Below are 57,671 nucleotides of genomic sequence, written 5' to 3' on the forward strand. Positions count from 1 at the left end.
TCAATGCAAACCTTGCAAATGTTGACACTCCTTTTTATAAAGCAAGAGATATTGAATTTGAAACTGCTTTAGTAAATCGTGCAAATGAAATCTTTAAAAAAAATGATAATAAAGAATTACAATTAGCAATAACTGAAGAAGGACATCAAAAACCTTGGAAATTCCCAGATCCTAGCAAATCTACTATTTATCTAAGGGATGGACATTTAGCAAGAAATGATGCAAATACTGTGGATTTAGATGTTGAGACAACTGAAATGAGTAAAAATACAGTGATGATTACAGCTCTTGATGGGGTCTTAAGAAGACAAAGTAATATTTTTAGCTCTATACTTGATGCAAGTTCTAAATTAAGTTAAAGGTAAATTATGGCATACTTAAGTGATTTTGATATTAGCGGATATGGTTTAAGTGCGCAACGCTTTAGAATGAATGTTATTAGCTCCAATATAGCTAATGCAAACACAACAAGAACAGCTGAAGGCGGACCTTATCGAAGACGCGAAGTGATCTTTAAAGCGACAGATTTTGATAAGCTTTTAAACGAGCAAATTAATAAGGACAATAACTTTTTAAAATATGAAAATCCTTTAAATGATCCAAGCTCACCTGAAGAGGCAAAGCCTGCTATACAAAGCGTTGTTGTAGATAAAGTCGTAAGAGATGATAAAGATTTTCGTATGAAATATGATCCTTCTCATCCTGATGCTAATGCGCAAGGCTATGTAGCATATCCAAATGTAAATCCTGTCATCGAAATGGCAGATTTGATTGAAGCAACAAGAGCTTATCAAGCTAATGTTAGTGCTTTTACAAGTGCAAAAACCATAGCTCAAAGTGCGATTGATTTATTAAGAGGATAATAAAATATGAATAATATTAATGATTTAAGATTAAATAATAACATTTCAAATGCAAACAAAAGCCAAAATTCTAATGATAAAATCGGCGATGAATTTGCTAAAATGCTTAAAAACGAAATCGAAGATTTAGATAAAACTCAAAAAACTGCAGAAGCTGCGATGACAGATATTGCAACAGGACAGGTAAAAGATTTACACCAAGCAGCTATTGCTATCACAAAAGCTGAAAGCAGTATGAAATTTATGCTAGAGGTTCGAAATAAAGCTATCAGCGCTTATAAAGAAATCACAAGAACACAAATTTAAGCTGTATGCAAGAGCATAAGAAAAATCGTGTTTCAAAAGTCGCCTTTGCTTACTGCATGGCGCTTTTTTTTATGATCATTTTTCTTAGCTCTACCTTTTTTCTCACTTCAAAGCGCCATATCCCCAACACTGAAAAAGATCAATACTCTCTTGCCTTACGCGGAAATATCATCACTAAAGATAATTTTACTATCACAAGCTCAAGGCAAATTTATCGCGCAGAAATTGATTTAAGAAGTATCAATAAGGATAAATTTGATTTATTTTTAAAGCTTTTTCAAATATATAGTGGAATTAGCGATGATGAAATTGCAGATATTAAAAAAAGAATTCAAAAACAGAAAAAACGATCCTATCATTTTATCCTTTCTCAAAATTTAGATTCTAAACAAGCAAGCTATCTTAGAGATCTTGCAAAAAAGCTTTATATACAAGGATTTTTTAAAGCATTTACCAATAACCTAGGAAAGGTTGAAACAAGAGGTTTAAGCATTATCGAACATGAAGAAGATAGAATTTATATGTCTAAAGATGCTTTAACTCCAGCCATAGGTTATACTAAAATGGTTTTAGATCCTCAAAGCGGAATTTTAAAAAATGTTGGAGTAAAAGGACTTGAAAAATACTATGACGACTGCTTAAGTCCACTCCAAAATGAAAAAATTCAAGGCCTAAAAGATATAGGTGGAAATATAATCTTAAATTTAAACTCATTGCAGCAAAAAAAGATTGATGGCTGTCTTTTATATCTTAATATATCCTTAAAACTTCAAAAAAGCATTGAAAAAGCGATTGATGGAAGAAATGAAGATTTAAAAGCTAATGAAATCATAGTCGGAGTTATGGATAGTAAAACAGGTCAAATTCTAGCTCTGGCAAGTTCTAGGCGTTATGATCCCCAAAATCGCGGTAAAGATTTATCTGTTTTAAATGCAAGCGCTATAGAGTATGGATATGAAGCAGGATCGGTTATCAAGCCTTTTATTTTTACAACTGCTCTAAGACTTGGCAAACTCAAGACAGATGAAGTAATTAACACCTATGGTGGAGCTTATAAACTGGGGCGTTTCACTATTAGAGATGATCATAAAATGGATCAAATGACTATGGAAGAGGTGATTAGATATTCTTCTAATATAGGTATGATACAAATTGCGAAAAGATTGAGTAATCTTGAAATCATTGCTGGACTTAAAATTTTTAAATTTGGCGAAAAAAGCGGAATTGACTTGCCTTACGAGCAAAAAGGAGAAATCCCTAATTCCAAGCGCTTAAGAGATATAGAAAAGTCGGTATTAAGCTATGGATATGGCTTAAAAACAACCTTTATACAACTACTTGCTGCTTATAATGTTTTTAATAACAATGGAGTTTACATCACTCCGCATTTGGCTGAAAAATTCTATCAAGATGGACGCTTTGTAAGTCTTGAAGAGGATATCAAAAAAGAAGTTATTTTAACCCCGCAAGCAGCGCAAACCATGCAAAAAATTCTTATTGATGTTATAGAAAAAGGTACAGGAAAAAAAGCTATCACTCAAGGTATAATCGTAGGGGGTAAAACAGGAACTGCGCGTATTGCAGAAAGACAAGGCTATACCTCCAATCGCTATAATGCTTCTTTTTTCGGTTTTGCCAACGATACAAAACATAACTATACCATAGGGGTTTTAGTAAGAAACCCTACCAAGCCTTATAGTTACTATGCTGCTCAAAGTGCTTTACCTATGTTTAAAGATGTTGTAGATATTTTAATCAATGAAGATTTTCTAACCCCTATCATCACAGAAAATAATCAAACTCTTAATTAATATCATCCCAAAGCACCTTTTCTCTTGCGAAAATGATTTCAACGGCATCTATAAGATCTTTAGCAATCTTAGCAATAAAACTTGTATCATTAATTATAGATATACCCTCTGCGGTAGTGATTTTTCTAACTAAAATAAGATGTTCGACATTATTAAGAGTTAAACCATCAATTTCTTTTAGAATTTCCTTACCTTTTTGAAAATTTTTAATAATCAAATACACTTTTTCATCGTCCACGCTTCTAAGCTCTTGAATACTTCTTAGCAATTCTCCTAAATTAGATCTTATTTTATTGTATTCTAAGGCCAAATCTTTATTACCGCAATTAGAGTATTTTTTGATATTTTCTTGAACTAATTTTAAATTTTTAGTTGCCTCTGTAAGATTTTTAGCAGCGATTTTAAAAGTAAAAATTCTGTGATTTTTAAGTTCATCATCTATGTGAATTTGCGCTTTGGTTGAAAAGTCAATGATAGCTTCAAAAAGCACTTTGATTCTAGTTTGATACAAATAATCCAAATCCACATTTTTACTAAACCATTTTTTATTTTGCAAAATTTCTTCAAAGCTTTTATTGCTTTGTATATCTTTACGACTCAACCCTATAGCATGAGCGATAATCGCATACGCATTATCATAAAGATGTTCGCTTTCTTTTCGCAAAGCTTCGATAGCTGTATCACTAAATTTCAATAAACTAGGTTCAAGATATAAGGGTCGATCTTTATTTTTATCTTTAGGTGCTTTAACGATTTTGTTTAAAAAATTTACCAATTGTGGGATAAACAATACAAAGATAAATATTCCTAAAAGATTAAACAAAGTATGAAATAAGGCCATTTTTAAAGCTAAATTTTCTATATTTAAAATTTTTGCCATCCCATTTAAAAAATCAATAAAATAAGGAAAAATAAGTATGATTATAATTGCAATAGTAAAATTAAAAATACAATTTGCAAAAGCAAGCTTTTTGCCCTCAACATTAGTACTTAAAGAAGCTAGCACAGCTGTTACCACACCTCCTACACTCGTACCCAAAGTCGCTGCTAAAGAATTTTCAAAACTGATTTGCCCTGTCAATAGTGCTGTGACTATAATGGCTATTGTTGCTGTGCTTGATTGAATAATACCTGTAAGCAAAGCCCCAAGACCTACAAAAATCAACACTCCCTTAAAACCTGTAAAATCAAAATAAGACAAATCTATAACATCTTGAAATTCATTAAAACCATTTTTTATATAATCCACTCCTAAGAAGAAAAAACCTATACCTATAAAAATATTTCCAAAACTTTTAATCATATTATCTTTTTGAAAGAAAAACAAAACTCCAATTACGAGCAAAGGTATAGCCAAGATAGAAATATTAACTCTTGTAAGCCAAACAATCAACCATGAACTTGCAGTATTTCCCAAATTTGCACCAAAAATAATACCCACACCAGCAACTAAAGATATTAGTCCTGCGCTCAAAAAAGAAAGAGAGATAATCGAAACTAAAGTTGAAGATTGCATGATAAGAGTGCTAATAGCACCAAAAAGTATGCTTTTAAGTTTTGTATTTGTCGAGTGAGTAAGAATTTTTTCAAGCAAGCCGCCACTAAAAGATTTAAATCCTAGGCTTAAATTGGTCATTCCTATAAGTAAAACTGCAACTCCAGCCAATAAATTAGCCAATTCACTAAATCGAATTAAAGCAAAGATTAAAACCAAAGTAAAAATACCCCAAAAAGTCATCTTGAGATATTTTAAAAAGTTTTTGCGTTCTTGCACCTTAGCCTCTAAGCTTTTCAAATTCATTCATCAAATTTTCTCTTAAATTTTCAGCCTCTTCTTCGCCATTTTCCAAATATTCAAGCAATAATTTTTCAAGCTCTTTTAAAAAATCAAAAAGCTCACTTTGCCATACACTATCGCTTTTATTGCTTAAATTCATTGTTTGTATGAAGGTAAGCTCTCTGCTTAAATCCCCTAATTTTTCCAATAATTCATCTTTTTTATCTTGATCTTTTAAGGTAAAACTATTATTTTGAACCCCATCCTTAAATTCTCTAATTCTTTCATCGATAATATCACAAAATTTGGGATAAATATCTGATTTTATAGGCTCAAGCAAGGCCTTTTCATCTATATTTAAAGTAAGTTTTTTAAGTGCAAAATAAAGGAGTAAAAAAGATAACGCTGCTATCAACAAATAAAGTCCTATCATATCAAGCCTTTTAATGCCAACATCCCACCATCTAAATTTACACTTTCTAAACCGAGTTCATTTTTAATAAAATTTGCAGCCATCATACTTCTATGACCTCCACGACAAATAAAAGCAAGTTTTTTATTTTCATTTCTTCTCGCTTGAAATTCTTCTAAAAAATTAGCATTTAAAAGCCCATGATTATCATACAAAGCTACACATTCAGCATGAGGTAAAACACCCTCCTCCCATTCAGCTGGAGTGCGAACATCAAAAATTTGATATTCGCTTAAATCCTGCTTCATCCAAACACTTGCTGGGAGATTTGTAATCATGAGAAAGCCTTAGTGATGATTTTTGTAAGGCTTGCATTAAATTCAGCCGGATTATCCACACCCATACCTTCGCTAAGTTTTGCCATATTTAAAACTAAGGTTGCTATATCAGCACTAAAAGTTTCATTATTTTTAAGACCTGTAAAAATGGCGTGTTTTGGATTGATTTCTAAAATAGGTTTAAAGTTTTGTTCTTGTCCCATTTGTTTTAAAAGCTGCTGCATTGCAAAATCAGGCTTATTTTTATCATAAACAATACAACTTGGACTATCTTTTAAACGACTTGTAAGTCTCACATCTTCAACTTGATCCTTTAAAAGCTCTTTAAATTTAGCCACCAATGGAGCAAATTCATTTTTTTCCTCATCGCTTAATTCATTTTTATCTTCAACTTGATTAATGGCTATAAATTTCAAGCCTTCATATTCTCCAAGCATAGGAGCAACCAAAGAATCAATCTCATCATCCATAAGTAATACTTCTATATTTTTTTGCTTATATTCTTCAAGTAAAGGTGAATTTCTAAGCAAGCTTTCATTGTTTCCAGTGATATAGAAAATTTCTTTTTGCTCGCCTTGTATATCATTTTTATATTCTTCTAAAGAGCGCAAACTTTCACCCTTAGTGCTTTTATAAAGCATGAGTTTTAAAAGACTGTCTTTTTCGCCACCAAAACCATAAAGTCCCTCTTTTAACACTTTGCCAAAATTCTTAAAAAAGCTTAAATATTTTTCTTTATCTTTATTTTTAAGTTTTTCAAGCTCGCTAAGTATTTTTTTAACGCTGGCTTCTTTTACGCCTTTTAAAATTTGATTTTCTTGTAAAATTTCACGGCTTACATTAAGTGGTAAATCCTCTACATCAATAATCCCGCGCACAAAACGCAAATAAGTCGGTAAAAGCTCCTTATCATCATCGCTGATAAATACGCGTTTTACATAAAGTTTTAATCCGCTTTGATAATCCACACGATAAAGATCAAAAGGTGCATTTTGCGGAATAAAAAATAAAGAATTGTATTCTAATTTTCCCTCACTCTTAGTATGAAGATAAAGCAAAGGCTTGTTAGAATCGTGAAAATTTTGCTCATAAAATCTTTCATAATCCTCTGTCTTAAGGCTTGATTTTTGCATTCTCCACAAGGCATTAGCTTTATTAATTTGAGAAATTTTAAGCTCGGTTTTTCCTTCTTCCTCGCCCTCTTTAGCAGGGATAAATTCCTCTTTTTCCATAAAAATTGGAAATTGGATATGATTTGAATATTTTTCTATAATACTTTCGATTTTATAAGAATTTGCAAATTCATCATCTTTTAAATATAAAGTAATACTTGTCCCTTGCTCTTCTTTAGTCGCATCTTCAATCTCATAGCCATTTGCATCAGAAATCCAAAGATAAGCTTTATCATCTAAAGCTTTTTTGCTTAAAACTTCGATTTTACTAGCCACCATAAATGCAGAATAAAAACCTACACCAAATTGTCCTATAAGTTGAGAATCTTTTTTTGCATCACCACTTAAATTCTCTAAAAAACTTTTTGTACCACTTTTTGCTATGGTTCCAAGATTGTTAATAAGATCATCTTTATCCATACCTATACCATTATCGCTAATAGTAAGGGTTTTCTTATCTTTATCGATTTTAATATCTATTCTAGGTTCAAATTTTAAACTTTTATATTTATCATCACTCACGCTTAAAAAATTAAGTTTATCTAAAGCATCACTTGAATTTGATACAAGTTCTCTTAAAAATATTTCCTTGTTTGAGTATAAGGAATGAATCATCAATTGTAAAAGTTGATTTACTTCAGTTTGAAACTGCATTTTTTCTCCTTTATAAATTTTGAAACAGATATTTTAGCAAAAAATACAAATTCTAAGGTAAATTTCAAGAGCTTACTTAAAAATTATAAAACCAAGCCAAACTGCTATCAGGCAAAGGATTATATTTAATAAAATATTTAAAGAAAAATTAAAATAATTTCCACTTTGTAAAAGCAGTAAATTTTCATAAGAAAATGTAGAAAAAGTTGTAAAAGCTCCTAAAAATCCTGTACTTATAAAGCTTTTGAGCACAGGAGATAAACCCTTATGATGTGCATAAGAAAACAAAAGCCCCATCATAAAAGATCCTAAGACATTAACAAAAAGAGTACCAAAGCTTATAGAATGGGGTAAAATTTTATTTATCAAATTGATAGAAAGCATTCTTAAAACCGCCCCTATAAAACCCCCAAGACCAACAACTAAAATGGTATTTAGCAAAGCTTAGCTCTTTCTTGATCTAGTAATTCTTGCATTTTTTTTCTAGTATTTTCAAGCCATTTTTTATCACTCGTATCCACTAAATCCATGCAAATGATTTTCAATACTCCAGAACTAGCACTAAAACTTTTAGTGTCTAAAATTTTCGCAGAATCAACAATCAAAATAGGCTGCACTTTTAAATCAAGCTTTTCACTTAAAATTTTAGCACCACTTTGAAATTTAAGCAATTTTTCATTCCTAGAACGCGTTCCTTCAGGAAAAATCGCCAAAACTCTATCTTCACTAAGCCTTTGTTTAGCTTCTTTTAAAACACGCACCAAATCGCGTGGATTTTTTCTATCTATGCAAAGAAGTTTAGGTTTTTTAATGGCAATTTTAAAAAGAGGAATTTCGCCTAATTCTTTTTTGGCAATCCAACATAAATTTTTAGGATACAAATCCTCTAAAGCTATGATATCTAAGGTACTTTGATGATTCATTAAAATCATATTTGCTTTAAGATCAAATTCCCCTATGACTTCATATTTGCAAAAAAGAATATTTTTTTGAAATCTAGCCCAAGATTTTCGAAGTTTCCAAAGCGTATCTTGAGATTTCATAAAACAAAAACATAGCACAACAAAAGCTACGCTTATAATAAAAAAGAACCAAAAATATAAAGCTTTAATTTTTTTGTAAATCACTACTTTCAACCCATCCTATCTTATCATCGCGAAAAAGCACTTTAACATAATGAAGTCTTTTGCCTAACACCTCAACCTTTTCGTTAGAATTTGCTGTATAAAAATAAGTTGATGATTCAGTTGGTAAAATTTTAGCCCTAGAACCCGCTTTTAAAATTGCATTTTCTGTGTTAGTATCTACAAGAAAACCAAGTATAAAACATAAAAGCGCTCCTGCTAAAATAAAATAATTTTTCTTCCAAACAAACCATAATGCCAAAATAAGAGTCAAAGCCCAAAGAGCATATTGTTTATAAATATTAAAATCCCTATTTGTAGGATTTAAATCGCTTTGAGTGCTCACCTCATCATCGCTGATTTTAAGCTTAAAGCTCATATTTTCCATTTTTTTAGTATCTTTGTTAAAATAAGAAAATTCAAAATCTGTTTTAGTCGATGGAAAAATAGCATAATAAAAAGCATTAGAAGAATTAAAATCACCCTTTAAATTTTCAATACCCTGTTTCTCGACTCCATTTACAAAAAAGCTCTTAAGATTTGCATTTGTGGCGCTTAGTTCAATCATTGTAATAATGCTTGAATCATCAAAATAACTGGTTTTGATTTTTTTAACCTCCAAGGAACTTGCCACAAGATGTGAAAAATTTTTATTATTAGGTGTATTTTCAAAATGGATAGCACCTATACTAATACTAGCACTTTGAAAAATTTTTCCATTTCTTAAAAGGCTGACTGAAATCTGTTCTAAATTTGCATTTGAAGTTTTAGCCTCAAACCACAAAACAGTCCTATAATCGCCTTTAATATATTCCCATTTTAAATCAGGATTTAAAAAGATCAAGTCCTTGCTTTTTTGCAAAGTGATGTTAAAATCAAAATTTGTATCCTCTGTAATCTTAGCATGAAGAACTATGGGAAATACTTCTCCAACATATACTTTATTAACATAATCATCAGTAGTAAGAACTAATGAACTTTGAGGTATAAAAGGATCATATATATTACTATCAAAATCGGAATTTTCATCACTTGGAGCGATATTTTGATAGATTTGCTGTTCCTCTTTTGGAAGTTTTTGCAATTCTCTTTGCATATTTTCATCTTGACCATCAAAAACAGAAATTTCACTTCGAGCAAAAAGACTCAGACAAACAAAAACTAAAAAAAATATTATTCTCACATAAAACCTTCGAACATTCTTAAGCCTATATCATTACCTAATATTTTATCGCAAGCGCGCTCTGGATGAGGCATAAGGCCAAAAATTTTTTTATTTTCATCACAAATTCCTGCGATATCCAACACAGAGCCATTAGGATTTGGTTCGTATTTTAAAAGAATTAAATCTTTATCTTGCATTTTTTTCAAGGTAGCTTCATCTGCATAATAATTTCCTTCACCATGAGCAACAGGAAGATTGATAATTTCATCTTTTTGAAAATTCTTTAAAAAAACATTATCATTTGAAACAACTCTTAAATTTTGATTTTTGGAGATAAAACTTAAATTATTATTGTGCTTCATAGCACCTTCTAAAAGTCCACTTTCAAGCAAGATTTGAAAGCCATTGCAAATTCCTAAAATATATCCTCCTCTTTTCGCATGTGCGATAACACCTTGCATAGCAGGAGCGATTTTAGCAATGGCTGCACATCTTAGATAATCTCCATACGAAAATCCTCCAGGCAAAACCACTAAGTCTGCATCAATTTCTTTTTCTTCATGCCAAATGATTTGTGCTTTTACACCAAGTTTTTCAAAAGCATATTGGGTATCAAATTCGCAGTTTGTTCCAGGAAATCTAATAATAGCAACTTTCATCATTTCTCACTTACAATAAGCTCATAATCTTCGATTACACTATTTACCAAAAGCTCTTCACACATACTTTTCACGCGTTCTTTTGCTTTTTGTTCATCACTCTCATCTAAATCAAGCACGATTTGTTTGGCTACTCTTGCTTCTTTGATTTCATTAAAATTTAAAGAATGTAAAGCCTTTTCTATAGCTTTTCCTTGAGGATCTAAAACACCATTTTTTAAAAAAACATTGACAAGTATTTTCATGATATTCCTTAGTTTAAAATTCTTTTTAAAACTTCTTCATAGGCCATTTTAACATTTCCTAAATCTTGACGAAATCTATCTTTGTCTAGCTTTTCATTGCTAAATTTATCCCAAAATCTACAGCTATCAGGACTGATTTCATCGGCTAAAACAAGCTCATTGTCTTTAGTTAAACCTAGCTCAATTTTAAAGTCAATAAGTCTTAAATTTTTAGCATCAAAAAAAGGAGTTAAAATCGCATTGATTTTTTTAGCCATTTCTTTAATTTCTTTAATCTGTGCTTCATTTTGTACTAAATTTAAAATCAAACAATGCTCATCATTGATAAAAGGATCTCCTAACTCATCGTTCTTAAGACAAAATTCCACCAAAGCAAAAGGCAAAACTGTGCCGTCTTTAATACCCAATCTTTTTGTAAGCGATCCTGTTGCAACATTGCGCACTATAACCTCAATAGGCACAATTTTGCATTTTTTTACCACTTGCTCATTATCACTAATGGTTTCAACTAAATGAGTTTTTATGCCATTTTTTTCAAGCAAATGAAAAAGTTCTGTGCTGATTTTGCAATTTAATGCACCCTTTCCACTTTCACTTCCTTTTTTTTCAGCATTAAAGGCTGTTAAATCGTCTTTAAATTCGCTTATAAGAAAATTTTCATCTTCGGTTGTATAGAGTTTTTTACCCTTACCTTCATAAAGTAATTCTTTTTTTTTCATAATTATTGTCCTTGTTTAATATTTAATATTTTAATGGTATCTATGGCAGATTTTAACTGCGCATCATCATTAATTTGCTTTTGAGTAATGATATTTTTATCATTTTTTTGCTCTTTTTTGTCTTCTTTTTTCTCATTTTTATCAAGTTTTTCCAATTCACTTTCTAAATGCTGCTTTAAATCACTTTCTTTGATATTAAAGCCATCTTCTTGAGTATTAACTTTTCCTGGAAATACTTCAATATCAGGTTTTACACCTACTGCTTGTATAGTGCGCCCACTTGGCAAATAATATCTTGCAATAGTAAGTCTTAAAGCTTCAGTTTCATTGATCGGAATAATTTGCTGAACACTGCCTTTTCCAAAAGTATTTTCTCCTACGATTATAGCTCGCTTAAGATCTTGCAAAGCCCCACTAACAATCTCACTAGCACTCGCACTTCCGCCATTCACAAGCACTACTAAAGAACTGTCAGAAATTTTATTTTTTGGATTTGCTGTATACTCTTGATTTTCACTTGTAACGCGTCCTTTTTGAGAAACAATTACTCCTTTATCTACAAATAAATTAACAAGCCCTGTAGCTTGATTTAAAAGACCGCCAGGGTTATTTCTTAAATCCAAAATTACACCCTTTACATTAGGATGTTTTTTAAGCTCTTTACTTGTCATGTCCACAACATTTTTATCAAAATTCGTAACTCTTAAATAAAGTATATTTTCATCTTCGATAAGCTTTGCATAAACACTTTCTACTTTGATAATATCACGCGTTAAAGTAACATCAAAAGGCTTAGTTGCTCCTTTTCTAAATATAGTAAGAGTGATTTGCGTCTTTGGTTTTCCACGCATTTTATCCACTGCATCGTTTAAATTGATTCCCAAAGTAGCCTCATCGTTGATTTTTAATATTATATCGCCTGATTTAATCCCAGCTTTATCTGCTGGAGTTCCCTCTATAGGAGAAATAACAGTCAAGGCGCCATCTTTCATACCTACAGTGATCCCAAGTCCACCAAATTCACCATTGGTTTGAATTTTCATATCGTTAAAATCTTTTTCATTTAAAAAAGAAGAATGCGCATCAAGATTGCTCAAAAGTCCAGAAAGTGATTTATCAATCAAATCTGTAATATTTTCATCATCTACATAATACTGCTCAACTATAGCCAAAGTTTTAGTCAATTTATCTAAAGACTCTAAGCGTTGTTGCATTAAATCAGATGGATTCTTTGGTTTTGCTTGTAGGTTGCTTGCTAAAAAAACACAAAGAGCCAAAGAGCCTGTAAAACCTGTAATAGCGGCTAGAAATCTTTTACTACTCAAAATGAACTCCAAAATTAAATATTTTAAGCCCAAATTTTAATAACTTTTGCTTAAAAATTCGTAAATAATACTAAATTTGTTATAAGTTTAATGGATTTAAAAAAATTAATGCTAAAATATTTTATATTTTTTAATTTCAAGGCAAGAAAGAATATAAATGAAACATACTCATACGCATTCTCCAAAACATATCAAAGCCATAAGTAATCGTTTAAGTCGCACTATAGGACATTTAGAAGCTATTAAAAAAATGGTTGAAAGAGATGAGGATTGTAGTGATATTCTTATCCAGCTTGCTGCGGTTAAAGCAGCAGTTAACAATACCGCTAAAGCCATACTTAAAGAACATTTAGCCCATTGTATGTATCATGCGGTCATGGAAAAAGATACGCAAAGCATAGAGGATTTAAACAAGGCTATTGATATGTTTGTAAAATAGCTATTTAAGTGCTTAAAATTCAATACTTCTAAAATAAACTTAATTTTATTGCAAAAATTTTATAAAATAACTTGACATTATTTGACTAAAGTTATATAATACTTCATATATAAAACTTGAAAAAGGATATACAATGGCAAATATACAAGAATTTTTAACCGACAATATGCTTTCAAACCTTGAAAGTGCAGCGTCTTTGGCGATTCATTCTAAAAATAATGAAGTTGTCCCTTTACATCTTTTATGGGCTTTAATTGTAGACAGTTCAAGTATTTTAAATCAAATTTGTAATAAATTTAATATTTCAAAAGAAGCTTTAGAACTTGAAATCAAAAGCAGAATTTCAAATCTTGCAACAAGCTCTAATGTCAATCGTGAAAATGTGCGTTTTTCTAATGAATTTATCAATTCCTTAGAAAGTGCTAAAGGACTTATGAGTGCCAATGGTGATAATTACTTAAGTGTAGATACTTGGCTTATAAGCGAAAGCGAAAAAAATCCTATTAGAGAAATTTTAGCCAAATTTATAGATATTAAAGAATTTCAAAAAGAGCTCCAAAATTTAAGAGCAGGACGCAAAATCGAAAGCAAAACAAGTGATGAAACCCTAGATAGCTTAAATAAATTTGGTATAGATTTAACCGCAAAAGCAAGCGAAGGAAAGCTTGATCCTGTTATAGGCAGAGAAGAAGAAATCGAGCGTTTGATGCAAATTTTAATACGCAAAACAAAAAACAACCCTATACTTTTAGGTGAACCAGGAGTAGGAAAAACAGCTATAGTGGAAGCTTTAGCACAAAGAATTATCAAAAAAGATGTTCCAAAATCTTTGCAAAATAAAAAAGTCATCGCTCTTGATATGAGTGCATTGATCGCAGGTGCAAAATACAGAGGAGAATTTGAAGATAGGTTAAAAGCTGTGGTTAATGAAGTAATAAAAAGTGAAAATATCATTCTTTTTATTGATGAAATTCATACTATAGTAGGAGCTGGAGCGAGTGAAGGCAGTATGGATGCGGCAAATATTTTAAAACCCGCTCTTGCAAGAGGTGAACTCCATACCATAGGCGCAACTACTTTAAAAGAATATCGTAAATATTTTGAAAAAGATGCAGCCTTGCAACGCCGTTTTCAACCTGTAAATGTGGGCGAACCAAGTGTTAATGAGGCTTTGGCTATGTTAAGGGGTATAAAAGAAAAGCTTGAAATTCATCATAATGTAACCATAAATGATAGTGCTTTAGTAGCCGCAGCTAAACTTTCAAAGCGTTATATTGCCGATCGTTTTTTACCTGATAAGGCTATTGATTTAATCGATGAAGCTGCAGCTGAACTGAAAATGCAAATTGAAAGCGAACCAAGCTCTTTGAGAAAGGCACGCAAAGACATAGAAACTTTAGAAGTAGAAAATGAAGCTCTAAAGATGGAAAATGATGAAAAAAATCAAAAAAGACTAGATGAAATTGCCAAAGAACTGGCCAATTTAAAAGAAAAACAAAGTGCTTTAAATTCACAATTTGAAAATGAAAAAAGTGTTTTTGATAGCATAAGCGCAAAGAAAAAAGAAATCGATAGTCTTAAAAACGAAGCTGTTTTTGCAAAAAATAAGGGTGAATTCCAAAAAGCTGCAGAATTAGAATATGGCAAAATTCCAGAATGCGAAAAAGAAGTGGCAAATTTAGAAGAAAAATGGAAAAAAATGAGCGAAAATGGAGTCTTGCTTAAAAATCAAGTGGATGAAGATTTGGTTGCTGGAATTTTAAGTAAATGGACAGGAATTAGCGTGCAAAAAATGCTGACTTCAGAGAAGCAAAAATTTTTGGAAGTAGAAAAACACTTAAAAGAAAGTGTGATTGGGCAAGATAAGGCTCTAAGCGCTTTAGCAAGAGCTATCAAACGCAATAAAGCAGGATTAAATGCAGACAACAAACCTATAGGAAGCTTTTTATTTTTAGGACCTACAGGAGTAGGAAAAACACAATCTGCTAAGGCTTTGGCGAAATTTTTATTTGATGATGAAAAAGCAATGATTCGCTTTGATATGAGTGAATTTATGGAAAAACATAGCGTTTCAAGACTCTTAGGAGCGCCTCCAGGTTATGTAGGGCATGAAGAAGGCGGAGAGCTTACTGAAGCGGTGCGTAGAAAACCTTATAGCGTGCTTTTATTTGATGAAGTCGAAAAAGCCCACAAGGATGTGTTTAATGTACTTTTAGGAATTTTAGACGATGGTAGGGCAACTGATAGCAAGGGTGTAACTGTGGATTTTAAAAATACCATTATTATTTTAACTTCTAATATCGCCTCAAGTGCTATCATGAATTTAAGCGGAAAAGAACAAGAAGATGCGGTAAAAAATGAGTTAAAAAATTTCTTTAAACCTGAATTTTTAAACCGCTTAGACGATATCATCACCTTTAATCCACTTGGAAAAGATGAGGCATATGAGATAGTTAAACTTTTATTTAAAGACTTGCAAAAAAGTTTGGAAAATAAGGGTATAAAAGCAAGTCTTAGTGAAAATGCTGCGCTTTTAATCGCTAAGGATGGATTTGATCCTGACTTTGGTGCTAGACCTTTAAGAAGGGCTATTTATGATTTAATCGAAGACAAGCTAAGCGATATGATACTTGCAGACAAGCTTAATGAAAATGATGAGATTGTCATCGATGCAAAAAATGATGAGATTGTCATCGAAAAAGCTTAACTCTTTTAGAAGAAATAGATTTTTCTATTTCTTCACATACTTTTAAAATAAAATCTCACTTTCATTAAATTTCATATTCGTTCTTGGCAGAGGTGATTTGATAGTATAATAAGCATTTTGCCCCTTATAACTTCCTCTATATACCCCATTTGGAATGCTGAATTTTCTTGTAGTATCAGGAAATTTCTCTAAGTATTTATTTAAAAATTCCTTAAACACGGGAGCAGAAGTCCTAGCCCCACCCTCTGTATAACGCATAGGCTTATTATTGTCATTTCCATACCAAATCAAAGCTTCAATCTCAGGTGTTAAGCCACAAAACCAAGCATCGATATTTTTATTGGTAGTTCCTGTTTTGCCTGCTATTTCTATGCCTTCAACCCTTGCATTGCGTCCTGTACCATGCTCTACAACATTTCTCATCATATCCAAAACCAAAAAGCTCTGCGCTTCATCGCTCACTCTGTATTCATTTGAGTTAAATTCCATAATAATTTGATCATTTCTATCTTGTACTTGCTTAATGATTTGTGGCTCTTTTATAACTCCATAATTTCCAAACATAGTATAAAATTTAGAATACTCCAAAGGAGAAATTCCAAAGCTTCCTAAAACAATCGATAAATTAGCCGGAATATCCCTAAAGCCAAATTCTACAAGCTTTGAATGAAGCACATCAAGTCCCATACCAAGAGCAAGATTGATAGTAGCTAGGTTTCTTGAACGTGTTAAGGCTTCTTTTAGGGTAATCAAGCCAAGGAATTTACCTCCATCATTTTTAGGTTTCCAGTCTTTATTATCCCCTGCTCCACCTTCAAAAATTCTAGAAATATCTGCAATCTCACTCATAGGCGAATAGCCTAGATTAATAGCTGCTTGATACACAAAAGGTTTAAAGGAGCTGCCTGGTTGTCGTGTGCTTTGAGTAGCTCGGTTGTAATTACTTTTTTCATAATCAACCCCACCCACTAAGGCTAAAACATCTCCACTTTGATGATTAACCACCACCATAGCTCCATTTAGCGTACTTAAATTTGCATCCTTATCACGCTTTACTATTTCATCATAACCAAATTTTAAGGCATTTTGAGCCATTTCTTGCACATCTAAATCTATATTTAAAGTGATTTTATAGCCGCCTGTTTTAAGATCTTTAATGCTAGGACTTAATTGCTTAATCACCTCATCTACAACATAAGGAGCTGCATTTTGCGTTAAAGTATCATCATAAACTTGAGGAATTTCTTTCATAGCTTCATCATATTCTGCTTTAGAAATCCAACCTAATGTATACATTCTTGCTACAACATTATTTGCCCTTGCGATAGAAAGATCTAAATGTTTTGTAGGATCATAGCTACTTGGTGCTTTTGGCATACCCACAAGCATAGCAATCTCTTTAAGGCTTAACTCATTTAGATTTTTATGAAAATATCCTTGCGCAGCTGTTTTAACCCCATAATATCCATGTCCAAAAAAGATATAATTTAAATATCTTTCCAAAATTTGCTCTTTGCTTAAAATTGTTTCCATTTTATAGGCGAGCAAGGCTTCGCGAATTTTACGAGTGATAGTTCTTTCAGGGGTTAATTCTGTATTTTTGATAAATTGTTGAGTAAGCGTTGAAGCTCCCTCCATGGTTTTTCCACCACTTCTTATAATTTTAACAATAGCCCTAAAAATAGCATCAATATTTACCCCATCATGTTCAAAAAAGCTAGTATCTTCTATAGCTACAAGAGCTTCTATAAGACGCGGGGGTAATTCTTCATAGCTTGCATAAAAACGATGTTGTTCAAAGATATTGGCTACTAATTTTCCATTTCTATCGTAAATTTGCGTTGTAAGTGGAGGTTTATACTCTTTAAAAGTATATCCTTGAGTATCTGCATTTGCAAAAAGATAGGCCACATAAATAAATACAGCGATCAAACACACAACAAAAAATGAAAATATATATTTTAAAATTTTCATAAATAAGCCTTTAAATTTTGAGTATCAAGTCCTAAAGCGGTGTTTAAATTTCCCTCTTGTTTAATGATATAGTTTTTATGAAAACCCTCACACATAATCGCCCCTGCTTTACCCTTATAAAATCCATTTTCTACATAGTCTTTTAAATCACGAGGATCAAATTTTGAAAAATAAAGCGTTGTTTTTGAAAGAGAGAAAACTCTTTTTTTTAAATTCTTTAACAAAAAAGCACTTAAAATACTAGCACATTTTCCATCTTGTAAATCAAGCATTTCACAAGCTTCTTCTTTGGTATTTGCCTTAGTAAGAATTTTATCTCCTATGCAAACTATGCTGTCTGCAAAGAGTAAAGTTTCATCTTTAAATTTCTCTTCATAAGTCGTGCAAAATTGTCTTTCTTTCTCTAAGACGATTTTTTGCACATAAATACTAGGCTTTAAATTTTTGTCTAAATTTTCATCATAGTCAAAGCTTATTTGTTGAAATTCAATCTTTGCCTCTTTGAGCAAATTCGATCTAGAAACAGAACTTGAAGCAAGAATTAACATTGCTTAAAGTCCTTTTTGGATCAAATCCAAAGCCTGTTTTAAAGCTTCATCTATCTTGCTTATATCTTTACCGCCTGCTGTAGCAAAATCATCTCTTCCGCCGCCATTGCCACCTAAAATTTGAGCAATATTTTTAACCAAATTTCCAGCTTTTAAAGGACAATTTTTCACACCTGCTGCAAGGGTTATCTTATCATCTTTTGTTTGTATTAGTAAAATAGCAGCTTTTTCAAATTTGTTTTTAAATTCATCAATCATGGTTTTTATATCACCGCTTTCTACGCATTCAACGCAAATTTGAACTCCATTGATATTGCTTGAGTTAAGTTGTGATTTGTTAGAATTTTTAAGCTCGTTTTTTAATTTTAGAATTTCATTTTTAAGTTTTTTTACCCCAAGACTTAAATCATTGCTTTTAAGCTCTTCTTTAAGGTTTAGATTTTCATTCATAAAAGTCTTGCAAAATTCTAAAGCTGCTCTTGAAACAACCGCTTCTATACGCCTTACACCTGCACTTACACCACTTTCTTTAACTATGTAAAAACTTCCTATTTGAGCTGTATTTTTTACATGAGTTCCTCCGCAAAGCTCTTTACTTTCACCTAAGGTTAAAACGCGTACATTACCTTGATATTTTTCATTAAATAAAGCAATAGCTCCACTTTTTTTAGCATCTTCTAAAGGCATATTTTCTAAAATTGCTTCGCTTGAGCTAATGATCATTTCATTAACTCTTTTTTCAATACTTTCTAATTCTTCCTTGCTTAAAGCTTTGTGATGAGTAAAATCAAATCTTAATTTATTGCTTTCAACCAAAGAACCTGCTTGACTGATATGAGAACCCAAAATTTCTCTTAAAGCGTGATGTAAAAGATGAGTAGCTGAATGATGGCGTGCAGTTTGTTCTCTTTTGTCGGTATCAATTTTTGCTATTATCTTATCATTAAGCTTGATTTCTTCATTAGCTTTTACAAGACTAAGATTGAGATTGAAAAACTTTTGAGTATCTAGCACTTCGCTAGTTCCTATATATCCTGTATCAGCAATTTGCCCCCCACTTGTTGCATAAAAAGGAGTATTATCAAGCATAACCCAGCCTAGACCTTTAAGACTTGAAACTTCTTTAAAATCTTCATCTAAAAGAGCTAAAACGGTGGCTTGACATTCTGTTTTTTCATAACCCACAAAGCAATTTTCTCCAAATTTTTCAAGTAAATTTTTAAAATCTCCACTTGCTACCTTATCGCCGCTTCCTTTCCAAGAAGCTTTTGCACGATTTTTTTGTTCATTCATCAATTCTTCAAATTTAGCTTCATCTACCACAAGATTTTTTTCTCTTAACATATCTTGCGTTAAATCAAGTGGAAAACCATAAGTATCATAAAGCTTGAATGCAACCTCTCCGCTAAAAACTTCTTTGGTATTTTTAAGCTCTTCATTAAAAATTTCAATACCGTTTTCTATAGTGCTCAAAAATCTCTCTTCTTCTAAGCAGATTTGCTCTTTTATAAAATCTTTCTTTTCATTAAGATAGGTATAATGCTCACCCATAAGCTTGCAAACTACATCAACTAAATTATACATAAAAGGTTTTTTAAGCCCCAATAAATACCCATGTCTTAAAGCACGGCGTAAAATACGGCGTAAAACATAACCCCTACCCTCTTTATCAAAACTCGTTCCTTGAGCGAGCAAAAATACACTCGATCTTATATGATCAGCGATAACTCTAAAGCTAGCTCCACTTTCATAAATATAAGTTTTACCACAAAGTTTTGCAATTTCATCGATAATAGGCATAAAAAGCGAGCTGTCAAAATTGCTAAATTTACCCTCTTTGATAGCTGTAACCCTTTCAAGCCCCATTCCTGTATCAATACTTGGTTTTGGCAAAGGCGTAAGTTTACCATCAGCATTTCTTTCATACTGCATGAAAACAAGGTTCCAAATTTCTAAGAACCTATCTCCATCTCCACCCATATAATCTTCTTCGCCATTAAAATACTCTTCGCCTTGATCATAAAAAATCTCACTACAAGGACCACAAGGACCTGTATCGCCCATTTGCCAAAAATTATCCTTATCGCCAAATCTATAAATTCTTTCTTTTTGGATATGTTTTTGCCACAATTCAAACGCTTCATCATCGCTTTCATGTACGGTTACATAAAGTCTATCTTTAGGAAGTTTTAATACCTCGGTTACAAATTCCCAAGCATAAGCGATAGCTTGTTCTTTAAAATAATCCCCAAAGCTGAAATTTCCTAACATTTCAAAAAAAGTATGATGGCGAGCGGTATAGCCTACATTATCTAAATCATTGTGTTTTCCCCCTGCTCTTATACAAGTTTGGCAACTTGTTTTGCGTGGTGGATTTGGACGAGGCACTTCTCCTATAAATATACTTTTAAAAGGCACCATTCCTGCATTTGTAAAAAGCAAGGTTGCATCATCAGGAACTAAAGGACTTGAAGGGGTGATTTCATGACCCTTAGACTTAAAAAAATTTAAATATTCACTTCTAACATCCATAAGATTTTCCTAAGAAATTTTTATAAAAGCATATCATACCAAAATTACTTTAAATTAAGTAAAACTAAAATACAATAAGCCTTTTTAATTAATTTCTTTAATTTTCAAGGTTTTTTATGAATTTTATCAATCTTCAAGCTCAATATCTTAAATATAAAGAAGAAATCGATTCTGAAATCGCAAGTGTTTTATCAAGCTCCTCTTTTATAGGGGGTGCAAAATTAAATGAATTTGAAACAAATTTAGCCCAATACACTCATGTACAACACGCCATAGGATGCTCAAGTGGCACAAGTGCTTTATATCTTGCTTTAAGGGCTTTAGATATCAAACAAGAAGATGAAGTCATAGTGCCTAGCTTTACTTTTATAGCTACTGCTGAAATGGTAGCACTACTAGGAGCTAAGCCTGTATTTGTAGATATAAATTTAGATAATTTTAATATCGATTTTGAACTCCTAAAAAACGCCATCACTCCTAAAACAAAAGCAATTATTGCTGTGAGTATGTTTGGTCAAATGAGCAACTTACAAGAATTAAACGCCTTTTGCGAAAGCAAAAATATAAGCTTGATTGAAGATGGCGCACAAAGTTTTGGAGCAAGCTTTAAGGGTGAAAAATCTTGCTCTATTGCCAAAATTTCATGCACTAGCTTTTTTCCTTCTAAGCCTTTGGGGGCTTATGGCGATGGTGGATCGATTTTTTGTAACGATGAGAGCATAGCTAAAAAATTAAGAATTTTACTCAATCATGGACAAACTGATCGTTATAAACATGAATTTATAGGGATAAATGCTCGTCTTGATACACTTCAAGCAGCCATTTTAAATGTAAAATTAAAACACCTAGATGAAGAAATTAACAAAAGACAAGAAATAGCAAAATTCTACAACGAAAATTTGACAAATTGCCAAATTCCAAAGATTGATAAAAACGCCATCAGTGCTTATGCGCAATATAGCGTTTTAGTAGAGGATAGAGCTAGAGTTTTAAAAGCTTTTGAAAAAGCAAACATTCCTTATGCTATTCATTATCCTACACCACTTCACAAGCAACCTTGCTTCAGTGAATTTTCGCATTTAAAATTAGAAAAATCAGAATTTGCGAGTAAGCATATTTTATCCTTGCCATTTTCAGCATTTTTAAGTCAAAGTGAGCAAGAAAGTGTAATTAAAATATTTAAGGAAGGACTATGAAATTAGATCAAGTGGGCTCTTTTTTAAGACCTAAAATTTTAAAAGAAGCTAGAGAAAATTTTGCCTTGAGAAAAATCGATGAAGAACAACTTCGCAGCATTGAAGATTCTTGCATAAGAGATCTTTTAGAAGAGTGCGATAAGGCGGGAATTTATTATTTAAGTGATGGGGAATTACGCCGTTCTTGGTGGCATCTTGATTTTTACTGGGGTTTTGGCGGCATTAAAAAAATCAAAAAAGAAAAGGGTTATATCTTTAAAGGGATAGAAACAAGGGCTGAGGGCATAGAAATTGAAAGTAAAATCGAGTGCAATAACCATCCTTTTTTAAAAGATTTTGAAAGATTAATGCAAATTGCAAAAGGTTTAAAAATAGATACAAATCGCTTAAAACTTACCATTCCAAGTCCATCAATGCTTTTATATATGCTTTTTATCCGTGGGGACAAAAACACAGAATTTAATTACTATGGTAAAGATTTTACAAAACTTAAAAATGATATTTTAAATGCTTATGAAAATTTTTACAAAGAATTTGCAGCTCTTGGTGGAGTATATTTGCAACTTGATGATACAAGCTTTGGTTCTTTATGTGATTATGAATTTTGCGCTTTAAATGAGATCAACGCAGATGATATTTGTGAAGAATATGTAGATTTTTTAAATGAGAGTTTAAAAACTATGCCAAAAAACATAATGAGTGCAATTCATATTTGTCGTGGAAACTACCGCAGTCGCTATGTGGCAAGTGGGAGCTATATGAAAGTCGCTAAGAAGCTTTTTGGCGAGCTTAGAGTCGATAAATTCTTCTTAGAATTTGATGATGAAAGGGCTGGAGATTTTGAACCTTTAAAATACATCAACGATCAAATTGCGGTTTTAGGAATTCTTACTAGCAAAACCAATGAAAGTCCAAGCGTAGAAGAGTTAAAAGCAAGAGTAAAAATAGCAGCTCAATTTTTAAATCCAAAACAAATTGAAATCAGCACACAATGTGGCTTTAGCTCCACTGAAGAAGGAAATGAAATCTTCACTCATTCTCAATGGGAAAAAATCAAACTCTTAAAACAAGTTTTAAGTGAGCTTGAAAATGAAGGATTTTTCTCTTGAAAGTAGGAATTGTAGGCCTTGGAAAAATGGGACAAAACCATTTAAACGAGCTTGGTAAAAATAAAAATTTTAAGATCAACGCTTTGTTTGATATGGTTGAAAATAAAAATTTAAACGCGCCTTTTTTTATTAATTTGGATGAATTTTTAAATCAAGATAATGACATCATCATCATTGCAACACCAACAAATTCACATTTAGAAATAGCTAGAAAGGTTTTTTGTAAATGTAAATGCGTATTGATCGAAAAACCTTTAGCGCTGAATTTAAATGAAATAGATGAAATTTCAAATTTAGCTAAAAGCTATGGTGTAAAAGTGGGTGTGGGATTTTGTGAAAGATTTAATCCTGCGGTTTTAGCTCTAAAAAAAGAGCTTCAAAATGAAGAAATTATCAGCATCAATATACAAAGATTTTCCACTTATCCGCAAAGAATCAGTGATGTAGGAATTTTACAAGATTTGGCTGTGCATGATCTTGACTTGCTTCATTTTTTAAGCGCAGAGAAAATTACAAATGCTAACATTTTAAAAAGTTTCAACAAAGACAATCAAAGAGAAGATGAAAGCATTATAACCTGCAAGCTAGAAAAAACGATCGCTTGCGTGCATCAAAGCTGGAACAGTACGCAAAGACTAAGAAAAATTACACTTGTGAGTAAAAATCATTTTTACGAGGCAAATTTAGCAGATTTTTCCCTAAGTAAAGATGGACAAAACTTAGAACTGATGACACAAACACCCCTTTTTGGCGAACATATGGCTTTATATGATTTGCTTTTAAATAAGGAAAATTACCTAGCAAATATACAAAATGCTTATGCTGTGCAAGAAATTTTAGAAAAATTTTAATTTTTCTAAAATAATGCAATAAACTCCAAATAACTTGAGTTTCAATAAAACACTTAGATAAAAATTTATTGATTTTAAATCCATACTGAAGTAAAATAAAATTAAAAAAAGGTTTTTAGATGAAATTAGTTTTATTTTTAAATATGGGCGGAGCCACAAATTTACAAGATTGTGAAACTTTTTTAAAAAATATGTTTAATGATCCTTATATTTTGGGTATTAAAAATAAATTTATAAGAAGATTTGTGGCGTGGATTATTACGAAATCTCGCGTAAAAGCTATGAGAGAAAATTATAAACAAATGGGTGGAAAATCTCCACTCAATGAACTTACTCAAAGTTTGTGCGAAAAGCTTAATGCAAAAACAAAAGACTTTAAATTTGATTTTGTCAATCTTTATGTGCCGCCTTTTGCCAATGAAGTTTTGCAAAAATACACTTTAAGTGAAAATGATGAAATCATTCTTTTTCCACTTTATCCACACCACTCAAGCACCACAGTTACTTCATCGCTTGAAGTTTTGCAAAATGAAATTTTAAAACAAAAAATCAAGGCAAAAATAAAGATTGTAGATATTTTTTACGAAGATGAGCTTTATAATGAGACGATTGTTTCTCATATTTTGACCAAAAAAAGTGAGTTTGATGCTAAAACTTTAATTTTTTCAGCACATTCTTTACCGCAAAGCATTATTGACAAGGGCGATTTATATGAAAAACATGTCAATCATCATGTAGAACTTTTAAAAGAAAGATTAAAAGATCATTTTGATGAGATTATCTTAGCTTACCAATCAAAACTAGGACCAGTAAAATGGCTTGAACCAAATACAAGCGATATTTTGGCAAATTTAGATAACAAAGCTTTGATTTATCCTATTTCTTTTTGCATAGATTGTTCTGAAACGATTTTTGAGCTAGGTATGGAGTATAAACATTTAGCAAAGTGCGATTATGATTTAATCACTTGCCCAAATGATAGTGATGAATTTATCCACTTTATTTTAAAGTATTTGTCTGATTTTAATTAAGAATGATTTTGAAGTCCTTGTTTATGATTACAAGGACTTTTTAGTAAAAATTTAGCCAACTAAGCTAAAGTATAAGCTTTTTCTCCGTGCAAACTCACATCTAAGCCTTTTTGCTCTACTTCTTCTTTTACTCTTAAGTCTGTAAAACAAGAGATAATCTTAAAAATAACAAAGCTTATAAGAGCTGACAAAACCACACAAATCACAATAGCAAAAATTTGCTCTTTTAAAAGTTCCAAACTTCCGCTGATAAAAAATCCCTCGCCAAGTGCATTTTGGGCAATCACATTAGGATTTACTTTAGCACTTGCAAAAAGCCCTGTGGCAATTCCTCCCCAAATACCTCCGATTCCATGCAAAGAAAAGGCATCTAAAGAATCATCCCATTTAAGTTTGTATTTGATAAAACTTAAACCAAAATAACAAAACACAGAAGACAAAGTCCCTATAACAAGAGAAGCATAAATATCTACATAACCGCAAGCTGGAGTAATTCCCACAAGCCCTGCTACAAGCCCACTAAGTCCACCTAAAATAGTCGGTTTTTTATGGATGAGCCACTCAAGTACCACCCAAGATAAAAAGCCACAAGCTGCTGATATAATACTTACTATAAAAGCATTGATAGCAATATCATTCATTTCGCCAGCACTTCCAGCATTAAAACCTAACCATCCTATAAAAAGCAAAATCGCACCCAAGAAAGCATAAGGAATAGAATGCGCGTTTTTATCCTCATCATCACTTTTTCTAGCGCCTACCATCAAAGCTCCTACAAGTCCGGCAACCCCAGAGCTAATATGCACAACACCGCCCCCAGCAAAATCAAGACTTCCTCTTTTAAGCAAAAATCCCTCACTGCTCCAAATCATATGCGCTAACACATCATAAACTAAAGTACTCCAAAAAAGTAGAAATATCACCAAAACACCCAGTTTGATTCTTCCCACCAAAGAGCCTGTTATAATAGCAGATGCAATAAGTGCAAACATCATTTGAAAAATCACAAAAAGAATATTTGGAACGCCTGAAGCGTTGTATCCGCTAATACCCTCTAAGAGGAAATTCTCGAAATTTCCTACAAGCCCAAGTCCTTCATCTTTACCAAAAGAAAGACTAAATCCAAGCACTACCCATTGTAAAGTAATAACACCAAAAACAATAAAGCAATTCATTATGGTATTAAGAGTATTTTTACTTCTTACCATACCTGAATAAAACATTGCCAAAGCTGGAGTCATAAGCAAAACTAGCAAAGTACACAACACAATAAAACTTGAATTTATCGCATTCATTTACCTATCCTTTCTTACAAAATTTAATTGCGAGATAATTATATTTAAAATGATTTAAAAAAATATAAATTTAAGAAATATTTTATATATTTTTTTTATCAAAGTTTATTTTTTTATATGAAATTACTATAAATAGGGATTTTAAAAAATATTTCACTTCTCTATAATTCAAATTTACTAGCATTAAAATAAAAATTTAGGGCTAAACTAAAACAATAAAAAAGAATTCTTGCAAGATAATAAAGAAAATTTTGATGATTTGGTAAAAGTTTTTTTTAAATTAAAAGTAGAAATTATCTAGTATTAAAAAAGCAATTGCGTTTTAAAATAGCCTAAAAGCTCTTCTTTGGCTTTGAAGATATCATCAGTGTTTAGCTCAAAATCTATTTTTTGTGGCTTTTTATAACTCTTATCATAATAAGCCAAAAGCAAAGCAATAAGCCTTTGCCATTCTCTTTGCTCATAACTTTTTAGCAAATCCTGACGAAAATTTACACTGATATAAGGACTGATCTTAGCAAGACATTCTTTAAATTTTAAAGGAGTCATTTTTTCTTGATAGATCTTTTGTATCCTGTCTATGCGCTTTTCTAAAGAACAAAAACAATGAATTTTAAATGCTTTTTGCATTTTTTCATAAAGCTTTAAAGGTAAAACTATTTCACCTATTTTACGACTTTCGCTCTCTATAAAGATAAAATCTTTTAAAGAGTTTAAAGTATAAAAAAGGTTTGCTTCAAAAGCTTTTTGCGTAGGCTGAGCACCTAAAATATCACCAAAAGATGATCCTAGATGATTTGCCATTTTTTCTAAATTTAAATGATGGGGCAAAAGCTCCAAAAGTTCTGTCTTTCCACAGCCTGTATTACCACAAAGAGCAAAAAAATCTAAATTTATTTCATTATCAAAATAATGCGCCAAAAAACTTCTATAAGCTTTAAAGCCACCCTTTAAACGCACCACTCTATAGCCCAATTCGCTCAAAATCACTGCAATAGATTTTGAACGCAAACCCCCACGAGAGCAGTAAATTCCGATCTTATCTCCTATACGGAATTTGTGGGCAAGCTCTAAGATATGCTTTGACATATTTTGACAAATATAACTCGCACCCCTAGCCTTAGCCAAAGCTTGATTTTTTTTATAAATTGTTCCTATTTCTTGATATTCTTCATCATTTAAAGCATAAAAATTCAACGCCCCTATCAAATGAGAATGTAAAAATTCCCTAGGGCTTCTTGCATCGATTAAAAGAGAGAAATTTTCTTTTTGAAATTCTGCAAAATCTACTTCATTTAACATTTTTAAACGCCAAAACAAGTTTTTGATAAACTTGTTCTATATTGGTACCACAAACCCTAGTCTCTCCTATAGTGGTGATAAAATTAGTATCCCCTGCCCAACGCGGCACTAGGTGATAATGACAATGAGGAGCTATCCCAGCACCCGCATCTTTACTTAAATTCATACCGATATTTACCCCACCTGCATGGAGTTCACTTTTTAAAATTCTTACCCCTAGACGCACAAATTGACTTATCTCTTGCCAAGCTTCATCACTTAAATTTTCTATATACTCTTCATGCAAATAAGGTATTATCATAAAATGCCCTGCAGAATAAGGATAGCGGTTCATCACGCCAAAACAATACTTAGCTCTAAAAATCACTCCTAATTCTTCGTCGCTTTTGATTTTATTAGCACAATCACAAAAAGGGCACTCGCTCTTTTCTTTTTCAAAATACTCACTTCGCCATGGTGCATACAAATACTGCATTTTTATCCTTTTAAAGCAAGGCTTTCAAAGCCTCTCCTTCATCGTTTTGACGCATAAAATATTCTCCGATTAAAAAAGCATCAACGCCTAAATTTTGCAAATGCCTTAAAAAATCTTTATCCTCTAAACCACTTTCTGCGATAATAATTTTTGAATTTGGAATTTGTGGGATGAGTTTTTCGCATAAATTCATATCCATAGAAAAATCATCCAAATTGCGATGATTTATGCCTATAATATCAGCTCCTGAAAAAATCGCTTTGCTCAAATCTTCTTTATCGTGAATTTCCACCAAGGCTTCAAGTCCCAAATGTCTTGTAAATTCAAGCAATCTTTTAAGCTCTTTCATACTTAACATTCTAGCGATAAGCAAAACAAAATCCGCCCCATAAACCAAAGCTTCTAAAATTTGATACTCATCAAAAATAAAATCCTTTCGCAACAAAGGAGCGTGCGTATAACGGCGTATCATGCTAAGGTATTCTAAACTCCCTTGAAAAAAATGCGGTTCTGTTAAAACTGAAATAGCAGCAGCTCCATTTTTTTCGTATTTTAAAGCTATATCTAAAGGATCAAAATTTTCCCTTATAACCCCTTTACTTGGACTAGCTTTTTTAACCTCTGCGATAATTCTTACTTCATTTTCTATTCTTTTTAAAGCAGCTTTAACATCTTTAGGAAAAAAAGGATTCGATGCTAAAGATCGTCCCAACATATCATAAGGCAGTTGCGCCTTACGCTCTTTTAAATCTTCTTTAGTTTTTTCAAAAATTTTATCTAAAATCATGGTTTAATACACGCCTTTATTGCTTTTGCATGAGCCTTGCTCTCATCAGAATTTGCAAATTCTTTATCCTCTAAAGTTTGCTTCAAAATTTCCCAAGCCTTTTTACAATCACCTTGTTTATAATACCCCCACGCTAAAGAATCCAAATAGTATAAATTTTGAGGCTCTTTTTTTAAGGCAAGTTCAACCAATTTCATACCTTTTTTAAGATCTAAATCATAATCTATCAATAAATACCCATAATAATTCAAATACAAAGCATCACTATTTTCATCAATCGCATTAGAAAATTTTTCGCTCACAAGAGCAACAACCTGCGGAGTGATTTTTTTATTCAAATTTGCTTCTTCAAATTCAAACACTGCTGCACGCAAAAGATATTCTTTCTCTTGAGTGCGTTTATAAATTTGCATACTAAGATCTTTAGCCTTGTTGTATAATTTTAACCTTTGATATAAATAAAGCTTCATATCATCATCTGCATTATATTTTAAAGCAAAATGCAATGCTTCTTTGTCTTTGTTTTGAGAACTTAAAAGCTCGATAAGAGCTAGGATAAAGCTTTTGTTTTTTGTAATATTATAAAGCTCTATATAAATTTCTTGTAAAGCTTTGCTATTGCCCTTATCATTATAAATCTTTGCTAGTAAAATGCAAGTTTTAAGAGTGCAACCATTAATATTTTTTGAATTTTCTAGTATATTTTTAATGCTTGAAGTATCATTTAATATAGCATAAACACCCACGAGCTTAAACAAAATCTCCTCGTTTTGAACTTGATTATAGGCTAGTTGATAATATTTTATGGCATCTTTTAAATTATTTTGGCGTATTAATACATCTCCATAAAGCTCTAAATTTCTTGGATCATCACTTTTTTTCTTTAAAAGCCCTTGGATAAGCTCTTGAGCTTCTTTAAGATTATAAGAATTTAAGGCATAAAGTGCACTAAGACGCTTAAGATTATCACTCTTATCAAGATAAGGCTTGGCTATATTATTTATCTCTTCTTTTTTATCAAGGTTGTTTGCTAGAGTTAGCAAAAATGCATTTTCTAAAAAATTAGTAATATTATAATCTCTAAAAAGTGCCAAAAACTCATCCCTAGCTTCTTCATATTGATTAAAATATTCATAATTATAAGCTTTCATGATCCTTAAATCAAATTCATTGCTCTTTTGCTGCTTATAATCGGGGTAAGCTATAATCGTTTTTGAAGCCCCACACGCAGTTAAAAAAAAGCCTATTAAGACAAATAACAAATTCCTATACATTCTTTTTTTAGCTCCTCTTGATGTGTTTTAAAATATTCCCAAAAAGGAAAGGTGCGGCATTGCTTCGGACGAAAATCATAAATAGAGCAATTTCTTTTTTCCTTATCGAAAAAAATACATGCAAATCCATCTTCAAATTCAACTTCCTTAAAACTCATTCTAAAGCCTACCTTTTTTAAATATTTCAAAGCAAATTCTTTTTCATCTAATTGCAAATGCTCTCTCAAAGCCTTTAACTCTTCCTTGTTTGCAAAAATATTTCCACTTTCTCCTGTGCAACATTTTCCACCGCATTCTTGACAAGCATTTTCATTAAATCCATAAGAAAAATCTTTATTAAATATCATAACTTTCCAACCTAAATCTAGAGTGAATCTCTTGCATTTGCTCACTCAAATTCTCATTTTTATAGATAAAAAAAGGGGGTAAAATCTCACAAGGCGATTTTACACTTTTTCTAGCTTGCACCAAGACAAGTCTTGCTGAAATATTTTGATGAGTATGTACAAAACGAATTTTAGTTAATTTTAGCTTTTTACTCTCTAAAACAAGGCAAATTTTATCTAAAGCCAAGGCTTCGTAACAAAAATACAATACCCCCATAGGTTTTAACAAAGCATTGGATCTAACAATAAATTCATTTAAAGTCAAATATTTTTGAAATTTACTTATATTTTTATGCGTATTTTTACCCTCATGCGCCCCATCTCTATAAAAAGGTGGATTACAAACTATAAAATCAAATTTTTTATCATTTTGAAAATTTCTAAAATCTTCATGCAATACTCCAGCTTGTATATTATTTTGTTTTAGATTACGATGAATGAGTTCTATATTTTCTTGTTGTATATCAAGCAAAGATAAATCTAAATTAGAAACAAATTTTTTAAGTAAAATTCCTATAATACCACATCCCGAACCTACTTCCAAGACTTGATTTTTAATACCCATTTCTAAAACAAAATCAGCTAAAAGTAAAGAATCGCTGTTGTAACGATAACCATCACTCAATTGGGCTAATTTAATACTATCTTGCATTTTCAATGGGTTGGAATTTTAATTCTTTTTAAAGGAGTATTTTCTTTGCTTGTGTTTTGTTCTTGTTTTAAAGCATTATTTTGACTTGCAAAATCTATAAAATTTTGAGCAAAAAGTAAGGAAGATAATGATATTGTGAAAAAAAATTTCAACATAATTTTCCTTGAAATTTATATTCTATTTAAGTTTATTTAAAAATTTAAATGGTGTCCACGGCGAGATTCGAACTCACGGCCTCAAAATTAGGAATTTTGCGCTCTATCCTGCTGAGCTACGAGGACAGAAAGCGGGAAAAATCCCGCTAAAAATTTAACCGTTTCTTTTTTTGATGATTTCATCCGCAACATTTTTAGGAACTTCATCATAATGATCAAATTCCATAGAATAAGTCGCACGACCTTGAGTTTGACTTCTAAGATCAGTAGAATAACCAAACATTTCAGCCAAAGGACAAAATGCTGTGATGATTTTATTTCCACCACGCTCATCCATGCTATTTACTTGACCACGGCGTTTGTTAAGATCTCCAATAACATCGCCCATGTAATCTTCAGGAGTTTCTACTTCAACTTTCATCATAGGCTCTAAGATCACAGCACCTGCTTTTCTAGCACCTTCTTTAAAGCCCATAGAAGCAGCAAGTTTAAACGCCATCTCAGATGAATCCACCTCGTGATAACTTCCATCATAAACAGTTACTTTAACATCTTCCACAGGATAACCTGCTAAAACACCATTTTGCAATGCTTCTTGAACACCTTTATCAACCGCAGGAATATATTCTTTTGGAATTACCCCACCTTTGATATCATTAACAAACTCATATCCACTACCTGGCTCAAGTGGCTCAAGGCGTAAGAATACATGTCCGTATTGACCACGACCGCCTGATTGCTTAGCGTATTTGTATTCTTGTTCAACAGTTTTTCTAATGGTTTCGCGGTAAGCAACTTGAGGTTGTCCCACTTCAGCTTCCACTTTAAATTCACGAAGCATACGATCAACAATAATTTCAAGGTGTAATTCACCCATACCTGAAATGATAGTTTGGCCACTTTCTTCATCTGTAGAAACTCTAAAACTTGGATCTTCTTGTGCTAATTTATTTAAAGCAATAGACATTTTTTCTTGATCTGCTTTAGTTTTTGGTTCTACTGCAACAGAAATAACAGGATCTGGGAAATCCATTCTTTCAAGAATTACCTTATCTTTTTCACTTGCAAGAGTATCCCCTGTTAAAGTATCTTTAAGTCCTACAACTGCACCGATTTCTCCTGCGTAAAGAACTTTAATTTCTTCTCTTTTATTAGAGTGCATTTTTAACAAACGACCAATTCTTTCTTTTTTATCTTTGGTTGAGTTATAAGCATAAGAACCGCTTTCTAAACATCCACGATAAACACGCACGAAAGTAAGTTGTCCTACAAATGGATCTGTCATAATTTTAAATGCAAGTCCTGCAAATTCGCCATCATCGGTTGATTTTACAGAAACTTCTGTGCCGTCTTCATATTCACCCTTGATATTTGCCACTTCATCAGGAGCTGGTAAATAAGCCACAACAGCATCAAGTAAAGGTTGAACACCCTTATTTTTAAATGCAGTTCCACAAAGCATAGGAACAATAGAAAGACTTAAACACCCTGCTTTAATACCAGTTTTAATTTCCTCAAGGCTTAATTCTTCACCGCCTAGATATTTTTCCATCAACTCATCTGAAGTTTCTGAAACCGCTTCTATCATTTTAGTGCGATATTCTTCTGCTTTTTCTTTAAGCTCAGCAGGAATTTCTTTTTCTACATAATCTGTTGGCTTAGTATCATCTTCCCAAACTAAAGCTTTCATAGTTACAAGATCGATAACACCTTTGAAATTATCTTCAGCACCAATTGGAATTTGAAGTGGAACTGGATTAGCTTTTAAGCGATTACGAATTTGATCTTCTACATTATAGAAGTTTGCGCCGATTCTATCCATTTTATTTACAAAAACTATTCTTGGAACACCATATTTATTTGCTTGTCTCCAAACAGTTTCGCTTTGAGGTTGCACCCCACCTACTGAACAAAATACTGCAACAGCACCATCAAGAACACGCATAGATCTTTCAACTTCTATGGTGAAATCCACGTGGCCCGGAGTGTCTATAAGATTGATTTGATGATCTTTCCAAAAACAAGTTGTAGCCGCAGAAGTGATAGTAATCCCGCGCTCTTTCTCTTGTTCCATCCAGTCCATAGTTGCAGCACCATCATGAACTTCACCGATTTTATGACTCATACCTGTAAAGAAAAGAATTCTTTCAGATGTAGTCGTTTTACCCGCATCAATGTGAGCAGCAATACCGATATTTCTAACTTTTTTTAAAGGAGTACTTCTTGACATACACACTCCTTCTTACCAACGATAGTGAGCAAATGCTTTATTTGCTTCAGCCATTTTATAAGTATCTTCTTTCTTCTTAAATGAAGCACCTTTGCTATTTGCTGCATCTAAAAGCTCAGCTGCAAGTTTATCAATCATAGTTCTTTCACTTCTTTTTCTTGCAAAAGAAATAATCCAACGAATCGCCAAAGCTTGTTGTCTAGCAGGACGAACTTCAACTGGAACTTGATAAGTTGCACCACCTACACGACGAGATTTTACTTCTAATAAAGGCTTAATATTTTCAATCGCATCATTAAAAATATCAATACCTTTTTTCTCGCCACCTTTTTTATCAATAGCTTCCAAAGCACCATACATAATTGTTGTAGCTGTGCTTTTTTTGCCATCATACATTAAAGAATTAATAAATTTTGTGATTACTTTATTACCATAAATCGGATCAGGTAAAACTTCTCTTACCGGAGCTTTTCTTCTTCTCATTATTTTTCCTTCAAATTTTAAATTTTACTCAAACAAAATCAAATCTAACGGATTTGTCTGTATGAATGATTATTTTGCAGCGCCTGCTTTAGGGCGTTTAGTGCCGTATTTAGAACGAGAAACTGTTCTTTTTGCAACACCTGCTGTATCAAGAGCACCACGAACGATGTGATATTTAACCCCTGGTAAGTCTTTTACCCTACCACCACGCACTAAAACAATGCTGTGTTCTTGCAAGTTATGACCTTCACCGCCGATATAGCTGATCACTTCAAAGCCACTGGTAAGTCTTACTTTGGCAACTTTTCTTAACGCTGAGTTTGGTTTTTTAGGTGTTGTAGTATAAACCCTAGTGCAAACTCCCCTTCTTTGTGGACAATTTTTAAGCGCTGGAGATTTAGATTTTTCTAAAACTTTTTTGCGCTCTTTTCTAACCAATTGATTTATGGTAGGCACAATAATTCCTTTCTTTAAAAAATATAATAAACTTTAGATGATATCTAAATTTTACTTATAAGATTATAAACTATAAATAATTTAAATCTTTTTGCAAATTTTCTAAAAATAAATTTACAAAGATAAATGTTTTATTGGTGGAAAATGAAAATACTTTACCCTTTAATATTTGTTTTGCATTTCAGTTTTATAAATATCTTAAATTTTATGATATTAAGAATAAAGAAGAGAAAATAATTAATTGAGCTTTTCAAATCAAGATAAAATAAAAAAATAGCCTAAAAATAGGCTATTTAATTATTCTTGCTCTTTGAGTTTTAAATTTTGTTCTCCATAAAGTCCTGTTCCAACAGGAATCATTCTACCCAAAATAACATTTTCTTTTAAGTCTTCTAAGTAGTCAAATTTACCTGCGATACTTGCTTCAGTGAGTACTTTTGTTGTTTCTTGGAATGAAGCTGCAGAAATCACACTATCACTGCCTATCGCTGCTCTTGTAACACCTAAAAGTACAGGTTCGGCAATAGCTGGTTCTCCGCCCAATCTAAGAATTCGCTCATTTTCTTCGCGGAATTTGCGTCTTGAAACCAAATCCCCTTCGATAAATTTAGTATGTCCACTATTAATAATTTTAACCTGTCTTAACATTTGAGAAACTATAACCTCAATATGCTTATCAGAAATAACAACCCCTTGACCTCGGTATACTTGTTGAATTTCAGAAATCAAGTAATAATGCAAGGCTTTTTCGCCTAAAATTTTAAGCACATCGTGACTTGAAACTACTCCATCAGTTAGCTTTTCACCTGCGTGAATAAATTCACCTTCTCTTACTTGAATATGTTTTGATTTATCGATCAAATATTCTGCGCTTGTGCCATCTTCTGCTTGGATAATCAATCTTTCTTTTGAGCGTAAAGGCTTATCAAAACGAACCACACCGTCAATCTCTGCAATTACTGCTGCATTTTTTGGTTTTCTTGCTTCAAAAAGCTCTGAAACCCTTGGAAGACCTCCGGTAATGTCTTTTGATTTCGCTGCTGCTTTTGGAGTTTTTGCCAAAATATCTGCTTGAGAAATTTTATCACCATCATGAACAAAAATAACCGTTTTTGGCTCCAACTGATAACGCACTGCTTTATCACCTTTACCTGCAATTATCAAAGTCGGTCTTACTCCGCTTGGTAAATACTCATTGATCACTAGCGAGCGCTTGCCTGTTGCCTCATCGATTTGCTCATCTGCACTATAACCTGCTTCTATATCTTCAAAACTTACCACACCATCAATCTCTGCAATGATAGTATTATTATAAGCATCCCATTCTGCAATAACTGACTTTTCTTGTTTTGGCGCACTAGCGATTATAGAATCAAAATTAACCTCTTCGCTATCATTAAATTCTATTCTTGACTCTCTTGGGATGTAATGTCTTTTTGCCTCTCTATCATTTTCATCAGCAACTACAACAAAAAATCCTTTTTCTTTTACTATATCGCCTTTTTTAATATTTCTAACCCTATCAAGTCCATCGCCCTTAAGAATATAGAATTTTAAAATTCCTTTTTCCCCTGCTTTGATATTTTGCACAACAGGATCCCCATCTTTTACAAGAATTTCACTTGCAAATGGAATACGGTTTGGCACATTCCAACCCTCTTTAATCATCTCAACAATACTTTCATTTTCTTCAACTTCAGCACCGCTTTGATACGGTAAATAAAGCTTTCCATCAATGCTTCCGCTAACGCCCGCTAATTCATTTGGTTTAGCAAGATCGTATTTTCTAAGAATATATTTTGCTTCTTGTTTTTTATCTTTTATAGAAACAATTACATCTTCGTGGATATTTTCTATATTGATAATACCCTTAAATGGTGCTTTAATTTTTGGCTCTACAAGTAAAATAGCCGCATTTCTACGATTAGCCACTATGTCTTTTCCCTCTTTATTTTTATAAGTTTTAAGATTATAAAATCTTATAAAACCTTCTTTTTGGGCGCTTACCTGTCTATCTTGTAAATCTGTACTTGCAGTTCCCCCGCTGTGGAAAGTTCTAAGTGTAAGCTGAGTTCCTGGTTCACCAATAGACTGAGCAGAAATGATACCTACTGCCTCACCTGGTTTAACAAGCTTACCTTCACCTAGGTTAATTCCGTAACATTTTGCACAAATTCCTTTTTTAGCCTTACAAGTGATTGGAGTGCGAATATTTACGCTTTTCACACCACTTTCACCTAGTATTCTGGCTTTTTCTTCATCCATTAAAGTACCTTCTGTAAAAAGCACAGAATTTGTAATAGGATCGATTACATCTTCAGCTATAACCCTGCCTAAAATTCTTTCTTCCAAGGTTTCTATAATAGAACTATCTGCAGTGATCTCATTGATTTCAACACCCTCATGTGTTCCACAATCTTCAACAGTAATTTTTACATTTTGTGCTACATCGATAAGTTTTCTTGTCAAATAACCTGCATTTGCTGTTTTAAGAGCGGTATCTGCCAAACCTTTTCTAGCCCCGTGAGTTGAGATAAAATACTCAAGAACATTCAAACCTTCACGGAAATTTGAAATAATAGGCGTTTCGATGATCGAACCATCAGGCTTAGTCATAAGTCCTCTCATAGCAGCAAGCTGAGAAATTTGAGCTGCACTACCTCTAGCACCTGAATCTGCCATCATATAGATAGAATTAAAGCCTTCCTTATCTTTTTCAACAAGCTTCATCATATCTCTTGAAAGAGTATTGTTAGTGGTTTTCCAAATATCAATAATTTTGTTATATCTTTCACCTGAAGTGATCAAACCAAGATTATAAGAATTTTGAATTTCTCTTACTTGCTTTTTAGCCTCGTCAATAGCCTTTTGTTTATCATTAGGAACGATAATATCAGCGATAGATATAGAAATACCTGCCTTAGTCGCATATTCAAAACCTAAATTTTTAAGTTTATCTAAAAAGCTTGCAGTAGTTTGTAAACCACCTTGTTTATATACATGATCCACAAGTGCAGCAATATCTTTCTTTTTTAAAACCTTATTCCACATATTCTCAGTAACAAAATCAGGTAAAATAGATTTAATAATAAGTCTTCCTGCTGTTGTAGTAATCTTTCTACCATCAACCATAGTTTGAATGCTAGCATGAATATCAAGGCATTTACTTTCAAGGGCCATCATTACTTCATCAATGCCTGTGCATATCTTATGTGAACCTTTTGCACCCATTTTTTCCAAAGAAAGATAATAAATTCCTAAAACCATATCTTGAGAAGGTACAGTTACAGACTTTCCACTTGCAGGCAAAAGAATATTCATAGAAGAAAGCATTAAAACCTTACATTCTGCGATCGCTTCTTGAGAAAGTGGCACATGCACCGCCATTTGGTCACCATCAAAATCCGCGTTAAATGCTGCACAAACTAAAGGATGGAGTTGTATTGCCTTCCCCTCAACTAAAACAGGATGGAAAGCTTGGATAGAAAGTTTATGTAGAGTTGGAGCACGGTTTAACATAACAGGATGCCCTTTTACCACCTCTTCTAAACATTCCCAAACCTCATTAGTTTTGTTTTCTATCATTTTTTTAGCTTGTTTTACTGTAGTGGCATAACCTTTTTCTTCAAGCTTAGCCAATAAATGTGGCTTGAAAAGTTCTAAAGCCATTTTTTTAGGTAAGCCACATTGATCCATTCTAAGTTTTGGTCCTACAACAATAACGCTACGACCTGAAAAATCCACCCTTTTACCTAGCAAGTTTTGTCTAAAACGACCTTGTTTACCTTTGATAATTTCACTCAAAGATTTTAACGGGCGTTTGTTTGCTCCTTTAACTGCATTAGCACGACGACCATTATCAAAAAGTGCATCTACAGCTTCTTGTAGCATTCTTTTTTCATTTCTGATAATAATTTCAGGCGCATCAAGCTCCATAAGTTTTTTAAGACGTGTATTTCTGTTAATAACACGGCGGTATAAATCATTTACATCAGAAACTGCAAATTTACCCCCATCTAAAGCAACCAAAGGACGCAAATCAGGTGGCAATACAGGTAAGTTTGTAATCATCATCCATTCAGGACGATTTGGTACTGCATCTTCGTTATTTGTATTTGCATTTAAATTTGAATTTAAGAAGTTTTCTACAACTTTTAAACGCTTTATAATGGTTTTTTTCTTAGCTTCTGAATTTGTAGCAGCCATTTCTTCTTTAAGCTGATTTAAAAGCGCCACAAGATCTAAATTTGCTAGCAAGTCACGGACTACTTCGCCCCCCATTCTTGCTTTAAAGCCACTATTTTCATAACGCTGCATCAAATTTTGATATTGTTCTTCATTTAATACATCGCAGTATTCTACTTTTTTGGTGCTTTCATTATCATAATACGCATCTCCTGCATTTTCCACGATATAAGCCTCATAATAAAGTACGCGTTCAAGATCCTTCATTTTAACACCTAGAAGTGTTCCTATACGACTTGGAAGAGAATTAACATACCAAATATGAGCTACTGGGGTTACAAGTTCAATATGCCCCATTCTAGAGCGACGAACTTTTGAATTTGCAACTTCAACTCCACATTTTTCACACTTAACGCCTTTAAAGCGCATTTTTTTGTATTTACCACAAAGACATTCATAATCTCTAATAGGTCCAAAAATTTTAGCGCAAAAAAGCCCATCTCTTTCTGGTTTTAAAGTTCTATAATTAATAGTCTCTGGCTTTTTTACTTCACCATAAGACCAAGATTTAATTTTTTCAGGACTTGCAAGTCTAAGTTGAAATGCTTCAAAATCCCTAGGTCTTGCATCTTCTTTTATTTCTATTACTTTAAATTTACTCATTATCTTCATCCTTGTCAAAAATCTCAACATCTAAAGCTAGAGACTTAAGCTCATTAGTCAATACAAAAAATGTCTCCGGAATTCCTGTTGCTGGGACATTTTCTCCTTTGGTAAGCGCTTTATAAGCACTAAATCTACCTTCAACATCATCGGATTTTATAGTAAGCATCTCTCTTAAGGTATGAGCCGCTCCATAAGCTTCAAGCGCCCAAACTTCCATTTCACCAAATCTTTGTCCACCAAAGAGTGCTTTACCGCCCACAGGCTGCTGGGTAACCAAACTATAAGGTCCAGTACTTCTAGCATGAACTTTTTCATCGACCAAATGGTGAAGTTTTAGCATATACATACATCCTACATGAACTCTCTCAGCGATTTTTTCTCCAGTGCGCCCATCATAAAGTTCTGTTTTGCCATCCATGTCAATCTTTGCTATTTCAAAAAGTTTTGCAAACTCTTCTATATTGACTCCCTCGAAAACAGGAGTTGCAAATTTAACACCCTTGCTCCAATCTCTTGCGTAATTTAAAAGCTCTTCATCGCTTAAATTTTTAATAAATTCTTTTTCATTTACAAGTCTTGGAATAGAACATATTTCAAGCATTTTTGCTCTTAATTCTTTAACGAAATCTTTTTGTTTTCTGTCAAAAATTTCTTGAATTTGATCACCCAGTCTAAGCCCTACAAGACCTAAGTGGCTTTCTAAAATTTGCCCTATATTCATACGGCTTGGAACCCCAAGTGGATTGAGTGCAATATCCACACTTTTTCCATTTGGCAAATAAGGCATATCCACTTCAGGTACTATAGTAGAAACTATACCTTTGTTTCCATGGCGTCCTGCCATTTTATCACCCACTTTAAGCTTGCGTTTTGTTGCGATATACACCTTAACAAGCTTAATTACTCCACTTGGTAAGATATCATCTTTTTCTAAAATTTCAAGTTTTTCATCATGTTCAGCTTTAAGCTTTTTCTTCTCATTTTGGAAATGATTTTTTAAATCATCGTATTCTTTTTGAATCTCTTTAGAATAAGCTTTAATCAAAGTTGTTAAAGTAAAACGATTGATTTTTTCAAGTTCGCTAATATCTGCAGTTTGTCCTTTTTTATAATTTTTATCTCCAATTTTTTGATCGCTATTTAAAGGGGCTTTGGAAAGAAGAGCACAAACACGAAGCATTTCTTCTCTATCCATCATCAAAAGTCTATCATGATGCTCTTTTTCTAAAGCCATTTTTTCTTTATCATAAGATTTTATTGCGCGATCATCTTTTTCATAGCCTTTTTTAGTGAAAATTTTAACATCCACAACAACACCTTCTAAAGAAGCGGTTGCATAAAGGGATTTATTCACAACATGTCCTGCTTTTTCTCCAAAAATCGCTCTTAAAAGTCTTTCTTCAGGAGTTGGTTTAACCTCACCTTTTGGAGAAACCTTACCCACCAAAATCATACCTGGTTTAATATGGGTACCAATTTTTGCAATACCGCTCTCATCAAGATGCGCAACATCTTCTTCTTTTACATTTGGAATATCTTTGGTAATTTCTTCTATACCGTCTTTTAGTTCTCTTGCTTCAATTTCTTTTTCGTAAATATGAACACTAGTAAAAGTATCTTCGCGTATAATTCTTTCACTTACTACTATAGCATCCTCATAGTTATAACCATTCCAAGGCATAAAAGCGATTAAAGCATTTTTACCTATAGCAAGTTCGCCTTGATCCATAGAAGGACCATCTGCGATAATTTGTCCTGCTTTTACTATATCACCTTTTTTAACAATAGGGTGTTGAATATAATTTGTATTTTGATTGGTTCTTAAATTTTTCTCCATAGTGTAATGGTCAATAAATGGACCTTTATCATCTTCACCTAAAATAAAAATGCTTTTATTATCCACTTTCTCAACCACACCGCCACGCTTTGCTTTAACAGCTTCCCAAGCATCACGCGCAATAATTTGTTCCATACCTGTTCCTACTATCGGAGCTGAAGCAGTAAGAAGTGGCACAGCTTGACGTTGCATGTTTGAACCCATTAGCGCTCTGTTTGCATCATCGTGCTCTAAAAACGGAATCAAAGAAGCTGCAACTCCAACAACCATACCTGAGCAAAGATCGATTAATTGCACTTCTTCGCGTCTTGCAAGTATAGTTTCACCATCTTGTCTAGCCTCAACAAATTCTTCTACTATATTGCCTTTAGCATCAACCTTAGTTGAAGCTGGTGCGATAAACAAGCCTTCTTCTTGTGTCGCTGTAAGATAAACAACTTCATTAGTCACTTTACCATTTGCAACTTTTCTATATGGTGCTTCAACAAAGCCAAGTTCATTTACTTTTGCATAAGTAGAAAGAGTGTTAATCAAACCAATATTTTGACCTTCAGGTGTTTCAACTGGACAAATTCTACCATAATGTGTCGAGTGAACATCACGTACTTCAAAACCTGCTCTTTCTTTTACAAGTCCACCTTCACCAAGCGCTGATAAACGACGCTTATGAGTAACCTCGCTTAAAGGGTTGGTTTGATCCATAAATTGCGAAAGCTGACCTCCTGTAAAAAATTCAATGATAGTTGTAGTAATCATTTTAGGATTGATTAAATCATAAGGCATTACTTTATCAAGATCCGCATTTAAAGAAGTAAATTTATCTCTGATCGCCTTTTGCATTTTTGCAAGACCTAAATGAAGTTCATTAGCTAAAAGTTCACCTATAGAACGTATACGACGATTTCCTAAATGATCTCTATCATCAATATGTCCTTTACCATTTTTTACTTTAATTAAATATTTTGCAGTTTTGATAATGTCTTCATTGGTTAGAACTGTTACATATTCTGGAACTTCAAGTCCTAGTTTATGGTTCATTTTCATACGACCTACTTTAGTAAGATCATATCTTTCAGGATTAAAAAATAAATCATTAACAAAGGCTTTAGCCGCATCTTTTACAACAGGCTCACCTGGGCGCATTACTTTATAAATTCTAATAGCTGCTAAATCATTTTCATCATCGATATTTTCACTTTGTTTTAATAATTTTAAAGTTTCATTATCTTGTGCAAATGAATTAATAATAGCTGCATCCACTCCATTTGCCAAGTCATTAGCTATTTCAAAACTTTTTTGCTCTTTAATTTTAGCAAGTTTGCTTTCATCAAGTAAAGTTAGAGAGTCAAATAAAACTTCGCCACTTTCTTTATCAATAATAGGATTGGCTAGATAACGATTTAACAAAATTTCTACTGGATATTCTATCCATTTTAAGCCATCTTTAATAAGCTGTTCGGCTTTTTTCTTGGTTAATCTTTTACCGGCTTGATGGATAATATTACCCTTTTCATCCTTGATATCGTATTCTATTCTATCCATAAAATCACTTGGATTAAATTCTGTTAAAAATTTATCTTTTTTAACGTGAATAGTCTGAATAGGATAAAATAATTTAATAATATCTTGTTTTTTATATCCTAAAGCTCTAAAAAGCATTGTTACTGGAACTTTTCTTCTTTTATTAATCCTTACATACAATACATCCTTAGCATCATATTCAAAATAAAGCCAAGAACCGCGATCAGGAATAATTTGAGCAGTGTATACAAGCTTATTAACAACAGTCGAGCTTTCTTCTTCTTTGAAGATTACGCCTGGACTTCTATGAAGCTGATTAACTACAACTCTTTCAACCCCATTGATAATAAAAGAAACCCTATCTGTCATCAATGGAATTTCTCTTATATAAATTTCTTGTTCCTTGATATCTTTTATACCAACTTTTTCACCTGTTTTCTCATCTTTCTCATGTAAGGTAAGACGGATTTTCATTTTTAAATTTACAGAGTAAGTCAAACCTCTTTCCATGCACTCACGAATTGTGTATTTTGGTTTTCCAATTTCGCTACTAACATACTCAAGACTTAACCTATTTTGTGGATCATGGATAGGAAAGATTGATTTAAATACTTTTTCTATTCCACTTTCACCATTTTCAAGATTTAAAAAATAATCAAAACTTGCTTTTTGAAGTTGAAGAAGATTTGGAATTTCTATTTGCTTTGAAATATTGGAGAAATCTACTCTTAAACGATTTCTTAATTTATTGTCTAACATATTGCATATACCTCGTGGTAAATTTTGTAAATTTAAAAAAGAAGACCTAATATCTAGGTAAAAAATAAAAAAGAAGACTTACTTAAATAAGCAAATCTTCTTAAACTTTTAAAGCTTAATTACTTAAGTTCTACTTTAGCACCAGCTTCTTCAAGTTGTTTTTTAGCTTCTTCTGCATCAGCTTTAGCCACGCCTTCTTTTAAGGTTGAAGGTGTTTGCTCTACTGCATCTTTTGCTTCTTTAAGTCCAAGACCAGTTAAAGCACGAACGATTTTAATTACTTCGATCTTTTTAGCACCACCATCAACTAAAACGATATCAAATTCAGTTTTTTCTTCAGCTGCAGCTGCTGCACCACCTGCTGCTGCACCACCTGCTACCATTACAGGAGCAGCAGATACACCAAATTTTTCTTCAAATTCTTTTACAAGCTCAGAAAGCTCAAGAACACTTAAATTTGAAATAAATTCTAATACATCTTCTTTAGAAATTGCCATTTTTTATCCTTTATTTATTATTCAGATTCTTTTTTATTTTTAAGCGCATTTAAACCAATAGTGAAATTGGTAATTGGCGCATTCCAAACTTGCAAAAGCATAGCAAGCAACTCGTTGCGAGAAGGCATTTTTGCCAAAGCTCTAACCTTAGCAACATCTGCAACTTCACCTTCAATATGAGCAGTTTTAATTTCAAATTTATCATTATTTTCTTCAAATTTAGCTGCTACTTTTGAAACGCTAAGTTGATCCTCGCCCCAAAGATAAATATTAGTATCTTTAAGAACCAGACCTGTTTTACCGGAATTATTAAGAGCAATGTTAGCCAAAGTGTTTTTAATAATTTGAACTTTTACATTGTTTTCTCTCGCATTATTTCTAAGTTCTTCAAGCTTTTTAGTGCTCAAGCCTTTGTAATTACAAACTACAATTGCTTCGCTAATTTTAAATTCTTCTTGAAGTTTAGCAATAATCTCAACTTTTTCGCTTCTAGTCACATTTTCTCCTTTCCGATTGAGATTTCAAGCAGAGTGGTTTTACCCAAATTAAGCTTTCGCCTCGACTATCTTCAATCTAAAATAAACATCTCAAAAAATAAAAATTTTTTCAGATGTTTATTTAAAAAGAGTTGCATTATAGCAACTCTTACTTCATATCAAGTAATTCTTGCGTTTCAAGTTTTACAGAAGGACTCATTGTTAAAGACAAAGCTGCGCTTTTAATATATCTACCTTTAGCTGCTGCAGGTTTATGTTTATTAATCGCTTTAATAAAAGTAGAAATATTATCCCAAAGTTGCTCTTTAGAAAAACTTACTTTTCCAAGGCCTGCATGAATATTTCCTTGTTTGTCTACACGGAAATTTACTTGTCCGCTTTTAGCATTATTAACTGCTTGAGCTACATCCATAGTAACTGTTCCGGTTTTTGGATTTGGCATTAAACCTTTAGGTCCTAAGATTCTACCTACTTTACCCACAAGACCCATTAAATTAGGAGTTGCGATTAATACATCAAAATTCATATTGCCTTTTTGAATTTCTTCTATCAAGTCATCACTTCCTACAATATCTGCTCCAGCATTTTTTGCTTCATCTGCCTTAGCATCTTTTGCAATAACAGCTACACGAACTTTTTTACCTGTTCCAGCAGGAAGTACAACAGAACCTCTAACCATTTGATCTGCATGTCTTGGATCAACATTCAATTTAAGTGCGATTTCAACAGTTTCATCAAATTTTGCAGATTTTAAATTTCTTACTGTTTCAATTGCTTCATTTAAAGCATACTCTTTGCTTACATCAATTTTTTGTGATAATTCTTTTAATCTTTTAGTTATTTTAGCCATATATTTTTCTCCGCATTTTTAAAGTGCTACCGCTTTTTACCTTAGCGGTAAAAGGTTTTAATCTACGATTTCAACACCCATAGAGCGAGCTGAACCTGCAATAATTTTCGCAGCTTGATCTCTATCCTTAGTATTTAAATCTGCAATTTTTTTATCAACAATTTCTAAAACTTGGGCACGAGTTAATTTACCTACCTTGTTCTTAAGTGGATTATCTGTACCTTTAGAAATTCCAGCTGCTTTTTTAATTAAATCTGTAGCAGGTGGCTGTTTTGTAATAAAAGTAAAGCTTTTATCAGCATAAACAGTAATAACAACAGGAATATTAAATCCTGCCATATCCTTTGTTCTTTCATTAAAAGCTTTACAAAATTCCATGATATTTACACCTTGCTGACCCAAAGCAGGACCTACAGGTGGTGATGGATTAGCTTTTGTAGCTACAATTTGCAATTTAATTTCGCCTACGACTTTTTTAGCCATAACAAATCTCCTTACTTGATATAAATTAAATTATTTTCTCAACTTGAGAATACAAGATCTCTACTGGAGTAGAACGTCCAAAAATAGAAACATTAAGTTTTAATAATCCACGAACCATATCGTATTCTTCTACTATAGCAGTAAAGTTTGCAAATGGACCTTCAGTAATTCTTACATTTTCTCCTTCTTCAAAAGAGATTTTAGGTTTTGGAGCAGCACGATTATGCACTTTTTCCAAAATTAAATTAATATCTTTTTCTGTTAAAGGAGTAGGTTTTTTTGATTCTCCAATAAAACGACCAACTTTTGGAAGAGATTGAATGCGATGCCAAAGTTCTGTATTTAAATCTAGATGTGCAAAAACATACCCAGAATACAAACTTCTTTCACTTATCTTCTCTTTTCCATTTTTAAATTCAATAACATCTTCAGTCGGAACAACTATTTCTTTTAGTTGCTCTTCGATTCCATTATCTTTTACTAAATTTTCAATGGCTCTTTTAACTGCCATTTCGCTACCAGCATAAGTTTGGATTGCATACCATTTATGAGTACTCAAATTTTGTTCTCCTTTATACAATCGCAGAAACAATAGAGGACATAATCCAATCCACTAACGCCAAAAACAAAGAAATAACCGCAACCACTACAAAAACTGTAATATAAGCATTTCTTACCTGTTCTTTTAAAGGAAAAATTACTTTCCTTAATTCGACTTTTGATAATTTAAAATAAGTTATTAATTTTTCCATTTATTTAAACCTTAATTATGGCAGGGCAAGAGGGATTCGAACCCCCAACCATCGGATTTGGAATCCGGTGCTCTACCGTTGGAGCTATTGCCCTAGGGCATAAGCTTAACTTTTTAGCTTAACTTCTTTGTGAAGTGTGTGTTTTTTTAATCTTGGGCAATATTTTTTTAATTCCAATTTTTCTGTAGTATTTTTGCCATTTTTATAGGTGCTATAATTAATATCACCACATTCTTCACATTTTAAACCAACTTTAATTCTCATTTATATTTTCCTTAAAAAATTTAAAGCCAAGTATTAAACTTGGCTTTTAAAATTACTTAATAATTTTAGAAACAACACCTGAACCAACAGTTTTACCACCTTCACGGATAGCAAAACGAGTACCTTCTTCAAGCGCTACTGGTGCAATCAAGCTTACAGTAATTCTTACATTTTCACCAGGCATAACCATTTCAACGCCATCAGCTAATTTAATAGAACCTGTTACATCTGTTGTTCTTACATAGAATTGCGGTCTATAGTTATTAAAGAATGGAGTATGTCTACCACCCTCATCTTTATTTAGGATATAAACTTCAGCTTCGAAATCAGTATGTGGAGTAATTGATTTTGGTTTAGCAAGAACCATACCGCGGATAACTTCTTCTTTTTTTGTACCACGAAGAAGAACACCAACATTATCCCCTGCTTCACCTTGATCCATTTCTTTTCTAAACATTTCAACGCCAGTTACAGTTGTTGTTTGAGTATCTTTAATACCAACGATTTCTATAGTATCACCAACTTTTACAATACCTTTTTCAATTCTACCTGTAACAACAGTACCACGACCTGAAATTGAGAAAACATCTTCAATTGGCATTAAGAAATCTTTTTCAGTGTCACGAGTTGGAGTTGGAATATAGCTATCAACAGCAGCCATAAGATCCATAATTTTCGCTGACCATTCGCCATCTTGTCCAGCTTTTGCTTCTTCAAGAGCTTTTAAAGCAGAACCTGAAATAATAGGTGTGTCATCACCTGGGAAATCATAAGAGCTTAATAATTCTCTAATTTCCATTTCAACCAATTCTAAAAGTTCAGCATCATCAACCATATCTGCTTTATTCATAAATACAACGATATATGGAACACCTACTTGGCGCGATAGAAGGATGTGCTCTCTAGTTTGTGGCATAGGACCATCAGCTGCAGAAACAACAAGGATAGCACCGTCCATTTGAGCAGCACCAGTGATCATGTTTTTAACATAGTCAGCGTGACCTGGACAATCAACGTGTGCATAGTGGCGATTATCTGTTTCATATTCAATATGAGAAGTTGCAATAGTGATACCTCTTTCTTTTTCTTCAGGAGCGTTATCAATATTATCATAATCTTTAAGTTCTGCCAAACCTCTTCTTGAAAGAACAGCAGAAATAGCAGCTGTCAAAGTAGTTTTACCGTGGTCAACGTGACCAATAGTACCAATGTTTACATGTGGCTTATTACGTGAAAATTTTTCTTTAGCCATTTTTTCCTCCATATAAAAATTTAACAAGGCAAGTCTATATTTATAATTTTTTCAATTTTATGGAGCTCATAGCGGGAATTGAACCCGCGACCTCTCCCTTACCAAGGGAGTGCTCTACCTCTGAGCCATACGAGCGCTCAGAAAAATTATATAAAAACATAGACAACTAAAAAACAATTTTAGGGGATTTACTGTAAGTTAGAAAAAAAATACAGCTCCCAGTCAAACTTTGGAGCGGGAAACGGGACTCGAACCCGCGACCCTCAGCTTGGAAGGCTGATGCTCTAGCCAACTGAGCTACTCCCGCAAAGCATGGTGGTGAGTCGTGGATTCGAACCACGGAAGGCGAAAGCCAGCAGATTTACAGTCTGCCCTCGTTGGCCACTTGAGTAACTCACCATAAATGAAATATTACATCTAAGCTTATTGTAATATTCTGGTCAAACACTGCTAAAATAATGGAGCTGGTTAAGGGACTTGAACCCCCGACCTGCTGCTTACAAGGCAGCTGCTCTACCAACTGAGCTAAACCAGCAAATAATTTAAAGATGTTATTATATCTGAAAAAAAATAGTTTGTCAAGATTATGCGCTATAAATTATTTAAAAAACAATTTCATAATTAAAAATTTCCCATTAAAAATACAAAAACTAAGATTTTTTATTGAAATCATTTATGATAGTCAAATAAATTAAGGAATTTCTTAGCTCTTTCGCTTTTAGGATTTTCAAAAAAACCATCAGGAGTATTTTCTTCGATAATTTCTCCATTATCCATAAAAATTATTCTATCGGCTACCGCTCTTGCAAATCCCATCTCGTGAGTGACTATAAGCATAGTCATTCCATCTTTTGCCAAATTTAAAATTACCTCTAAAACTTCACGAACGATTTCAGGATCAAGTGCTGCTGTAACCTCATCAAAAAGCATAAGCTCTGGATTCATGCAAAGACTGCGCACTATAGCTATTCTTTGTTTTTGCCCTCCGCTTAACTCTTTTGGATAAGCATCGATTTTATGTGCTAAACCTACTTTTTCAAGCCAAATTTTAGCTTCTTGCAAAACTTCTTCTTTAGCTCTTTTTTGTACTTTTAAAGGACCTAAAAGTATGTTATCTTTCACGCTTAAATGTTCAAATAGCTCGTATGATTGAAATACCATACCCACTTTTTGACGCACTCTTGTCCAATCTTTAAAATTTTTATCGATCTTATCTTGTCCTATTTCTATAACCCCATCTGCAATTTCCTCAAGCCCATTAATACAACGCAAAAGAGTAGATTTTCCGCAACCACTTGGACCTAAAATCACCACCACTTCTTTTTGTTTTACTTCTAAGTTGATATTCTTTAAAGCATGATGAGAGCCATAATATTTTTGCAAATTTTTTATCTTTAAAATACTCATTTTAACTCCATTTTTTTTCTAATTTTTTAGAATATAAAGTAACAGGATAGCAAATTAAAAAAAAGATAAAAAAGATTAGACCATAAATAATAAATGGTGCTAAATCATTTTTGTTGTTAAATTCGATGATTTGCTGCCCCACTTTTACAAGCTCTACCGCACCGATTAAATAAGCAAAAGTTGTACTTTTAATCATGCGTGTTAATAAATTCATACTCATAGGTGTTAAACGACGCATAGCTTGAGGAATGATAATATAAAAATAACTTTGAGCTTTATTTAAACCAAGACTTGCTGCACTTTCGTATTGGTGTTTAGGAATGCTTTTTAAAGAAGTTCTTACCAAATCCATCATTTCAAAACTTCCCCAAATACCAAAAACAATAATAGCCGAACTTACACTGCTTAAATTTATACCCAACCATCTAGAAAGTCCAAAATATACCATAAAAAGCCATACTAGTAGCGGCATAACACGAACAAATTCTAAAGCAAAACGACATAAAATATAAATATAACGATTTTTCAGACTCATCAAAATACCTAAAAAAAGCCCGCCAAAAGAAGTTATAATAATACTTACAATAGAAATTTCAAGTGTGATATACAAGCCTTTCCAAAGTCGACTTAAAGTATCTGGATTTAATAGATCAAACATTTGAAAACCTTTTTTCCAAAAAGAACAAAAACAAAGAAATAGGCAGTATGATACATAAATATCCCAAAAACAAAAGCAATAAAAGCTCATCCGTTTTATAAGTAAGTGAATTTAAACCCTTCATAACGGTGACTAAATCCGGCAAAGCTATAATGCTCACAACAGAGGTTTCTTTAATAAGAAAAACAATATTTGCGCTTATTCCTGGTAAGCAAACCCCTAAAGCTTGAGGCATTATAACATAACGCAAATTATTCAATTTAGTAAAACCCAAAGAAAGACCTGCTTCAAATTGCTGCTTTTTAATGGCTTCAAAACCAGCTCTAAAACTCTCTGCCATATAAGAACCGCCCAAAAAACTAAGCCCCACAATAGCACAAGCAAACGCTGGACGCAAGGCCTCATCTACACTTAAACAAATCAAATTCAAAGGCGGAATTTGTTCTAAATGAATATCAAATTTAGGCAAAGCATAATACAAGAAAAAAAGCTGTATCAATAAAGGAGTATTGCGAGAAAATTCTATATAAACTTTACAAAAAGCTTCCATAATCGTTATTTTAAAATAACTCATTAAAATACAAAAAAAGCCTATAATTATAGAAAAAATAATACCAAAAAAACTAAGTTTTAAAGTAAGCCAAGCAGCTGCAATAAAAGCATTTGAATTAGCTAGTATAAAATCAAAATCCATTTTATTCCTATTACCAAAGTCCTTTTTTTAAACCCTCTTTATCTAGGATCTCAATTTTACCCTTTTTTGTCTCAATTAGCTCTGAATTTTTAAATTCTTTTAGAATTCTTGACAAAGATTCAGCACGAACACTTAAATCCACTGCAATTTGTCTTTGCGAAATTTGAGCCAAATTCTTTTCATTTTCCAAAAGATATCTTGCAAGTTTACTTTTTAAATCCAAAGAATTTTCTAATAATTTTTTTTCTAAAATTTTAATTTTTTCAAAAAGAGATGAAATAAGCAAGAAATTAAATTCTTTATTTTGGCTGCACAGGGTTTCAAAATCTTCAAAATCAATTTCTAAAATTTCACAATATTCTTCACAAATAGCATTTGCTGGATATCTCAAACGCTTAAATGTAGGCATTTCGGCTATAAAATTAGGCGGGGTAAAATAATGCAAAGTAATCTCTTTTTCGCCTGCTGTGCTTTTGTATACACGCACTCTACCTTTTAAAAGAATAAAAAATTTTAATGCCTTTTCGCCTTCAAAAAATAAAATATTATTTTTTTCAAATTTTCTTATTTTACCTATACCCTTTAAAAAATCTAAATACTCTTGCATTATAATATTTAACCTATGTTAATTTTATCTCATTTTGTTTGTGCTATATTAACGATAAATTTTTATCCAAAGGCAAACACAATGAAATATGAAACTATAAATCAAGAAAGTATAGCTAAACTTATGGAACTTTTTTATGATAAAATAAGAAAAGATAAGGATTTAGGGCCTATTTTTAACAATGCCATAGGAACTAGCGATGAAGCTTGGAAAGAGCACAAAGCAAAAATAGGGAATTTTTGGGCAGGAATGTTGCTAGGGGAAGGTGATTATATCGGACAACCTCTAAAAAAACATCTTGATTTGCCTCCTTTTCCGCAAGAATTTTTTGGAATTTGGTTAGGACTTTTTGAAGAAAGTTTAGATAAAATTTACAATAATGAAGAAATGAAAAATGTTATTTTACAGCGCGCACAAATGATAGCCTCGCATTTTCAAAATATGCTTTATCGTTTTGGTGGACATTAAGATTATATTTCCATCAAATCTTTTTTTGCTTTTTCCAAAATGTATTCATCTTTGGAAAAATCAAAATATTTAAATTCATTTCCATGCTGGATAAATCCATCGAGCAAATCTCCACTCAAACGATTTTTAAGATCAAGTTCTGCGATTTTAAAACCATCTAAAGTACTAGCAAATTCTTTTAAACGACTTGGAATTTCTTTGAGTTTTGTATAAAGATAACAAGTGCTTTTAAGTCCGACACGGCCCACGCGTCCGCGAAGTTGATGCAAGGTAGCAAGGCCTAAGCGCTCCGCTCCTACAATAACAATAGTACTAAGCCTTGGCAATGAAATTCCTACTTCTACGACTGTGGTGCTTAATAAAATATTTCCCTCATCACGAAACCGCTCCAAAATTTCATCCTTTTGCTTGTCTTTTCCATGCGTAACAAAAACTTTTTCATAATTATCCTCCCAATACCTCCTTGCTTGTTCTAAAGAAAGATAAGGAATTTTATCGCTTGGATTGACTAAGGGATAGATGATGATGATTTGATGATTTTGTGCGATTTCTTCTTTGATTTTTTCACTAAGCTTTGCAAAACCTTCATTTTGTATACAAAGAGTGGTGATATCCTTTTTAAAAGGCATTTCCTTGATAAAACTAAAATTTAAAAGTTCTGATTGTATCATGCTTAAAGTTCTTGGAATGGGAGTTGCAGAAAATTGTATAAAATGTGGGGCTAATTCATTTTCATTTAAAGAATAAATTTGCTGACGCTGCGCAGAGCCAAAGCGATGCTGCTCATCTATCATTACAAGCACAGCATTATGACTTTGAAGGTGAATGAGCGCATGGGTTCCTATAATCAAATTGGCTTTTTTAATTTTTTCTTCCAAATCTTTTTCTTTTTTACCCCCTTTAATAAATAAAATATCCACAAATTCAGGCAAAAGCTTTTTTGCCTCTTCATAGAGTTGATTGGCAAGTATGCTAGTAGGAGCCATTAAGATAGCTTGTTTTGGATACACCATCAAAGCAGCGCCCAACAAAACCAAAGTCTTGCCACAGCCTACATCCCCCATAATCACCCGTCTTTTAGCTTCTTTAGAGCCCAAATCTTGCTCTATATCCTTTAAAGCATTTAATTGATCACGAGTGGGTGAAAAGGGTAAATTTTTTAGCCAATTGGCTATATTGAAAATTTCAATTTCATAAGCTTTAAAGTGACTTTTTTTAGCCTTCAAGCGTTTTAAAAAATTGTAAATTTCAATATATTTTAAATCTTTCTCAAAGCGCTCCAAATTCTCAAACATCAAAAAACTTTTTTCATCATAAGTGTGTAAATTTAAAAGAAAATGGATATATTTATCCTCAATCCCACTTTCTTTTAAATTTTCATAATTAAGATATTTGTGTATAAATTCAGAAATTTTTTTATCTTGTAAACCTTGAATTTGATATTTTGGAGCAAAACCTGCAAAAGAAGTTAAAATTTTAGGATTGTTAAATTGCCAAACATGGCCAAAACGCGTAAGTTTCCCATTTAAAATAAGTTCTTTGCCTATTTTGCAAATTCCAAAGTGCCAAGCCCTAGGATGAAAAAACACAAAGGAAATGTCTTGACTCCACTCTTTACAAAATCCCAAACCAAAGAACTGACCTTTTTTTGAATGAATGCTTTTAATGATTATTTTTTGAGTGCATAGCTCATTTTCTTTAGGTGTTTTGCTTGGACTTAAATTTTCGATTTTTTTAGGTAAGATAAGCGCTAAATCAATCGCGCTTTTAATTTTTAATTTTTTAAAAAAATCAAAATCATTTTCTTTAATTTTCATTTGCAATACTTGCAAAATTTAAATCTAAAATTTCATTATGTTTTTGAATATAAGCATTTAGCTCTTGAAGCTCTACTTTTTCTATAAGCTTTAATTCTTCTTTATAATATCCTTTTGGCAATCCCTGATAGTACTCATTAAAACTTATCGACAAACGCCTACTAAGACTTTCATAACGCAAAGGAGTTGAACCTATGAGAAAATTTTTAGCCTGCACAAGCTCATTTTGACTCACTCCTTCTTTTACAAAATCTCTAAATACTTCTTTAACTATCTTTTTAGCTTCTTTAGCACTTTCATTTTTAGTTTGCAAATAACCAAAAACTCTAGTAAAAGATGCATTCATATCAAGCATAGCATAAGCAGAATACGCAAGCCCTCTTTTAACACGAATTTCTTCCATTATCCTTGATCCAAAACCGCCTTGACCTAAAATAAATAGTGCGATTTTTGCAAGATAAAAATCCTTATCATTAAATTTTGTAAAAAAGGGTGCAGCAAAGTAAATATAGGCTTGTTCGCTTTCTTTTCTGATTTGGATTATGTCTTTATTTTTTGAGTTAATTTCATAAGTTTTTTGTGAATTTTGACTGCCTTTTTGAAGTTTTGCTAATAATTTATTTAATAAGCCTTTAGCCTTTTCTTGGGCTAAATTCCCGCCTAAAATCACTACAAGATTGCTTAAATTAATATTTTTCTTATAAAAACTCTCCAAGTCGCTTAAAGAAATTTGCTTGATACTTTTTTCATCGCCATCATTTGGACTTTGAAATTCTTTACATTCAAAAATTTCGCTATTAAGCAAATTTTTTGCTAAATAATCAAAATCACTATTTTTACTAGCAAGCTCACCTAGGGCATTGATTTTTAATTTTTCTAAAATTTTTTCTTCAAATCTAGGATTTAAGAGTAAGTTTTCTAAGTGTTTTAAGGCAAATTCAAAATTTTCTTTCAAGCAAGAAAGATTGATTTCTAAACTTTCAAAACCACTACTTGCTTCCAAATTTACAGCTTTAAATTCCAATTCTTTAAAAAAGCTATCATCTACACCCTCATTTAAAATTCTTGCAAACATCTTTGCAAGTCCTGCTATTTCATCATAACTTCTTCCACAATTTCTAAAAACAAGCTTTAAGATAACAATAGGAAAATCGTTATTTTCTTCAAAAATAAAAGGAATTTTTACTCTACTAACTTCTAAATTCTGCATTAAAACCTTTCTAAAATTTCATAAGCTGTATTACGCTTAGCGGGATTTTCACCTAAGCTTTTAATCAGTCTTATCATCTCATCTTGATTCATTCTATAACTCGCACCTGCAGCGCTTACAACATTTTCTTCCATCATGGTTGAGCCTAAATCATTGGCCCCAAATTTTAAAGCAAGTTGCCCAATCAATGAACCTTGTGTTACCCAAGAACTTTGTAAATTTTTAAAATTATCCAAATAAAGTCTAGCCAAAGCTAAAAGTCTTAAATATTTGTTTGAACTTTGCTTCATGATTTCAGGATGTTTTTGGATTAATGCTGTATTTTCACTTTGAAAACTCCATAAAATAAAAGCTCTAAATCCTCCTGTTTCATCTTGTAATTTTCTTAAATGCTCGAAGTGATCTATAATCTCCTCATCACTTTCAACCGTTCCAAACATCATAGTAGCAGTGCTTTTCATACCGATTTCATGCGCTCTTCTATGTACTTCTAGCCAAGTAGCAGTATCGCATTTATTAGGCGCGATAATATCTCGCACTCTATCGCTTAATACCTCAGCACCCGCTCCAGGTATTGAAAACAAACCTTTAGCTTGAAGTCTTTGTAAAACTTCAGAAATTGAAATTTTAGAAGCCTTGGCAATATAAGCAATCTCAACTGCAGAAAAACCATGCACGGTAATATTTGGATAATGCTCCTTAATCCACGAAACAAGCTCTTCATACCATTCTATTTTTAATTTAGGATGCACCCCGCCTTGAAAAAGAATTTGCGTCCCTCCAATAGCTTCAAGCTCTTCGATTTTTTTACCAATTTCTTCAAAACTCAAAATATAAGCGTCATCTTCTTTATGATGGCGATAAAAAGCACAAAAAGAACAATCTATGCAACAAACATTGGTGTAGTTTATATTTCTATCTACAACAAAGGTGGTAATTTTTTCGGGATGAAGTTCTAATTTTCTTTGATAAGCCATTTCTCCAAGTTCTGCTAAATTTGCATTCCTTAACAAATAAAGAGCTTCTTCTTTATCTAATCTTTTCAAGTTATTTCCTTAAATCCATTTTTAGCTTTATTATAGCATTTAAAAACATAAATTATGCTATAGTTTCGCTTATGAATTATATTGACTTATTGAAAAATAATAAAAATATTAGAATACTAACCTTAGTACAATTTATCGTGTATTTTGGCGCTTGGTTTTCCCAAACAGGTGTTTTTACTCTTTTAGTAAGCCTTAACGCTCCTACTTGGGCAACGGCTACAAGCGCTATGCTTGCTTTTTTACCAGGAGTTTTGCTTGCTCCTATTAATGGAGTTATAGTAGAAAAAAATAAACCCAAAAAGCTTTTGTTAAGTATGATTAGCATAGAACTTGTTTCTATTTTCTGCCTTATCTTTGTAACCAGTCTTAGCATGCTTTGGCTTTTATTTATTTTAATTTTTGTTAGACTTTGCGTGGCTTCGATTTATTTTCAAGCTGAAATGAGCTTGCTAGCTAAAATTTTAAATCCAAAAGAACTCAAGCTTGCTAATGAGATGCATAGTGTAATTTGGGCGGTTTCTTATACAGCAAGTATGGCAAGTGCGGGAATTTTTATCAATTTCTTTGGCATTAAAGCGGCCTTTTTGTTTGATTGTTGTCTGATAATTATTGGAATTTTATTTTTAACCAAACTTCATATTCCTCATTTTAAACAAAAAATTCAAAATAAATTTTTTATTCTGATTAAAGAAGGTTTTTTATATGTTTTACAAAATAAAATTATCCTTCATCTTATTATATTGCACGCTTTTATAGGACTTACCGCTTATGAAACACTCGTAACTTTATTAGCCCAACACGAATACAAAGAAGTTTTATCCGCTGCTTTGGTTATAGGGTTTTTAAATGCAATAAGGGCTTTAGCTTTAGCTTTTGGTCCTATTTTTCTAAGTAAAATCACAAACAATAAAAATGTATTTTTTCTATACTTAGGTCAAGGTTTAGGAATTATACTTTGGGCTTTAACCCAGTTTAATTTTTATATTTCATTTATAGGCCTTATTGCTGCGGGATTTTGTACCTCATCCCTTTGGGCTTATACTTATACTATGATTCAGAAAAATTGTGATAAAACTTACTATGGCAGAGTGATTGCTTATACAGATATGGTTTATCTTAGCTTTAGCGCTCTTATTTCTCAACTCATGGGCTTATTGTTTGAACAAGGTTTTAAGCTTGCTACAATCACGGCTTTACTTGGAATGGTATTTATATTTGCGGCTTTTTATTGGAGATGGTTTGATAAGAAATATTTGTGAATTTTACAAATTCACAAATTAAAAGATTAAATTTTAAATAAATCTTGCAAGTTTTTCAAGGCTTCTTCATTACTTAAAGTATTGCTTGTGGTGCGAGCATTCACTTCATTAAGTTCGATTTCATATCCACTAAGCATACCCGCAAGACGAATATTAATACCGCTTTTTCCAATGGCCTTACTCTTTTGCTCGCTGTTTAGAGTTACAATTGCTTTTTCATTTTCAATTTTTACAGAACTCACTATAGCAGGTGCTAAAGCTCTTGCGATTAAAATTTCAGGTTCATTGCTAAATTCAATACAATCTATATTTTCATTATGTAATTCTTTACTCACAGCGTTGATTCTAACCCCTTTTACACCTACAGTAGCTCCCACAGGATCAATATTTGCCCCATTTGCTTGAAGTATAATTTTCGCTCTTTCTCCAGGAATTCTAGCGCATTTAACTACGCTTACATATCCATCTTTAATTTCAGGCACCTCTGCTT

General features: G+C 32.4%; 55 protein-coding genes and 6 tRNA genes (2 of these 61 only partly in view). 12 read left to right on the forward strand and 49 right to left on the reverse strand.

The annotated features are described in order from the left end of the window. The 4 genes in view from flgB to KAR67_RS00865 are tightly spaced (at most 9 nt apart) and all read left to right on the forward strand, a layout consistent with a single transcriptional unit that may run on beyond the window. Positions 1 to 359, forward strand: partial view of a flagellar basal body rod protein FlgB gene (gene flgB, locus KAR67_RS00850; RefSeq protein ID WP_002776076.1) — the 3' portion only. The gene continues 73 nt to the left of window position 1, outside the view; only the last 359 of its 432 coding nucleotides appear in the window; its start codon lies beyond the left edge, outside the window; the stop codon is at positions 357 to 359. Between the two features lie 9 nt (positions 360 to 368). Continuing rightward, positions 369 to 863, forward strand: a complete 495-nt coding sequence (gene flgC, locus KAR67_RS00855; RefSeq protein WP_002776072.1) for a flagellar basal body rod protein FlgC — start codon at positions 369 to 371, stop codon at positions 861 to 863. 6 nt (positions 864 to 869) lie between these two features. Beyond that, complete coding sequence (gene fliE / locus KAR67_RS00860; protein ID WP_002776071.1) at positions 870 to 1,169, forward strand: flagellar hook-basal body complex protein FliE; 300 nt, start codon at positions 870 to 872, stop codon at positions 1,167 to 1,169. A gap of 5 nt (positions 1,170 to 1,174) precedes the next feature. Continuing rightward, positions 1,175 to 2,980: a penicillin-binding protein 2 gene (locus KAR67_RS00865; protein WP_002780868.1), complete on the forward strand. Its 1,806-nt coding sequence runs from the start codon at positions 1,175 to 1,177 to the stop codon at positions 2,978 to 2,980. Here the strand turns inward: KAR67_RS00865 and KAR67_RS00870 are convergent. The 11 genes from KAR67_RS00870 to KAR67_RS00920 all read right to left on the reverse strand — a co-directional run bounded on the left by KAR67_RS00870 (position 2,973) and on the right by KAR67_RS00920 (position 12,585). Continuing rightward, the gene (locus KAR67_RS00870) at positions 2,973 to 4,781 is read right to left on the reverse strand and encodes a Na/Pi symporter (RefSeq protein ID WP_002780866.1); all 1,809 of its coding nucleotides are present in this window, start codon (positions 4,779 to 4,781) and stop codon (positions 2,973 to 2,975) included. The two genes, KAR67_RS00865 and KAR67_RS00870, sit on opposite strands and share 8 nt — an antisense overlap. Continuing rightward, positions 4,756 to 5,190: a hypothetical protein gene (locus KAR67_RS00875; protein ID WP_002780864.1), complete on the reverse strand. Its 435-nt coding sequence runs from the start codon at positions 5,188 to 5,190 to the stop codon at positions 4,756 to 4,758. Before KAR67_RS00875 ends, KAR67_RS00870 begins: the two co-directional genes overlap by 26 nt. Beyond that, positions 5,187 to 5,507 (reverse strand): rhodanese-like domain-containing protein, encoded by a 321-nt coding sequence (locus KAR67_RS00880; RefSeq protein WP_002780862.1) that lies wholly within the window; start codon positions 5,505 to 5,507, stop codon positions 5,187 to 5,189. The genes KAR67_RS00875 and KAR67_RS00880 overlap by 4 nt, the downstream gene beginning before the upstream one ends. Then, positions 5,504 to 7,333, reverse strand: a complete 1,830-nt coding sequence (htpG, locus tag KAR67_RS00885; RefSeq protein WP_002780860.1) for a molecular chaperone HtpG — start codon at positions 7,331 to 7,333, stop codon at positions 5,504 to 5,506. The genes KAR67_RS00880 and htpG overlap by 4 nt, the downstream gene beginning before the upstream one ends. 72 nt (positions 7,334 to 7,405) lie before the next feature. Next, entirely contained in the window at positions 7,406 to 7,774 is a 369-nt protein-coding gene (gene crcB, locus KAR67_RS00890) for a fluoride efflux transporter CrcB (protein WP_060785232.1), read from the reverse strand. Next, positions 7,768 to 8,460, reverse strand: coding sequence for a lysophospholipid acyltransferase family protein (locus tag KAR67_RS00895; protein WP_002776060.1), 693 nt, complete (start codon positions 8,458 to 8,460; stop codon positions 7,768 to 7,770). Before KAR67_RS00895 ends, crcB begins: the two co-directional genes overlap by 7 nt. Next, positions 8,441 to 9,640 carry an SH3 domain-containing protein gene (locus KAR67_RS00900; RefSeq protein WP_002829727.1) on the reverse strand — a complete coding sequence of 400 codons (1,200 nt, stop codon included), beginning with the start codon at positions 9,638 to 9,640 and terminating at the stop codon, positions 8,441 to 8,443. Before KAR67_RS00900 ends, KAR67_RS00895 begins: the two co-directional genes overlap by 20 nt. After that, positions 9,637 to 10,281: a phosphoribosylformylglycinamidine synthase I gene (gene purQ, locus KAR67_RS00905; protein WP_134162908.1), complete on the reverse strand. Its 645-nt coding sequence runs from the start codon at positions 10,279 to 10,281 to the stop codon at positions 9,637 to 9,639. Before purQ ends, KAR67_RS00900 begins: the two co-directional genes overlap by 4 nt. Next, positions 10,281 to 10,526, reverse strand: a complete 246-nt coding sequence (gene purS / locus KAR67_RS00910) for a phosphoribosylformylglycinamidine synthase subunit PurS (RefSeq protein WP_002776055.1) — start codon at positions 10,524 to 10,526, stop codon at positions 10,281 to 10,283. Before purS ends, purQ begins: the two co-directional genes overlap by 1 nt. An 8-nt stretch (positions 10,527 to 10,534) precedes the next feature. After that, positions 10,535 to 11,245, reverse strand: coding sequence for a phosphoribosylaminoimidazolesuccinocarboxamide synthase (gene purC / locus KAR67_RS00915; RefSeq protein WP_002776052.1), 711 nt, complete (start codon positions 11,243 to 11,245; stop codon positions 10,535 to 10,537). Positions 11,246 to 11,247: 2 nt separating this feature from the next. Next, positions 11,248 to 12,585, reverse strand: coding sequence for a S41 family peptidase (locus KAR67_RS00920; RefSeq protein ID WP_162284703.1), 1,338 nt, complete (start codon positions 12,583 to 12,585; stop codon positions 11,248 to 11,250). A 142-nt stretch (positions 12,586 to 12,727) separates the two neighbouring features. Between KAR67_RS00920 and KAR67_RS00925 the strand changes: the two genes are divergently transcribed. After that, positions 12,728 to 13,009 carry a metal-sensing transcriptional repressor gene (locus KAR67_RS00925; RefSeq protein ID WP_002779742.1) on the forward strand — a complete coding sequence of 94 codons (282 nt, stop codon included), beginning with the start codon at positions 12,728 to 12,730 and terminating at the stop codon, positions 13,007 to 13,009. Positions 13,010 to 13,142: 133 nt separating this feature from the next. Continuing rightward, entirely contained in the window at positions 13,143 to 15,716 is a 2,574-nt protein-coding gene (locus KAR67_RS00930; protein WP_072237391.1) for an AAA family ATPase, read from the forward strand. Between the two features lie 42 nt (positions 15,717 to 15,758). On the opposite strand, the gene KAR67_RS00935 is transcribed toward KAR67_RS00930, so the two are convergent. From KAR67_RS00935 to alaS, 3 genes are read right to left on the reverse strand one after another with little or no spacing between them, the layout of a single operon-like run. After that, positions 15,759 to 17,690 (reverse strand): penicillin-binding protein 1A, encoded by a 1,932-nt coding sequence (locus KAR67_RS00935; RefSeq protein WP_002779740.1) that lies wholly within the window; start codon positions 17,688 to 17,690, stop codon positions 15,759 to 15,761. Next, positions 17,687 to 18,238: a septum formation inhibitor Maf gene (gene maf, locus KAR67_RS00940; protein WP_002779739.1), complete on the reverse strand. Its 552-nt coding sequence runs from the start codon at positions 18,236 to 18,238 to the stop codon at positions 17,687 to 17,689. Before maf ends, KAR67_RS00935 begins: the two co-directional genes overlap by 4 nt. A 3-nt stretch (positions 18,239 to 18,241) precedes the next feature. Further along, positions 18,242 to 20,770, reverse strand: a complete 2,529-nt coding sequence (gene alaS, locus KAR67_RS00945; protein WP_162284558.1) for an alanine--tRNA ligase — start codon at positions 20,768 to 20,770, stop codon at positions 18,242 to 18,244. 116 nt (positions 20,771 to 20,886) lie between these two features. Here alaS and KAR67_RS00950 point away from each other — a divergent pair, with 116 nt between their 5' ends. The 4 genes from KAR67_RS00950 (at position 20,887) to hemH (ending at position 24,957) form a co-directional block, all read left to right on the forward strand. Then, positions 20,887 to 21,966, forward strand: a complete 1,080-nt coding sequence (locus tag KAR67_RS00950) for a DegT/DnrJ/EryC1/StrS aminotransferase family protein (protein WP_162284559.1) — start codon at positions 20,887 to 20,889, stop codon at positions 21,964 to 21,966. Beyond that, positions 21,963 to 23,075, forward strand: a complete 1,113-nt coding sequence (locus KAR67_RS00955) for a cobalamin-independent methionine synthase II family protein (RefSeq protein ID WP_002831872.1) — start codon at positions 21,963 to 21,965, stop codon at positions 23,073 to 23,075. Before KAR67_RS00950 ends, KAR67_RS00955 begins: the two co-directional genes overlap by 4 nt. Beyond that, entirely contained in the window at positions 23,072 to 23,926 is an 855-nt protein-coding gene (locus KAR67_RS00960; RefSeq protein WP_162284560.1) for a Gfo/Idh/MocA family oxidoreductase, read from the forward strand. The genes KAR67_RS00955 and KAR67_RS00960 overlap by 4 nt, the downstream gene beginning before the upstream one ends. Positions 23,927 to 24,045: 119 nt before the next feature. After that, the gene (gene hemH / locus KAR67_RS00965; protein WP_002823718.1) at positions 24,046 to 24,957 is read left to right on the forward strand and encodes a ferrochelatase; all 912 of its coding nucleotides are present in this window, start codon (positions 24,046 to 24,048) and stop codon (positions 24,955 to 24,957) included. A gap of 59 nt (positions 24,958 to 25,016) precedes the next feature. On the opposite strand, the gene KAR67_RS00970 is transcribed toward hemH, so the two are convergent. The 31 genes from KAR67_RS00970 to nssR all read right to left on the reverse strand — a co-directional run bounded on the left by KAR67_RS00970 (position 25,017) and on the right by nssR (position 51,381). Continuing rightward, positions 25,017 to 26,252, reverse strand: a complete 1,236-nt coding sequence (locus KAR67_RS00970) for an ammonium transporter (protein WP_002780812.1) — start codon at positions 26,250 to 26,252, stop codon at positions 25,017 to 25,019. 303 nt (positions 26,253 to 26,555) lie between these two features. Further along, positions 26,556 to 27,554 carry a tRNA 2-selenouridine(34) synthase MnmH gene (gene mnmH, locus KAR67_RS00975; protein WP_002780810.1) on the reverse strand — a complete coding sequence of 333 codons (999 nt, stop codon included), beginning with the start codon at positions 27,552 to 27,554 and terminating at the stop codon, positions 26,556 to 26,558. After that, positions 27,544 to 28,029, reverse strand: a complete 486-nt coding sequence (locus KAR67_RS00980; RefSeq protein WP_162284561.1) for an HIT domain-containing protein — start codon at positions 28,027 to 28,029, stop codon at positions 27,544 to 27,546. The genes mnmH and KAR67_RS00980 overlap by 11 nt, the downstream gene beginning before the upstream one ends. 10 nt (positions 28,030 to 28,039) lie before the next feature. Continuing rightward, positions 28,040 to 28,816, reverse strand: coding sequence for an indole-3-glycerol phosphate synthase TrpC (gene trpC, locus KAR67_RS00985; RefSeq protein WP_002780808.1), 777 nt, complete (start codon positions 28,814 to 28,816; stop codon positions 28,040 to 28,042). Then, entirely contained in the window at positions 28,813 to 30,090 is a 1,278-nt protein-coding gene (locus KAR67_RS00990; RefSeq protein WP_002779477.1) for a hypothetical protein, read from the reverse strand. Before KAR67_RS00990 ends, trpC begins: the two co-directional genes overlap by 4 nt. Beyond that, the gene (locus tag KAR67_RS00995) at positions 30,063 to 30,437 is read right to left on the reverse strand and encodes a YkgJ family cysteine cluster protein (RefSeq protein WP_002779476.1); all 375 of its coding nucleotides are present in this window, start codon (positions 30,435 to 30,437) and stop codon (positions 30,063 to 30,065) included. The genes KAR67_RS00990 and KAR67_RS00995 overlap by 28 nt, the downstream gene beginning before the upstream one ends. Then, the gene (locus KAR67_RS01000) at positions 30,427 to 31,128 is read right to left on the reverse strand and encodes a methyltransferase (protein WP_002779475.1); all 702 of its coding nucleotides are present in this window, start codon (positions 31,126 to 31,128) and stop codon (positions 30,427 to 30,429) included. The genes KAR67_RS00995 and KAR67_RS01000 overlap by 11 nt, the downstream gene beginning before the upstream one ends. A gap of 2 nt (positions 31,129 to 31,130) precedes the next feature. Then, on the reverse strand, positions 31,131 to 31,283 hold the full coding sequence (locus tag KAR67_RS01005; protein ID WP_002779473.1) for a hypothetical protein: 153 nt from the start codon (positions 31,281 to 31,283) through the stop codon (positions 31,131 to 31,133). 49 nt (positions 31,284 to 31,332) lie between these two features. Continuing rightward, a tRNA-Arg gene (locus KAR67_RS01010) sits at positions 31,333 to 31,409 on the reverse strand. A 28-nt stretch (positions 31,410 to 31,437) separates the two neighbouring features. Further along, positions 31,438 to 33,513, reverse strand: coding sequence for an elongation factor G (fusA, locus tag KAR67_RS01015; protein ID WP_002779472.1), 2,076 nt, complete (start codon positions 33,511 to 33,513; stop codon positions 31,438 to 31,440). A gap of 12 nt (positions 33,514 to 33,525) precedes the next feature. After that, positions 33,526 to 33,996 carry a 30S ribosomal protein S7 gene (gene rpsG / locus KAR67_RS01020; RefSeq protein WP_002779471.1) on the reverse strand — a complete coding sequence of 157 codons (471 nt, stop codon included), beginning with the start codon at positions 33,994 to 33,996 and terminating at the stop codon, positions 33,526 to 33,528. 69 nt (positions 33,997 to 34,065) lie between these two features. Further along, positions 34,066 to 34,452, reverse strand: coding sequence for a 30S ribosomal protein S12 (rpsL, locus tag KAR67_RS01025; RefSeq protein WP_002779470.1), 387 nt, complete (start codon positions 34,450 to 34,452; stop codon positions 34,066 to 34,068). A gap of 297 nt (positions 34,453 to 34,749) precedes the next feature. Then, positions 34,750 to 39,300 (reverse strand): DNA-directed RNA polymerase subunit beta', encoded by a 4,551-nt coding sequence (rpoC, locus tag KAR67_RS01030; protein ID WP_002831867.1) that lies wholly within the window; start codon positions 39,298 to 39,300, stop codon positions 34,750 to 34,752. Next, on the reverse strand, positions 39,293 to 43,429 hold the full coding sequence (gene rpoB, locus KAR67_RS01035; protein ID WP_072212059.1) for a DNA-directed RNA polymerase subunit beta: 4,137 nt from the start codon (positions 43,427 to 43,429) through the stop codon (positions 39,293 to 39,295). The genes rpoC and rpoB overlap by 8 nt, the downstream gene beginning before the upstream one ends. Before the next feature lie 110 nt (positions 43,430 to 43,539). Further along, positions 43,540 to 43,917, reverse strand: a complete 378-nt coding sequence (gene rplL / locus KAR67_RS01040) for a 50S ribosomal protein L7/L12 (RefSeq protein ID WP_002779455.1) — start codon at positions 43,915 to 43,917, stop codon at positions 43,540 to 43,542. A 17-nt stretch (positions 43,918 to 43,934) separates the two neighbouring features. Beyond that, on the reverse strand, positions 43,935 to 44,414 hold the full coding sequence (gene rplJ, locus KAR67_RS01045; RefSeq protein WP_002806542.1) for a 50S ribosomal protein L10: 480 nt from the start codon (positions 44,412 to 44,414) through the stop codon (positions 43,935 to 43,937). A 148-nt stretch (positions 44,415 to 44,562) separates the two neighbouring features. After that, positions 44,563 to 45,264: a 50S ribosomal protein L1 gene (rplA, locus tag KAR67_RS01050; RefSeq protein WP_002779453.1), complete on the reverse strand. Its 702-nt coding sequence runs from the start codon at positions 45,262 to 45,264 to the stop codon at positions 44,563 to 44,565. 57 nt (positions 45,265 to 45,321) lie between these two features. Next, positions 45,322 to 45,747 (reverse strand): 50S ribosomal protein L11, encoded by a 426-nt coding sequence (rplK, locus tag KAR67_RS01055; RefSeq protein WP_162284562.1) that lies wholly within the window; start codon positions 45,745 to 45,747, stop codon positions 45,322 to 45,324. Positions 45,748 to 45,772: 25 nt separating this feature from the next. Further along, a complete protein-coding gene (gene nusG / locus KAR67_RS01060; RefSeq protein WP_002779451.1) occupies positions 45,773 to 46,306 on the reverse strand; it encodes a transcription termination/antitermination protein NusG in 534 nt (177 codons plus the stop codon). A gap of 13 nt (positions 46,307 to 46,319) precedes the next feature. Further along, positions 46,320 to 46,499 carry a preprotein translocase subunit SecE gene (gene secE, locus KAR67_RS01065; protein ID WP_002779450.1) on the reverse strand — a complete coding sequence of 60 codons (180 nt, stop codon included), beginning with the start codon at positions 46,497 to 46,499 and terminating at the stop codon, positions 46,320 to 46,322. A gap of 18 nt (positions 46,500 to 46,517) precedes the next feature. Continuing rightward, a tRNA-Trp gene (locus tag KAR67_RS01070) sits at positions 46,518 to 46,593 on the reverse strand. A gap of 11 nt (positions 46,594 to 46,604) precedes the next feature. After that, a complete protein-coding gene (gene rpmG / locus KAR67_RS01075; RefSeq protein WP_002779449.1) occupies positions 46,605 to 46,763 on the reverse strand; it encodes a 50S ribosomal protein L33 in 159 nt (52 codons plus the stop codon). A gap of 52 nt (positions 46,764 to 46,815) precedes the next feature. Next, positions 46,816 to 48,015 carry an elongation factor Tu gene (tuf, locus tag KAR67_RS01080; RefSeq protein ID WP_002779448.1) on the reverse strand — a complete coding sequence of 400 codons (1,200 nt, stop codon included), beginning with the start codon at positions 48,013 to 48,015 and terminating at the stop codon, positions 46,816 to 46,818. Positions 48,016 to 48,075: 60 nt separating this feature from the next. Next, a tRNA-Thr gene (locus KAR67_RS01085) sits at positions 48,076 to 48,150 on the reverse strand. A gap of 95 nt (positions 48,151 to 48,245) precedes the next feature. Further along, positions 48,246 to 48,322 (reverse strand) — tRNA-Gly (locus tag KAR67_RS01090). A 6-nt stretch (positions 48,323 to 48,328) separates the two neighbouring features. Then, positions 48,329 to 48,414, reverse strand: a tRNA-Tyr gene (locus tag KAR67_RS01095). A 60-nt stretch (positions 48,415 to 48,474) separates the two neighbouring features. Continuing rightward, positions 48,475 to 48,550: transfer RNA gene (locus KAR67_RS01100), tRNA-Thr, on the reverse strand. 134 nt (positions 48,551 to 48,684) lie between these two features. After that, a complete protein-coding gene (locus KAR67_RS01105) occupies positions 48,685 to 49,422 on the reverse strand; it encodes an amino acid ABC transporter ATP-binding protein (RefSeq protein ID WP_002815436.1) in 738 nt (245 codons plus the stop codon). 1 nt (position 49,423) lies between these two features. Then, entirely contained in the window at positions 49,424 to 50,080 is a 657-nt protein-coding gene (locus KAR67_RS01110; protein ID WP_002809477.1) for an amino acid ABC transporter permease, read from the reverse strand. Further along, positions 50,073 to 50,774 carry an amino acid ABC transporter permease gene (locus tag KAR67_RS01115; protein ID WP_002778476.1) on the reverse strand — a complete coding sequence of 234 codons (702 nt, stop codon included), beginning with the start codon at positions 50,772 to 50,774 and terminating at the stop codon, positions 50,073 to 50,075. Before KAR67_RS01115 ends, KAR67_RS01110 begins: the two co-directional genes overlap by 8 nt. 10 nt (positions 50,775 to 50,784) lie before the next feature. Beyond that, positions 50,785 to 51,381 (reverse strand): nitrosative stress-sensitive transcriptional regulator NssR, encoded by a 597-nt coding sequence (gene nssR / locus KAR67_RS01120; RefSeq protein WP_002780788.1) that lies wholly within the window; start codon positions 51,379 to 51,381, stop codon positions 50,785 to 50,787. 81 nt (positions 51,382 to 51,462) lie between these two features. On the opposite strand from nssR, the gene ctb reads away from it, so the two are divergent. Then, entirely contained in the window at positions 51,463 to 51,849 is a 387-nt protein-coding gene (ctb, locus tag KAR67_RS01125) for a truncated hemoglobin Ctb (RefSeq protein ID WP_002780786.1), read from the forward strand. A 2-nt stretch (positions 51,850 to 51,851) separates the two neighbouring features. Here ctb and recG read toward each other — a convergent pair whose 3' ends face one another. Genes recG through KAR67_RS01140 form a run of 3 tightly spaced genes read right to left on the reverse strand, consistent with a single transcriptional unit; the run spans position 51,852 to position 55,922 of the window. After that, complete coding sequence (gene recG / locus KAR67_RS01130; RefSeq protein ID WP_002838230.1) at positions 51,852 to 53,666, reverse strand: ATP-dependent DNA helicase RecG; 1,815 nt, start codon at positions 53,664 to 53,666, stop codon at positions 51,852 to 51,854. Continuing rightward, positions 53,656 to 54,876 (reverse strand): pitrilysin family protein, encoded by a 1,221-nt coding sequence (locus KAR67_RS01135; protein ID WP_002778469.1) that lies wholly within the window; start codon positions 54,874 to 54,876, stop codon positions 53,656 to 53,658. The genes recG and KAR67_RS01135 overlap by 11 nt, the downstream gene beginning before the upstream one ends. Further along, positions 54,876 to 55,922 carry a dehypoxanthine futalosine cyclase gene (locus tag KAR67_RS01140; protein WP_002836235.1) on the reverse strand — a complete coding sequence of 349 codons (1,047 nt, stop codon included), beginning with the start codon at positions 55,920 to 55,922 and terminating at the stop codon, positions 54,876 to 54,878. Before KAR67_RS01140 ends, KAR67_RS01135 begins: the two co-directional genes overlap by 1 nt. 71 nt (positions 55,923 to 55,993) lie before the next feature. On the opposite strand from KAR67_RS01140, the gene KAR67_RS01145 reads away from it, so the two are divergent. After that, positions 55,994 to 57,181, forward strand: a complete 1,188-nt coding sequence (locus tag KAR67_RS01145) for an MFS transporter (RefSeq protein ID WP_002780783.1) — start codon at positions 55,994 to 55,996, stop codon at positions 57,179 to 57,181. A 26-nt stretch (positions 57,182 to 57,207) separates the two neighbouring features. Here KAR67_RS01145 and nusA read toward each other — a convergent pair whose 3' ends face one another. After that, positions 57,208 to 57,671, reverse strand: the 3' end of a protein-coding gene (gene nusA / locus KAR67_RS01150) for a transcription termination factor NusA (protein ID WP_002778466.1). 625 nt of this gene lie beyond the right edge of the window; 464 of the gene's 1,089 nt are visible here — the last part of the coding sequence; its start codon lies beyond the right edge, outside the window; it ends in the stop codon at positions 57,208 to 57,210.

Origin of the sequence: Campylobacter sp. JH32 (genome assembly GCF_017846535.1) — a bacterium.
GTDB classification, from domain to species: Bacteria; Campylobacterota; Campylobacteria; order Campylobacterales; family Campylobacteraceae; genus Campylobacter_D; species Campylobacter_D coli.

Bases quoted from the DNA above. Each gene is read 5' to 3' on its own strand.
- flgC (WP_002776072.1), top strand. From the start codon at position 369: ATGGCATACTTAAGTGATTTTGATATTAGCGGATATGGTTTAAGTGCG.
- fliE (WP_002776071.1), top strand. From the start codon at position 870: ATGAATAATATTAATGATTTAAGATTAAATAATAACATTTCAAATGCA.
- KAR67_RS00865 (WP_002780868.1), top strand. From the start codon at position 1,175: ATGCAAGAGCATAAGAAAAATCGTGTTTCAAAAGTCGCCTTTGCTTAC.
- KAR67_RS00870 (WP_002780866.1), bottom strand. From the start codon at position 4,781: ATGAATTTGAAAAGCTTAGAGGCTAAGGTGCAAGAACGCAAAAACTTT.
- KAR67_RS00875 (WP_002780864.1), bottom strand. From the start codon at position 5,190: ATGATAGGACTTTATTTGTTGATAGCAGCGTTATCTTTTTTACTCCTT.
- KAR67_RS00880 (WP_002780862.1), bottom strand. From the start codon at position 5,507: ATGATTACAAATCTCCCAGCAAGTGTTTGGATGAAGCAGGATTTAAGC.
- htpG (WP_002780860.1), bottom strand. From the start codon at position 7,333: ATGCAGTTTCAAACTGAAGTAAATCAACTTTTACAATTGATGATTCAT.
- purQ (WP_134162908.1), bottom strand. From the start codon at position 10,281: ATGAAAGTTGCTATTATTAGATTTCCTGGAACAAACTGCGAATTTGAT.
- purS (WP_002776055.1), bottom strand. From the start codon at position 10,526: ATGAAAATACTTGTCAATGTTTTTTTAAAAAATGGTGTTTTAGATCCT.
- purC (WP_002776052.1), bottom strand. From the start codon at position 11,245: ATGAAAAAAAAAGAATTACTTTATGAAGGTAAGGGTAAAAAACTCTAT.
- KAR67_RS00925 (WP_002779742.1), top strand. From the start codon at position 12,728: ATGAAACATACTCATACGCATTCTCCAAAACATATCAAAGCCATAAGT.
- KAR67_RS00930 (WP_072237391.1), top strand. From the start codon at position 13,143: ATGGCAAATATACAAGAATTTTTAACCGACAATATGCTTTCAAACCTT.
- KAR67_RS00935 (WP_002779740.1), bottom strand. From the start codon at position 17,690: ATGAAAATTTTAAAATATATATTTTCATTTTTTGTTGTGTGTTTGATC.
- maf (WP_002779739.1), bottom strand. From the start codon at position 18,238: ATGTTAATTCTTGCTTCAAGTTCTGTTTCTAGATCGAATTTGCTCAAA.
- alaS (WP_162284558.1), bottom strand. From the start codon at position 20,770: ATGGATGTTAGAAGTGAATATTTAAATTTTTTTAAGTCTAAGGGTCAT.
- KAR67_RS00950 (WP_162284559.1), top strand. From the start codon at position 20,887: ATGAATTTTATCAATCTTCAAGCTCAATATCTTAAATATAAAGAAGAA.
- KAR67_RS00955 (WP_002831872.1), top strand. From the start codon at position 21,963: ATGAAATTAGATCAAGTGGGCTCTTTTTTAAGACCTAAAATTTTAAAA.
- hemH (WP_002823718.1), top strand. From the start codon at position 24,046: ATGAAATTAGTTTTATTTTTAAATATGGGCGGAGCCACAAATTTACAA.
- KAR67_RS00970 (WP_002780812.1), bottom strand. From the start codon at position 26,252: ATGAATGCGATAAATTCAAGTTTTATTGTGTTGTGTACTTTGCTAGTT.
- mnmH (WP_002780810.1), bottom strand. From the start codon at position 27,554: ATGTTAAATGAAGTAGATTTTGCAGAATTTCAAAAAGAAAATTTCTCT.
- KAR67_RS00980 (WP_162284561.1), bottom strand. From the start codon at position 28,029: ATGCAGTATTTGTATGCACCATGGCGAAGTGAGTATTTTGAAAAAGAA.
- trpC (WP_002780808.1), bottom strand. From the start codon at position 28,816: ATGATTTTAGATAAAATTTTTGAAAAAACTAAAGAAGATTTAAAAGAG.
- KAR67_RS00990 (WP_002779477.1), bottom strand. From the start codon at position 30,090: ATGTATAGGAATTTGTTATTTGTCTTAATAGGCTTTTTTTTAACTGCG.
- KAR67_RS00995 (WP_002779476.1), bottom strand. From the start codon at position 30,437: ATGATATTTAATAAAGATTTTTCTTATGGATTTAATGAAAATGCTTGT.
- KAR67_RS01000 (WP_002779475.1), bottom strand. From the start codon at position 31,128: ATGCAAGATAGTATTAAATTAGCCCAATTGAGTGATGGTTATCGTTAC.
- KAR67_RS01005 (WP_002779473.1), bottom strand. From the start codon at position 31,283: ATGTTGAAATTTTTTTTCACAATATCATTATCTTCCTTACTTTTTGCT.
- fusA (WP_002779472.1), bottom strand. From the start codon at position 33,513: ATGTCAAGAAGTACTCCTTTAAAAAAAGTTAGAAATATCGGTATTGCT.
- rpsG (WP_002779471.1), bottom strand. From the start codon at position 33,996: ATGAGAAGAAGAAAAGCTCCGGTAAGAGAAGTTTTACCTGATCCGATT.
- rpoC (WP_002831867.1), bottom strand. From the start codon at position 39,300: ATGAGTAAATTTAAAGTAATAGAAATAAAAGAAGATGCAAGACCTAGG.
- rplL (WP_002779455.1), bottom strand. From the start codon at position 43,917: ATGGCAATTTCTAAAGAAGATGTATTAGAATTTATTTCAAATTTAAGT.
- rplA (WP_002779453.1), bottom strand. From the start codon at position 45,264: ATGGCTAAAATAACTAAAAGATTAAAAGAATTATCACAAAAAATTGAT.
- rplK (WP_162284562.1), bottom strand. From the start codon at position 45,747: ATGGCTAAAAAAGTCGTAGGCGAAATTAAATTGCAAATTGTAGCTACA.
- secE (WP_002779450.1), bottom strand. From the start codon at position 46,499: ATGGAAAAATTAATAACTTATTTTAAATTATCAAAAGTCGAATTAAGG.
- rpmG (WP_002779449.1), bottom strand. From the start codon at position 46,763: ATGAGAATTAAAGTTGGTTTAAAATGTGAAGAATGTGGTGATATTAAT.
- tuf (WP_002779448.1), bottom strand. From the start codon at position 48,015: ATGGCTAAAGAAAAATTTTCACGTAATAAGCCACATGTAAACATTGGT.
- KAR67_RS01105 (WP_002815436.1), bottom strand. From the start codon at position 49,422: ATGAGTATTTTAAAGATAAAAAATTTGCAAAAATATTATGGCTCTCAT.
- KAR67_RS01110 (WP_002809477.1), bottom strand. From the start codon at position 50,080: ATGTTTGATCTATTAAATCCAGATACTTTAAGTCGACTTTGGAAAGGC.
- KAR67_RS01115 (WP_002778476.1), bottom strand. From the start codon at position 50,774: ATGGATTTTGATTTTATACTAGCTAATTCAAATGCTTTTATTGCAGCT.
- nssR (WP_002780788.1), bottom strand. From the start codon at position 51,381: ATGCAAGAGTATTTAGATTTTTTAAAGGGTATAGGTAAAATAAGAAAA.
- ctb (WP_002780786.1), top strand. From the start codon at position 51,463: ATGAAATATGAAACTATAAATCAAGAAAGTATAGCTAAACTTATGGAA.
- recG (WP_002838230.1), bottom strand. From the start codon at position 53,666: ATGAAAATTAAAGAAAATGATTTTGATTTTTTTAAAAAATTAAAAATT.
- KAR67_RS01135 (WP_002778469.1), bottom strand. From the start codon at position 54,876: ATGCAGAATTTAGAAGTTAGTAGAGTAAAAATTCCTTTTATTTTTGAA.
- KAR67_RS01145 (WP_002780783.1), top strand. From the start codon at position 55,994: ATGAATTATATTGACTTATTGAAAAATAATAAAAATATTAGAATACTA.